The organism is Bizionia argentinensis JUB59, assembly GCF_000224335.1.
In the GTDB taxonomy this organism is placed as follows: Bacteria; Bacteroidota; Bacteroidia; order Flavobacteriales; family Flavobacteriaceae; genus Algorimicrobium; species Algorimicrobium argentinense.
On sequence record NZ_AFXZ01000016.1, the window covers coordinates 1 to 55,206 of the forward strand.

59 protein-coding genes, 2 tRNA genes and 1 pseudogene are annotated in these 55,206 nt (G+C 33.7%); 21 read left to right on the plus strand and 41 right to left on the minus strand.

From position 1 onward, the window contains the following. The 3 genes and pseudogenes from BZARG_RS15590 to BZARG_RS05920 all read left to right on the plus strand — a co-directional run. Positions 1-159, plus strand: a pseudogene (locus BZARG_RS15590) (IS3-like element ISLbl2 family transposase); the annotation flags it as partial. 416 nt (positions 160-575) lie between these two features. Next, positions 576-863: a GIY-YIG nuclease family protein gene (locus tag BZARG_RS05915; RefSeq protein ID WP_008636398.1), complete on the plus strand. Its 288-nt coding sequence runs from the start codon at positions 576-578 to the stop codon at positions 861-863. A 339-nt stretch (positions 864-1,202) separates the two neighbouring features. Next, complete coding sequence (locus BZARG_RS05920) at positions 1,203-2,990, plus strand: aromatic amino acid hydroxylase (RefSeq protein WP_008636375.1); 1,788 nt, start codon at positions 1,203-1,205, stop codon at positions 2,988-2,990. 325 nt (positions 2,991-3,315) lie between these two features. On the opposite strand, the gene BZARG_RS05925 is transcribed toward BZARG_RS05920, so the two are convergent. The 3 genes from BZARG_RS05925 to BZARG_RS05935 form a co-directional block, all read right to left on the minus strand. Then, positions 3,316-3,885 (minus strand): NUDIX domain-containing protein, encoded by a 570-nt coding sequence (locus BZARG_RS05925; protein ID WP_008636438.1) that lies wholly within the window; start codon positions 3,883-3,885, stop codon positions 3,316-3,318. Between the two features lie 6 nt (positions 3,886-3,891). Next, positions 3,892-4,314, minus strand: a complete 423-nt coding sequence (locus tag BZARG_RS05930) for a hypothetical protein (protein WP_008636358.1) — start codon at positions 4,312-4,314, stop codon at positions 3,892-3,894. A 664-nt stretch (positions 4,315-4,978) separates the two neighbouring features. Then, a tRNA-Met gene (locus BZARG_RS05935) sits at positions 4,979-5,052 on the minus strand. A 127-nt stretch (positions 5,053-5,179) separates the two neighbouring features. Between BZARG_RS05935 and BZARG_RS05940 the strand changes: the two genes are divergently transcribed. Together BZARG_RS05940 and BZARG_RS05945 are read left to right on the plus strand one after the other, a co-directional pair. Beyond that, the gene (locus BZARG_RS05940; RefSeq protein ID WP_008636434.1) at positions 5,180-5,566 is read left to right on the plus strand and encodes an START-like domain-containing protein; all 387 of its coding nucleotides are present in this window, start codon (positions 5,180-5,182) and stop codon (positions 5,564-5,566) included. A 55-nt stretch (positions 5,567-5,621) separates the two neighbouring features. Then, entirely contained in the window at positions 5,622-6,467 is an 846-nt protein-coding gene (locus BZARG_RS05945; RefSeq protein ID WP_008636392.1) for an aminotransferase class IV, read from the plus strand. Here BZARG_RS05945 and BZARG_RS05950 read toward each other — a convergent pair. From BZARG_RS05950 to BZARG_RS05970, 5 genes are all read right to left on the minus strand, one after another. After that, positions 6,460-7,020 carry a YqgE/AlgH family protein gene (locus tag BZARG_RS05950; protein ID WP_008636450.1) on the minus strand — a complete coding sequence of 187 codons (561 nt, stop codon included), beginning with the start codon at positions 7,018-7,020 and terminating at the stop codon, positions 6,460-6,462. The genes BZARG_RS05945 and BZARG_RS05950 overlap by 8 nt on opposite strands. A 124-nt stretch (positions 7,021-7,144) precedes the next feature. Beyond that, positions 7,145-7,420 carry an HU family DNA-binding protein gene (locus tag BZARG_RS05955; RefSeq protein WP_008636433.1) on the minus strand — a complete coding sequence of 92 codons (276 nt, stop codon included), beginning with the start codon at positions 7,418-7,420 and terminating at the stop codon, positions 7,145-7,147. 190 nt (positions 7,421-7,610) lie between these two features. Then, entirely contained in the window at positions 7,611-8,561 is a 951-nt protein-coding gene (fmt, locus tag BZARG_RS05960) for a methionyl-tRNA formyltransferase (RefSeq protein ID WP_008636446.1), read from the minus strand. Beyond that, positions 8,558-10,465: a RecQ family ATP-dependent DNA helicase gene (locus BZARG_RS05965; RefSeq protein ID WP_008636453.1), complete on the minus strand. Its 1,908-nt coding sequence runs from the start codon at positions 10,463-10,465 to the stop codon at positions 8,558-8,560. The genes fmt and BZARG_RS05965 overlap by 4 nt, the downstream gene beginning before the upstream one ends. Continuing rightward, the gene (locus BZARG_RS05970) at positions 10,465-11,007 is read right to left on the minus strand and encodes an AAA family ATPase (protein ID WP_008636383.1); all 543 of its coding nucleotides are present in this window, start codon (positions 11,005-11,007) and stop codon (positions 10,465-10,467) included. The genes BZARG_RS05965 and BZARG_RS05970 overlap by 1 nt, the downstream gene beginning before the upstream one ends. Positions 11,008-11,101: 94 nt before the next feature. Between BZARG_RS05970 and BZARG_RS05975 the strand changes: the two genes are divergently transcribed. From BZARG_RS05975 to murA, 3 genes are all read left to right on the plus strand, one after another. Continuing rightward, entirely contained in the window at positions 11,102-11,395 is a 294-nt protein-coding gene (locus tag BZARG_RS05975) for a DUF493 family protein (protein ID WP_008636362.1), read from the plus strand. Between the two features lie 68 nt (positions 11,396-11,463). Next, positions 11,464-12,129, plus strand: coding sequence for a DUF4290 domain-containing protein (locus BZARG_RS05980; protein ID WP_008636370.1), 666 nt, complete (start codon positions 11,464-11,466; stop codon positions 12,127-12,129). Between the two features lie 8 nt (positions 12,130-12,137). Further along, entirely contained in the window at positions 12,138-13,445 is a 1,308-nt protein-coding gene (murA, locus tag BZARG_RS05985; protein ID WP_008636454.1) for a UDP-N-acetylglucosamine 1-carboxyvinyltransferase, read from the plus strand. A gap of 111 nt (positions 13,446-13,556) precedes the next feature. Here the strand turns inward: murA and BZARG_RS05990 are convergent, their stop codons facing one another. From BZARG_RS05990 to BZARG_RS06070, 18 genes are all read right to left on the minus strand, one after another. Next, positions 13,557-14,861 (minus strand): cryptochrome/photolyase family protein, encoded by a 1,305-nt coding sequence (locus BZARG_RS05990; RefSeq protein WP_008636459.1) that lies wholly within the window; start codon positions 14,859-14,861, stop codon positions 13,557-13,559. 1 nt (position 14,862) lies between these two features. Then, entirely contained in the window at positions 14,863-15,324 is a 462-nt protein-coding gene (locus tag BZARG_RS05995; RefSeq protein ID WP_008636472.1) for an SRPBCC family protein, read from the minus strand. Continuing rightward, positions 15,324-15,788, minus strand: a complete 465-nt coding sequence (locus BZARG_RS06000) for a TspO/MBR family protein (protein ID WP_008636368.1) — start codon at positions 15,786-15,788, stop codon at positions 15,324-15,326. The genes BZARG_RS05995 and BZARG_RS06000 overlap by 1 nt, the downstream gene beginning before the upstream one ends. A gap of 2 nt (positions 15,789-15,790) precedes the next feature. Continuing rightward, the gene (locus tag BZARG_RS15595) at positions 15,791-15,961 is read right to left on the minus strand and encodes a Lacal_2735 family protein (protein ID WP_008636448.1); all 171 of its coding nucleotides are present in this window, start codon (positions 15,959-15,961) and stop codon (positions 15,791-15,793) included. 2 nt (positions 15,962-15,963) lie between these two features. Continuing rightward, entirely contained in the window at positions 15,964-16,482 is a 519-nt protein-coding gene (locus tag BZARG_RS06010; protein ID WP_008636388.1) for a glutathione peroxidase, read from the minus strand. Positions 16,483-16,512: 30 nt separating this feature from the next. After that, positions 16,513-17,196, minus strand: coding sequence for an SDR family NAD(P)-dependent oxidoreductase (locus BZARG_RS06015; protein ID WP_008636456.1), 684 nt, complete (start codon positions 17,194-17,196; stop codon positions 16,513-16,515). 12 nt (positions 17,197-17,208) lie between these two features. Further along, positions 17,209-17,433 carry a hypothetical protein gene (locus BZARG_RS06020; RefSeq protein WP_008636381.1) on the minus strand — a complete coding sequence of 75 codons (225 nt, stop codon included), beginning with the start codon at positions 17,431-17,433 and terminating at the stop codon, positions 17,209-17,211. 3 nt (positions 17,434-17,436) lie between these two features. Next, positions 17,437-18,135 carry a GTP cyclohydrolase I FolE gene (gene folE, locus BZARG_RS06025; RefSeq protein WP_008636390.1) on the minus strand — a complete coding sequence of 233 codons (699 nt, stop codon included), beginning with the start codon at positions 18,133-18,135 and terminating at the stop codon, positions 17,437-17,439. A 51-nt stretch (positions 18,136-18,186) separates the two neighbouring features. Further along, complete coding sequence (locus tag BZARG_RS06030) at positions 18,187-18,462, minus strand: TIGR03643 family protein (RefSeq protein ID WP_008636484.1); 276 nt, start codon at positions 18,460-18,462, stop codon at positions 18,187-18,189. Further along, positions 18,459-18,887, minus strand: a complete 429-nt coding sequence (locus tag BZARG_RS06035; protein ID WP_008636441.1) for a hypothetical protein — start codon at positions 18,885-18,887, stop codon at positions 18,459-18,461. The genes BZARG_RS06030 and BZARG_RS06035 overlap by 4 nt, the downstream gene beginning before the upstream one ends. Positions 18,888-18,980: 93 nt before the next feature. After that, positions 18,981-20,477 carry a cryptochrome/deoxyribodipyrimidine photo-lyase family protein gene (locus BZARG_RS06040; protein ID WP_008636365.1) on the minus strand — a complete coding sequence of 499 codons (1,497 nt, stop codon included), beginning with the start codon at positions 20,475-20,477 and terminating at the stop codon, positions 18,981-18,983. After that, positions 20,467-21,999 (minus strand): cryptochrome/photolyase family protein, encoded by a 1,533-nt coding sequence (locus BZARG_RS06045; RefSeq protein WP_008636361.1) that lies wholly within the window; start codon positions 21,997-21,999, stop codon positions 20,467-20,469. The genes BZARG_RS06040 and BZARG_RS06045 overlap by 11 nt, the downstream gene beginning before the upstream one ends. Next, positions 21,996-23,306, minus strand: coding sequence for a DASH family cryptochrome (locus BZARG_RS06050; RefSeq protein WP_040288068.1), 1,311 nt, complete (start codon positions 23,304-23,306; stop codon positions 21,996-21,998). Before BZARG_RS06050 ends, BZARG_RS06045 begins: the two co-directional genes overlap by 4 nt. Next, positions 23,276-23,416: a DUF2256 domain-containing protein gene (locus BZARG_RS15460; RefSeq protein ID WP_083823833.1), complete on the minus strand. Its 141-nt coding sequence runs from the start codon at positions 23,414-23,416 to the stop codon at positions 23,276-23,278. Before BZARG_RS15460 ends, BZARG_RS06050 begins: the two co-directional genes overlap by 31 nt. Continuing rightward, positions 23,417-24,838 (minus strand): SDR family oxidoreductase, encoded by a 1,422-nt coding sequence (locus BZARG_RS06055; RefSeq protein WP_008636464.1) that lies wholly within the window; start codon positions 24,836-24,838, stop codon positions 23,417-23,419. Between the two features lie 5 nt (positions 24,839-24,843). After that, on the minus strand, positions 24,844-25,473 hold the full coding sequence (locus BZARG_RS06060) for a flavin reductase family protein (protein WP_040288069.1): 630 nt from the start codon (positions 25,471-25,473) through the stop codon (positions 24,844-24,846). After that, positions 25,473-26,783: an ABC1 kinase family protein gene (locus BZARG_RS06065; protein WP_008636377.1), complete on the minus strand. Its 1,311-nt coding sequence runs from the start codon at positions 26,781-26,783 to the stop codon at positions 25,473-25,475. The genes BZARG_RS06060 and BZARG_RS06065 overlap by 1 nt, the downstream gene beginning before the upstream one ends. A 6-nt stretch (positions 26,784-26,789) precedes the next feature. Then, positions 26,790-27,434, minus strand: coding sequence for a TetR family transcriptional regulator C-terminal domain-containing protein (locus tag BZARG_RS06070; protein WP_008636359.1), 645 nt, complete (start codon positions 27,432-27,434; stop codon positions 26,790-26,792). Between the two features lie 135 nt (positions 27,435-27,569). On the opposite strand from BZARG_RS06070, the gene BZARG_RS06075 reads away from it, so the two are divergent. Further along, entirely contained in the window at positions 27,570-28,004 is a 435-nt protein-coding gene (locus BZARG_RS06075) for a hypothetical protein (RefSeq protein WP_008636420.1), read from the plus strand. 85 nt (positions 28,005-28,089) lie between these two features. Further along, entirely contained in the window at positions 28,090-28,938 is an 849-nt protein-coding gene (locus BZARG_RS06080) for a DUF2911 domain-containing protein (protein WP_008636360.1), read from the plus strand. Between the two features lie 113 nt (positions 28,939-29,051). On the opposite strand, the gene BZARG_RS06085 is transcribed toward BZARG_RS06080, so the two are convergent. From BZARG_RS06085 to BZARG_RS06125, 9 genes are all read right to left on the minus strand, one after another. Continuing rightward, positions 29,052-30,842: a sodium:solute symporter gene (locus BZARG_RS06085; protein ID WP_008636372.1), complete on the minus strand. Its 1,791-nt coding sequence runs from the start codon at positions 30,840-30,842 to the stop codon at positions 29,052-29,054. A gap of 124 nt (positions 30,843-30,966) precedes the next feature. Beyond that, positions 30,967-33,465 carry a PIG-L family deacetylase gene (locus tag BZARG_RS06090; RefSeq protein WP_008636387.1) on the minus strand — a complete coding sequence of 833 codons (2,499 nt, stop codon included), beginning with the start codon at positions 33,463-33,465 and terminating at the stop codon, positions 30,967-30,969. Between the two features lie 79 nt (positions 33,466-33,544). Then, the gene (gene corA, locus BZARG_RS06095; RefSeq protein ID WP_008636424.1) at positions 33,545-34,612 is read right to left on the minus strand and encodes a magnesium/cobalt transporter CorA; all 1,068 of its coding nucleotides are present in this window, start codon (positions 34,610-34,612) and stop codon (positions 33,545-33,547) included. Between the two features lie 33 nt (positions 34,613-34,645). After that, positions 34,646-35,191 (minus strand): mechanosensitive ion channel domain-containing protein, encoded by a 546-nt coding sequence (locus BZARG_RS06100; protein WP_008636462.1) that lies wholly within the window; start codon positions 35,189-35,191, stop codon positions 34,646-34,648. Positions 35,192-35,258: 67 nt separating this feature from the next. Then, complete coding sequence (locus tag BZARG_RS06105; protein ID WP_008636386.1) at positions 35,259-35,849, minus strand: Maf-like protein; 591 nt, start codon at positions 35,847-35,849, stop codon at positions 35,259-35,261. Positions 35,850-35,858: 9 nt separating this feature from the next. Then, positions 35,859-36,767: a geranylgeranylglycerol-phosphate geranylgeranyltransferase gene (locus tag BZARG_RS06110; RefSeq protein ID WP_083823834.1), complete on the minus strand. Its 909-nt coding sequence runs from the start codon at positions 36,765-36,767 to the stop codon at positions 35,859-35,861. A gap of 49 nt (positions 36,768-36,816) precedes the next feature. After that, on the minus strand, positions 36,817-37,347 hold the full coding sequence (locus BZARG_RS06115) for a KdsC family phosphatase (RefSeq protein WP_008636366.1): 531 nt from the start codon (positions 37,345-37,347) through the stop codon (positions 36,817-36,819). A gap of 4 nt (positions 37,348-37,351) precedes the next feature. Further along, positions 37,352-38,146, minus strand: coding sequence for a Rossmann-like and DUF2520 domain-containing protein (locus tag BZARG_RS06120; RefSeq protein ID WP_008636394.1), 795 nt, complete (start codon positions 38,144-38,146; stop codon positions 37,352-37,354). Between the two features lie 19 nt (positions 38,147-38,165). After that, positions 38,166-38,753 carry a Crp/Fnr family transcriptional regulator gene (locus tag BZARG_RS06125; protein ID WP_008636393.1) on the minus strand — a complete coding sequence of 196 codons (588 nt, stop codon included), beginning with the start codon at positions 38,751-38,753 and terminating at the stop codon, positions 38,166-38,168. Between the two features lie 71 nt (positions 38,754-38,824). Here BZARG_RS06125 and BZARG_RS06130 point away from each other — a divergent pair, with 71 nt between their 5' ends. The 4 genes from BZARG_RS06130 (at position 38,825) to mscL (ending at position 43,325) form a co-directional block, all read left to right on the plus strand. Continuing rightward, complete coding sequence (locus tag BZARG_RS06130; RefSeq protein ID WP_008636380.1) at positions 38,825-39,121, plus strand: hypothetical protein; 297 nt, start codon at positions 38,825-38,827, stop codon at positions 39,119-39,121. 8 nt (positions 39,122-39,129) lie between these two features. Then, a complete protein-coding gene (locus tag BZARG_RS06135; protein ID WP_008636455.1) occupies positions 39,130-39,534 on the plus strand; it encodes a group III truncated hemoglobin in 405 nt (134 codons plus the stop codon). Positions 39,535-39,656: 122 nt separating this feature from the next. Further along, positions 39,657-42,869 (plus strand): cytochrome c biogenesis protein, encoded by a 3,213-nt coding sequence (gene ccsA, locus BZARG_RS06140; RefSeq protein ID WP_040288070.1) that lies wholly within the window; start codon positions 39,657-39,659, stop codon positions 42,867-42,869. A gap of 12 nt (positions 42,870-42,881) precedes the next feature. Then, positions 42,882-43,325, plus strand: a complete 444-nt coding sequence (gene mscL / locus BZARG_RS06145; RefSeq protein WP_008636364.1) for a large conductance mechanosensitive channel protein MscL — start codon at positions 42,882-42,884, stop codon at positions 43,323-43,325. Positions 43,326-43,328: 3 nt separating this feature from the next. Here the strand turns inward: mscL and BZARG_RS06150 are convergent, their stop codons facing one another. Further along, entirely contained in the window at positions 43,329-43,700 is a 372-nt protein-coding gene (locus BZARG_RS06150; RefSeq protein ID WP_008636443.1) for a hypothetical protein, read from the minus strand. Between the two features lie 190 nt (positions 43,701-43,890). On the opposite strand from BZARG_RS06150, the gene BZARG_RS06155 reads away from it, so the two are divergent. The 3 genes from BZARG_RS06155 to BZARG_RS06165 all read left to right on the plus strand — a co-directional run bounded on the left by BZARG_RS06155 (position 43,891) and on the right by BZARG_RS06165 (position 45,905). Further along, positions 43,891-45,042 carry a trans-sulfuration enzyme family protein gene (locus BZARG_RS06155; RefSeq protein WP_008636378.1) on the plus strand — a complete coding sequence of 384 codons (1,152 nt, stop codon included), beginning with the start codon at positions 43,891-43,893 and terminating at the stop codon, positions 45,040-45,042. Between the two features lie 3 nt (positions 45,043-45,045). Then, a complete protein-coding gene (bshB1, locus tag BZARG_RS06160; protein WP_008636439.1) occupies positions 45,046-45,768 on the plus strand; it encodes a bacillithiol biosynthesis deacetylase BshB1 in 723 nt (240 codons plus the stop codon). 61 nt (positions 45,769-45,829) lie between these two features. Further along, positions 45,830-45,905, plus strand: a tRNA-His gene (locus BZARG_RS06165). A 136-nt stretch (positions 45,906-46,041) separates the two neighbouring features. Here BZARG_RS06165 and BZARG_RS06170 read toward each other — a convergent pair. The 5 genes from BZARG_RS06170 to BZARG_RS15995 all read right to left on the minus strand — a co-directional run bounded on the left by BZARG_RS06170 (position 46,042) and on the right by BZARG_RS15995 (position 49,566). Continuing rightward, positions 46,042-47,598: a M28 family peptidase gene (locus tag BZARG_RS06170; RefSeq protein WP_008636444.1), complete on the minus strand. Its 1,557-nt coding sequence runs from the start codon at positions 47,596-47,598 to the stop codon at positions 46,042-46,044. 116 nt (positions 47,599-47,714) lie between these two features. Beyond that, a complete protein-coding gene (locus tag BZARG_RS06175; RefSeq protein WP_008636449.1) occupies positions 47,715-48,521 on the minus strand; it encodes a M28 family peptidase in 807 nt (268 codons plus the stop codon). 36 nt (positions 48,522-48,557) lie between these two features. Beyond that, a complete protein-coding gene (locus tag BZARG_RS16155) occupies positions 48,558-48,752 on the minus strand; it encodes a hypothetical protein (RefSeq protein ID WP_008636389.1) in 195 nt (64 codons plus the stop codon). An 82-nt stretch (positions 48,753-48,834) separates the two neighbouring features. Beyond that, positions 48,835-49,209, minus strand: a complete 375-nt coding sequence (locus tag BZARG_RS06180; protein WP_008636373.1) for an FUSC family protein — start codon at positions 49,207-49,209, stop codon at positions 48,835-48,837. A gap of 42 nt (positions 49,210-49,251) precedes the next feature. Continuing rightward, positions 49,252-49,566, minus strand: a complete 315-nt coding sequence (locus BZARG_RS15995; RefSeq protein ID WP_316927847.1) for a DUF3108 domain-containing protein — start codon at positions 49,564-49,566, stop codon at positions 49,252-49,254. A 766-nt stretch (positions 49,567-50,332) separates the two neighbouring features. On the opposite strand from BZARG_RS15995, the gene BZARG_RS06190 reads away from it, so the two are divergent. From BZARG_RS06190 to BZARG_RS06205, 4 genes are all read left to right on the plus strand, one after another. Further along, positions 50,333-50,779 carry a hypothetical protein gene (locus BZARG_RS06190; RefSeq protein WP_008636457.1) on the plus strand — a complete coding sequence of 149 codons (447 nt, stop codon included), beginning with the start codon at positions 50,333-50,335 and terminating at the stop codon, positions 50,777-50,779. Between the two features lie 275 nt (positions 50,780-51,054). Then, entirely contained in the window at positions 51,055-52,356 is a 1,302-nt protein-coding gene (locus BZARG_RS06195; RefSeq protein WP_008636451.1) for a hypothetical protein, read from the plus strand. A 149-nt stretch (positions 52,357-52,505) separates the two neighbouring features. After that, on the plus strand, positions 52,506-53,948 hold the full coding sequence (locus BZARG_RS06200; protein WP_008636396.1) for a T9SS type B sorting domain-containing protein: 1,443 nt from the start codon (positions 52,506-52,508) through the stop codon (positions 53,946-53,948). A gap of 1 nt (position 53,949) precedes the next feature. Then, the coding region (locus BZARG_RS06205) for a PorP/SprF family type IX secretion system membrane protein (protein ID WP_040288072.1) at positions 53,950-55,206 on the plus strand (1,257 nt) is incomplete at its 3' end.

The following is a 55,206-nucleotide window of genomic DNA, read 5'->3' on the forward strand; positions in this document are numbered from 1 at the left end:
TCATACTTGGAGTATAGATTTTGTAACAGATGTTTTAGAGCCTTTAATGTCATCGATGATTATAACAGAGAGGTACTTCATATTGAAATTGATTTTTCATTGACCAGCAACCGAATCGTCTGGGTACTCAATCACCTGATCAATAAAAAAGGAAAACCTAGATAAAGCACAATTCAAAGCTTTAATCGATTCCTACATTTTTAGTGGTCAAGAACCCATTAAAGACGATGTTTATAAGTGTTTGGACAACCGACCAAGTATTTTACAAGCACGCAGTATTGGCGAGCTTATAATTGCAAAAATGAAGGAATTTGTTGATGTGTTTGTGAATGGGATGGTGGGGTAGTAATCCCAGCCGTCATTGCACCCCCCGGCCGTCATTGCAATCCCCGGCCGTCATTGCGAGGAGGCACGACGAAGCAAACTCATGAACAAAAGGACTACTCAACAAGCAGATTACCACGCTGCACTCGCAATGACGTAAACAAAAGGACAAAACAACAAACTGATTGCCGCGCTCGTGCCTCGCTCGCAATGACGTGCGTAAAGAAGACTCGCAATGACACAAAAAAATTATGCAACCAGGATTCGTTTACATACTGACCAATAAAAACAACACAACATTATACGTTGGTGTCACCGCATACCTAAAAGAACGTATTATTCAACACAAAGAGAAATTTTATAAAAAGTCGTTTACGGCACGGTATAACATTGATAAGTTAGTTTATCATGAAGCCCACCAAATGATTGGCGATGCTATTGGTAGAGAAAAACAGTTAAAAGCAGGAAGTAGAGCGGAAAAAATAGCGCTTATAGAAAGTATAAATCCAGACTGGAATGATTTGTTTGATGAGGTTTAGTATGTTTTTTAGCACCACCACGACGTCATTGCGAGCGAGGAACGAGCGCGCAATCTCATGATGAAAAGGACGAGTTAGAAGCAAGTTCGTTATCAAACGATAATATAGCAGTTCAATTTACAGATTGCCACGCTTCGATCGCAATGACGCCAAGACAAGACGAAACAATATACAGATTGCTTCGGTCATGCTTCCCTCGCAATGACATAGAGATTTAATACGAATAGAATATTTACAGCGTACAAATTGAAATGAAAAACAAAGAATCGCCAGCTTGATTCTCAAAAATTTGAAAGTGCGTTATTAAACAGGTATCTTTCACGAACATTGTAAAAAATCATGAGTAAAAATAATCACTACGAGAGCAACGAATTAATTGACAGGTTGCCAAAACATTTAAAACAATTTATTAAGCCTCAAAACTATGAGGATTATACCCCTATCAATCAGGCTGTATGGAGATATGTCATGAAAAAGTGTGTCAGTTATCTGGCTGATGTTGCACATGAATCTTATTTGAAAGGATTGGAACAAACCGGGGTCGGTATTGAGCGTATTCCAAGTATGTATGGAATGAATCGTATCCTTAAAGAAATTGGATGGGCAGCCGTATCGGTAGATGGGTTTATCCCTCCAAATGCCTTCATGGAATTTCAAGCAAATAAAATTCTGGTTATAGCGTCTGATATTAGACAATTGGAACATATTGAATATACGCCTGCACCAGATATTATCCATGAATCGGCGGGTCATGCACCGATTATTGCCAACCCAGATTATGCTGAATACTTGAGGCGCTTAGGAGAAATTGGAGCTAAAGCTATTCTTTCAAAACACGACATGGACGTATATGAGGCGGTGAGAGAATTATCAATACTAAAGGAAGCTGAAGGAATAAGTCAAGAAAAAATTACTAGGGCAGAAGACAAGATTCATGAACTTCAAAATATGAAAGTAGCGCTTTCTGAAATGGGACAGATCAGAAATTTGCAATGGTGGACTGTTGAGTATGGCTTAATTGGCGATATTGACAATCCTAAAATATATGGCGCTGGATTATTATCTTCTATTGGTGAAAGCAAATCTTGCTTAAGTAATAGCGTGAAGAAAATTCCTTATTCTATTGCAGCAGCGTATCAAGAATTTGATATCACGAAGTCTCAACCACAATTGTATGTTACGCCTGACTTCTCTTACTTAATGCTTGTATTAGAAGAGTTTTCGAATACCTTAAGTATTCGAAAAGGAGGACGTAAAGGCTTGCAAAAACTCATTGATTCCCAATTAATAGGAACTATTGAGTTAAGTACAGGTTTACAAGTTTCTGGTAAATTTTCAAAAGCCCTATTAAATGAGGATAATGAAGTTATCTTTTTTAAAACAGAAGGGCCTACGGCATTGGCGTTTCGCGAAAAAGAACTAATAGGTCATGGCATTGACTATTATAATCATGGATTTAGTTCACCGCTAGGTAAATTGAAAAACATTAATCTGGCCATTGAAGATATGGGACCTGTAGATTTGAAAGCCTATAACTTTTATGATGGGAAATGGCTTTCATTTGAGTTTGAAAGTGGTATAAAAGTAGAGGGGCTCAATGTTACCGGCATTAGAAATGTATATGGAAAATTAATGCTCATCCAATTGAAGGACTGTACAGTAACCTATAAAGAGGAGACATTATTTTTACCTGAATATGGTGTGTTTGATATGGTTATTGGAAAAGAAATCGTGTCTGCTTTTTCCGGCACTGCTGATAGCAACTCTTTCCCTAATTTGTATGAAGTATCGGCTACTAAAACCATTAAGCAAATAGTAACTGAATCTAAAAGCCAATTAGAAGGACACTATGCTAAAGTAGCCGAAATGAGAAATAATGGATTAGAAGATGATAAGGTTTTAGCAGAATTGTTTACACTTCTAAAAGATAACTATCCAAAAGAATGGTTGTTACACCTTGAAATTTCGGAAATTTCAAACGATGAGGAATTAGCACATTCAATTCATAATCATTTAGAAAAAATAATAGAGAAATTTCCACAACTAAAAACATTAATTACAGATGGAATAGAAATTGCTAAAGAACTACCATTAACAAAACCTAAATTGCATGAAAACGAAGTTTAGCAAGAACTGTCAGGCTGTCTAATAAACTGTTTTATAATGTTGATATATAAATGCACGACGAAGCAATCTCATAAACAAAAGGAAAAAAGAATAAACAGATTGCAACGCTTCGCTCGCAATGACGCCAGTATGGAGGCTCGCAATGACGCGTAATATGAAACCAGGAACTGTTACATACTTACCAACAAAAACCTCACAGCACTATATGTTGGTGTCATCGCATACTTAAAAGAGCATATTATTCAACATAAAGAGAAACATGATAAAAAGTTGTTTACCGCACGTTGTAGCATTGATAAGTAATTTATCATACACACCAAAGTCATCATATCTTATTAGCCAAAAACCATTGAATGCCAATGATGGTTTTAGCATCTCGAAATTCATTTTTTTTAAACCTATTAATAACTTCTTTAGCCTTTATTTTAACCAATTGAATGTCTTCTTTTTCGGTTAGCATGCCGCCACCCTCAAATAGCTTGTCTGATGAATTAACTTCGGCATAATAAAGGAAAATGCGTTCTGACGTTCCGCCTGGTGAGACGAAAAATGAACTTATAAATTCTATGTCGCTTACGCTATAACCAATTTCTTCTTCAACCTCCTTTTTAACGCGGTATACAGGGTCTTTATCATTGGGTTCTAATGAACCTGCCGTCAGTTCCAATATCCAACCATCTTTTTCTTTGATTGTTGGATATCTAAATTGATTGGTGAATAGTAAAGAATCGCTATCTTTTTCATAAAGTACAATAGCAACAGAATCACCTCTTTCAAAACAAAACCGATCCACTTCAATTGTATTGGAGTCAAATAAGTCGTGCGTGATTTTGGCCTTTTTTATTTTGAAGAAACTATCAAATACAAGTTCTTCTTTTACTATGTTGTATTTCATGCTTTTTTATTTCCGTTTTGGTTTAATAGTTTTTAAAATTTCATTGCCGAAATCTTTTATATTTCCAGCTAATTTTAAATGTGGACTTGGAATTTTACTTATAACAGTATCTAATTTACTAATGGCAGAATTAACATTATGTTCGTTCAGTTCACTTAATTTAATTCTTTCGACAATTTGAATGTGAGGATCTAAACTCGGAACGCCCTTTACAAACAATCTATAAATATATCCTATTTCCATAACTTGATTTTGTTGGAAATAACTCTTTTTTCCATCTGTGTTTTTATAAGCTTCTACGTGAATTACAAAATCGGATTCTCGACTTCCAGAAGCATAGCCTTTATCGAATTCATCCTGCTTTTCACTTCGTATTTGGTCGAGAATTAGGTTTCTTTCTTTTTGAAAATCAATTTCTTTATCTTTCAAAATTTCGAAATTCTTTTGCTTTAGCCTCGAAATAAATACAAGCATTATTATAATCCAAATTAGTGATGAGGTTATTATTACGATTATAATTTCCTGTGACATAGTATGTATTTGTTGATTTTTTTTAAATTATTTAGAACGGGCATGTATGATTAAGAGAGCCTAAATGTGTCTTATATTGGCATTACAATTTATCATTTTTTATAAGTGCTTTTAAAGTTTAAAGATAAAAAATACTTTTCATACTTTTATTAAGGCCACCTATAAAATGAAAATACTCAACCTCTCTATTAAAAATATTTAAATAGGGTAGACCGCTCCGTATTTAGGTTTATCAAAATAGAGCTATTTCCTTTGATAGATATTCCTATAACGGCAACCTTTATTTTAATAAATAGATGAAAACGCATGCTTTTCCAAAACATATCATCTAAACAAGTTTAAAAAGATTACTAATAACCGTATGCTGACTACAAGCGTTATTGCTATATATTGAGGTTTTGAATCAACTTCGTTGATTCTTCGCAAAGGGACTTAACAACCGTAAAAGTCTAAACGCATACGCGTTTATGGTGCCTTTTTTATTTTTATCCACTAAAGTACAGCGTTTTGAGTGCAGCCCATAAAAAAAGTCCTGCACGTTTGTGCAAGACTTTTAAGGTTGTAGCGAGAACGAGAATTGAACTCGTGACCTCCGGGTTATGAATCCGACGCTCTAACCAACTGAGCTACCTCGCCTTTTTCAAGGGTGCAAATATAAGAACTAATTTATTCCGTGCAAATAAAAAGTGAGATAAAATATTTATAAAAATAGTTTCAGTTGTTATGAATTAATGTATATATTGACCAAATAAATTATTCAACTATGAGCGAGAAAATAAAATTTGAAATGGAGTTCCCTATACAAGCTTCACCTCAATTATTATATCAATATATATCAACGCCATCTGGTCTTTCAGAATGGTTTGCAGAAAACGTAAATTCACGTGGTGAATTTTTTAAATTTATCTGGGATGGTAGCGAAGAAGAAGCGAGTCTAGTCAGTAAAAAAAGTGGTGAACGCATTAAATTCCGCTGGGATGTAGATGAAGGTGAACCATACTTTTTTGAAATTCGCATTCAGGTTGATGAAATTACAAAAGATGTTTCCATTATGATTGTCGATTTTGCTGAAGAAGATGAGGTAGAAGAAGCTAAAATGCTTTGGGAAAATCAAATATCAGATTTAAAACAAGTATTAGGCTCCGCTTAAGGCCATTTCTATTATATAACATATCTTTGTCCCAAATTTTATTTGGGACTTTTTTATGATCAATTTTAACGGAAATATCACAGACAATTTACAGACCTTGTCTATAAATAATCGCGGTTTTGCTTATGGCGACGCTATTTTTGAAACATGTAAATATTCGCATGGAAATTTGCTATTTTGGGAGGATCATTATTTCCGGCTCATGGCATCGATGCGCATTATGCGCATGGAAATTCCTATGAATTTTACGATGGAATTTCTAGAAGCTGAAATTCAGAAAACGTTAGTTGAAAACGAAATTTCTAATAAAACCGCTCGTGTAAAACTAACGGTTTTTCGTGATGAAGGTGGTTTGTATAAGCCATCATCTAAAAACGTTGGTTTTGTTATAGCCGTTAGTCCTTTGGAAACTGATTTTTATCTTCTAAATGACGCCTACTATGAAGTTGATTTGTTTAAAGACTTCTATGTGTCGCCTAGCTTGTTATCCACGCTTAAAACCAATAATAAGGCCATAAACATCGTTGGTAGTGTTTATGCTGAAGAGAATAATCTGCAAAATGCCTTATTAATCAATACCGATAAAAAAGTTGTGGAAGCTTTAAATGGAAATTTATTTCTAGTAAAAGAAAAAACTATTAAAACACCACCACTTGCCGATGGCTGTCTAAAAGGTGTTATGCGAAAACAAATTATAGATCTTGTTGCGCAATTACCAGAATACGAATTGGAAGAAGCATCTATTTCGCCATTTGAATTGCAAAAATCAGATGAATTATTTATTACGAACGTCATTACTGGTATTCAGCCGATTAGTAAATACCGTAAAAAAGAATTTAATAATACAGTCGCCAAAATGTTGCTACAGAAATTACAAGTAAAAATACGATTGGCTAATTAAAACTTGGGTTTTCTGGAGCATTGGACCAAATGGTATACTCGTCACCAAATTCCATCATTTTCTCTTTCCAGAAGGTTTCGTGATCTTTTTCTATAATATCTTGTTTATAGATGTTTTCTGTAACAAGCCATGAATTGGTTTTAAGTTCGTCGTTTAATTGATTGGATTCCCAACCTGAATAGCCTAGGAAAAAGCGAATATTTTTTTCGTTTAATTCATTGTTGGCTATTAATTCTGCGACTTTATTAAAATCACCACCCCAATAAATGCCTAGTGAAATTTCCACGCTGTTTGGAATGAGCTCCGGAACCTTATGTATAAAATAAAGGTTATCTTGTTCTACCGGACCACCATTATATACTTTAAATGTGGATTTTATTTCGGGGATTAAATCACTGATAGTGTACTCTAAAGGCTTATTTAATATAAATCCAATTGAGCCTTCCTCCGTATGATCGGCTAATAGAATTATCGAGCGGTTAAATGAAGTATCTCCAATTATTGTGGGCTCTGCAATGAGCAAATTTCCCTTAAAGGGTTTTATTGAAATCATGTATTTATAGATTTTCTATCATAAATTTAGTATTATTTTTGTTAAAATCAAACGTTTCTTAATAATAATAACAAAAAAAGGTCTTCTAACGGAAGACCTTTTACAAATATAAATTAGGCTATATTTAGCTATTTACTGCTCTAGATAAATCAGAACCAGCTTTAAACTTAACTACGTTTTTAGCTTCAATTTTAATAGTTTTACCTGTTTGTGGGTTTCTTCCGTCTCTTGCAGCTCTATTAGAAACTGACCAAGAACCAAAACCAACTAAAGAAACTCTATCTCCTTTTTGTAAAGCGCCTTCAATTTCAACTAACGCACCTTCTAAAGCCTTCTTTGCAGCCGCTTTAGTAATTCCTGCGTGTTCTGCCATTGCATCGATTAAATCTGTTTTGTTCATAATTTAAAGTTTAATTATTAATAATTAGTGGTTAAACATTTTTGTTAAATCCTCTACAAAATTATACGGATTATCTTACCACGCAAGTAATGACGCGGTAAATACTTAATTTTGTTAATAACTTTGCCTATTTGTTAACAAAGCACGTGTATTTCATCGGTTTTTTCATAATATCAGCATTCATAAGGGTTTAGAGCATGTTTGCATTGGGTTGAAATTCATAGCCATTTAAAAGGTCAATTATAGCCATTTTCCGCTTTCCAGGAAGTTTTAAAGTTTCAATATAAATATAACCATCTGGTGCCGCTACTTTTAATGTTTTTTTGGTGGTTATAATACTACCAATTTCTTCCTGATGATCCTCTTTTTCCATACGCGTTTCATAAATCTTAATTTCTAGCGTTTCATTATCATTTTTTAAATAACACCAAGCAGATGGATATGGGTTTAAACCACGCACCTTATTATGTATATTTTTAACGGAATCATTCCAATCTATTTTACAATTTTCCCGATTCAGTTTATGGGCGTCCTTTAATTCGGCATGCTCTTGTTGTGCTGCCGTTTTAACCGCACCACTTTTAATGAGCTTTAATGTGTCTATAACTAAACGGCTTCCGGTTTCCATTAGTTTATCATGCAAGGTTCCTACATTATCAGTTTCTTCAATGGCAACCTTTTTTTGCAAAATCATATCACCTGTATCAATTTTATCATCAATAAAAAAGGTAGAAACACCGGTCTCAGTTTCGCCATTTATAAGCGCCCAGTTTATTGGTGCTGCACCACGATAGTTTGGCAACAGTGAGGCGTGCAGGTTAAAGGTTCCTAATGCCGGCATTTGCCATACTGCTTCCGGTAGCATCCTAAAGGCTACAACTACTTGTACATTGGCCTGAAGCGCCTTTAAACTTTCTAAAAAATCAGGATCTTTTAGATTTGTGGGTTGTAATACATTTAAATCATTTTTTTTGGCGAATTGCTTTACAGCCGATTCATTAATTTTTCTTCCACGTCCTGCAGGCTTATCAGGTGCGGTTATAACACCAACAACTTGGTAATTATTGGCAAGGATGGTTTCTAGTGTGGCAACAGCAAAATCGGGTGTTCCCATAAATATTATGCGTAAATCGGTTTTCATAAATGAGATAATTTATAAGTATTGTTGGTTGTTAGGCTTATAATTTGATGTTCTAATAAAAGTTGAAGCGTTTTATGAATGTCTTTTTCTGAAACCCCTAATGCTTCCGTTAACGTTCTGGACGAACAATCTGTTTCTTCTAATTTGTTAATAATGCCGTTTTTTATGCTTTTAAAATCGGCTGGCGCCTTATTTTTAGATTTTCTAGCCACACAAACCGAACATATTCCGCAGTCTTTTACTTCTGTTTCACCAAAATAGGTGAGGAGCTGAACGCTCTTGCAGTCGTCATTATTAGAAATATATTTTAAAACATCAGATACTTGTTTGTGTTTTAAATTATTTTGCTGATTAATAACATGTGCAATCCTGTTAATTGTTTTTTCATCCTCTCGCGGTTCTAAAAAAGTAACTTGTGCATCGGTTTTCGAAATTTGTAAACTAATAATTTCGTCTTTTTCTAAAGCTAGCAACGCCTCAATTAATTTTGGTTCAGTTACCGATGCTTTATCGGCCATTTTACTCGTGTTTATTTTTGTTTCATGTTCAAAAATTCCACCGTAACTTCTTAAAATAGATTTTACAATTATATTTAAATGTTCATGTTTTCGTAAATAATGAAATAATTGGGTGTCGGAAATGATAAATTGAACACTTGTTTGCTTGTTAAACTGCTTGCTTAAGGCAATAATACTTGTTCTGTCCAATGTTTGTAATGCGTTATAAGTAATAAGCGGATTAAAATTATAGGTTTTACAAAAGTGATTAAAATTGAAATCTTCAATAAAACCAACGCCTTCACCATAAGATATTTGGAAATAGTTGCAGAGTTTTCTATAAACCTGCTTCATAAAATCCACACTTGGCAGTACCTTTAAAAATTGATCTTCTAATTTACTTTTATCAGTATTATTTTTTAAAATTACGGCGAATGCTTTTTCGCCATCTCTACCGGCACGACCAGCTTCCTGAAAATAGCTTTCCAAACTTTCGGGTAGATTTAAATGAATAACCGTTTTTACATTCGGTTTGTCTATTCCCATCCCGAAAGCATTGGTCGCTACCATGATTAATTTTTTCTCTTGTAGCCAATCTTGTAGTCTGGTATCTTTTTCATTATTAGAAAGTCCGCCGTGGAAGAAAGTTGCCGAAAAGCCTTTCTTCTCTAAAAAGTGACTTATTTCAATAGTCGCTAATCGGTTTCGAACATAGATAATAGAAGGCGCGTTATTTTTCTTGAGTATGCGTTCTAAATGATAATGTTTATCGGTAGCATCAAAAGACATATAGGCCAAGTTATCGCGATTGAAGGACTGCTTGAGTACCTTCGGACTAATAAAATCGAGTTCCTTAATAATATCTTCCACAACTTCTGGTGTTGCCGATGCTGTTAAAGCGATGCAATTTACCGTAGGTTGTAATTCACGAAGTAGCTTAATGTTTTTATAAGCTGGTCTAAAATCGTTTCCCCATTGCGAAATACAATGTGCTTCGTCTATAGCGATTAAATTTACCTGCATTTGACGAATTCGATCTTGAACCAACTCTTGTTGCAAACGCTCGGGAGATAGATATAAAAACTTATAATTACCGTAAATGCAATTATCTAAAAGTGTATCTAATTCGTTAAAATGAATGCCACTGGTTAGCGCCATGGCTTTAATACCTTTGCTTTGTAGGGCTTGCACTTGGTCTTTCATTAAGGCAACTAATGGCGAAATAACAATACAAATACCATCTTTTGCCAATGCGGGAACTTGAAAACATAAAGATTTTCCGCCACCAGTTGGCATGAGGGCAAAGGTATCTTCACCATCTAAAACGGCTTGGATAACGCTTTCTTGTAGCGGCTTGAAACTCGTGTAGTTCCAATACCGTTCCAGTATATCTATAGGGTGCTGCATTATAGGTTATTAACAACATTCAGAATGTAATCCGTACGGTTTGTAACCGAATCAAACGGAACATCCAACAAGTTATATCCGAATTTATCATACGTCTTTAAAAGACTATCATGAATTTCAACCGCTTGATTGAAATTTTCATAACGTTCACTATCACTGACAAAAATATCTTGCCATGGTTTTAATATAAAAGCTAAATCGTAAGAATGCTTTTTACAGCTTCTTTCAAAATTTTCAGGAATAGCATCGCCAATAAAGTCCATATAAGCTAAAACATCAGGAATACCGCGATCTAGAAAAACAAACGTTTCCTGCTGTGTATTGGCTTGATTATATTGCTTTTCACGTCCTTGCAATAACAATTCACTAAACAAAAGTGGTTGCGTTAAAAAGAGCTGATCTATTCCATCTTGTCTAGCTTTTTGGGTTATTTGACGTGATATTTCATCTAAACAAACATAACCACGTTTCTTTAATTCGTTAATAATAGATGTTTTTCCCGTACCAGGACCTCCTGTGATAACTATTTTTCTTATATTCAAAATTGGCGAGATTATAGGGTGTAAAAATCGTAATTAAAAAGGAAACTAAAAAATGACAGGGAAATAGTATCTTTGTATTTCAAAAATAATTACAATGGAAGAGAATCAGAAAACAGAAGCTTTTTACGAAAAACTAAAAGGTCAACTTTATGATACGGCTTTATGGCCATCAGAATATTTATATAAATTTATTGTAGAAACTGATGGAAATGGTGTTGAAGGTGTCGAAGATATTTTTAATAATATGGGTGCTGTTATTAAGAGAAATGAATCTAAAAAAGGTAAATACACCAGCGTTTCTATTCATGTTATTATGAAATCGCCAGAAGATGTCGTGGCAAAGTATAAAGAAGTTGCAGAAAAAATAGAAGGCGTTATTAGTCTTTAATTTTTTTTCGTACTTTGCGCACGCACAAAACTACTGTGCCTTAAGTAAACTCTACACATAAACATATTTTGATAGATCATTTAGAATACAATTCAGAACGTGAGCATTTAATTATTCCGGAATACGGTCGTCATCTTCAAAAGATGATTAATTATGCAAAAACACGCGAAACCAAAGAAGAACGTAATAAATTAGCGAATGCTATAATTTCCGTAATGGGTAATTTACAGCCGCATTTGCGTGATGTTCCTGACTTTAAACATAAGTTATGGGATCAACTTTTTATTATGTCTAATTTTGAATTGGATGCCGATTCTCCTTACGGAATGCCATCTCCAGAAGCGCTAAATGAGCGACCAGAGAACTTGCCTTATCCACAGAATTTTCCAAAATATCGTTTCTACGGAAATAATATTAAAACAATGATTGATGTGGCAAATACATGGGAGGAAGGTGAACTTAAAGACGCGCTAATTTTCACCATTGCCAATCACATGAAAAAGTGTTTCCTAAATTGGAATAAAGACACGGTGGAAGATGATGTAATTTTTGAGCATTTACGTGAGCTTTCAGGCGGAAAAATTAATTTGTTAAATGCTGATGAAGATTTAACAGATGCTACGAGTTTAATGCGTAGTAAAACAAAATATGGTTCTAGCAGTAGCAGCAGCAGTACTAACAAAAAGAGTCACCAAAAGAAAAGTAATACAAATAGAAGTAGAAAAAGGTATTAAAAATCGGCATGGGTATATTTAAAATTGAAGGAGGACACCAACTAAAAGGGAAAATTCAACCACAAGGTGCCAAAAATGAAGCGTTGCAAATTTTATGTGCGGTTTTATTAACACCTGAAAAGGTAACGATTCATAATATTCCTGATATTGTGGATGTTAATAAATTAATGGATTTATTAAGAAATCTAGGCGTTATAATTGAACATATTGAGCAAGGAACATATACGTTTCAGGCCGAAAATATTGATTTAAAATATTTAGAGTCTGAAGCCTTTAAAGAAGATGGACGCGGTTTACGCGGTTCTATAATGATTGTTGGTCCTTTATTAGCACGTTTTGGTAAAGGATATATTCCTAAACCAGGTGGCGATAAAATTGGCCGCCGTCGTTTAGATACACATTTTGAAGGCTTTATTAAGTTAGGTGCCAAATTTAGATATAATAGAGAAGATTATTTTTATGGTGTAGAATCCAAAAAACTTAAAGGCGCTTACATGCTTTTAGATGAAGCTTCTGTGACTGGAACAGCCAATATTGTTATGGCTGCCGTTTTAGCAGAAGGTAAATCGACAATTTATAACGCAGCTTGCGAACCGTATTTACAACAACTTTGTAATATGCTGAATCGTATGGGCGCAAAAATAAGTGGTATTGGTTCCAATATGCTTATTATTGATGGTGTTGATAATTTAAAAGGAACATCTCACACCATGCTTCCTGATATGATTGAAATTGGGAGTTGGATAGGCTTGGCGGCTATGACTAAAAGTGAACTAACTATAACCAATGTAAGTTGGGATGATTTAGGCCAGATTCCTGTTGTATTTAGAAAATTGGGAATTACAGTGGAACGAAAAGGTGATGATATTTATATTCCAGCTCATACAGATGGTTATGAAATTCAAAACTATATTGACGGTTCTATTCTTACCATCTCCGATGCGCCTTGGCCAGGATTTACACCCGATTTATTAAGTATTATTTTGGTGGTAGCTACGCAAGCTAGAGGTAGTGTTCTAATACATCAAAAAATGTTTGAAAGTCGCTTATTCTTCGTGGATAAATTGATAGATATGGGTGCTAAAATTATTTTGTGTGATCCGCATCGTGCTGTTGTAATTGGTCATGACTTCAAATCGCAACTTAAAGCAACTACTATGACATCGCCAGATATTCGTGCAGGTGTTTCCTTGTTAATTGCTGCACTTTCTGCTAAAGGAACATCTACCATTCATAACATTGAACAAATAGATCGTGGATACGAAAATATTGATACACGTTTGCAAGCCATTGGTGCAAAAATAAATAGATCTTAATATCAAATAAGTACCTATAAAAAATGCTTCTCTTATAAATTAAGGAAGCATTTTTTTATGTAATTAATTCTGGTTTTTTAAGTAGAGTAGAAGGTTTCCGCAATAAAAGTTTTAGCTCACAGCCTCTTTATAAACCTTCAAGCAGCGTTCGCGGGCGGCTTTATGATCGACTATTTGTGAAACATAAGTGAGCTCTTGGAATTCTGGAACCCATTTTTGGATATACTTTAAATCTTTGTCAAATTTCTGAATTTGCGTGGTTGGATTAAAAATCCTAAAATATGGCGAAGCATCTACGCCAGAACCGGCCACCCATTGCCAATTTCCAATATTGCTAGACATTTCATAATCGTGTAATTTTTCGGCAAAATAGGCTTCACCCCAACGCCAATCTATTAGTAAATGTTTGCATAGAAAACTACCTACAAGCATGCGTACACGGTTATGCATAAAGCCAGTTTCGTTAAGTTCTCGCATTCCTGCATCTACTAACGGATAACCCGTTTTGCCTTGGCACCATGCTTTAAATTCAACTTCGTTATTCCGCCATTTTATAGCATCGTATTTCGGCTTAAAGCTCTTGGTAAGCGTCTGTGGGAAATGCCAAAGTATTTGCATAAAAAATTCTCGCCAAATTAATTCATGCCAGAATATTTTATTGTTTTCAGCAATAGCTTTTTTAACCATTTTGCGAATACTTACAGTTCCAAAACGTAAATGTGGGCCTAAATGTGACGTAGCATCTTGGGCAGGAAAGTTTCGTTTATCCTCGTATTCTTGAATTAATGTTGGTGTAACCGTATAAGGAGTTATTTTTTGAGTCGATTTTATAAAACCAATATCTGAAAGTTCTAAATTAGGTAAACGGGTATTTTCAACTAAATTATCTAAATAACTATTCGTGTAATATATTTCTAAATCAATTTTTTTAAAAGCTTCTTTCCAAATCCGCATGTACGGTGTATAAACGCGATACGGATCGCCATCAACTTTTACAACTTCATCCTTCTCAAAAATAACTTGGTCTTTAAACGTTTTAAAATCGACACACGTGTTTTTTAAAAAGGTCTGAATTTCCGCATCGCGTTGCGTAGCATAAGGCTCATAATCATGATTGGTAAAAACCGTGTCAATAGCGTAAGTTGCAGCCAGCTCTTTGAAAACTTTTTTAGGCGTTCCATTATACATAGCAATAGAGCTGCCGTATTCATCTTGAAGAGTTTTTCGCATGTCTTGAAGTGTGTCATAAATAAAAGTAACACGGGCGTCATCTTCAGGAAGTGAATCCAGAATTTCAGAGTCGAAAATAAAAATAGGTAAAACGGGATATTCGCTTTTTAAAGCTTCATAAAATCCACGATTATCATCTAAACGTAAATCGCGTCGAAACCAAAAAATATTTAGCGGTTGCTTCATATTAAAGTGTGCCGAATAGTTCGATTAATTTTTTCTGACGAAAAGCAAAAATCTCCTCTAATTTGGGCTTAACAAGAAACGGATGCACCAACTGACCTAAAATTCCCATGGGAACTTTATAGTCAATTATATCTTCCATTTCTACGCCACCGTCTATTTCTTTTATAAAATGTTTATGATGCCATAAAGCGTAGGGACCAAAGCGTTGTTCATCAACAAAGTACTTTTTGTCCACAGTGTGCGTGATTTCTGTTACCCATTTGGTTTTAATGCCTAAAATAGGTGTTACAATATATTGAATTAATTGTCCTGCATACATGGGCCTATCGGCTCCCGACATGATATTAAAACCCATATACTCCGGTGTAATGGTTTTTAAGTTTCTAGGATCAGATAAAAAATCCCAAGCCTGATCAACAGAAATGGGAAGTTTTTGTGTTTTGTGAAGTGTGTATATTTTCATTAGTTTTTAAGTAAAACGTATAAGTTTAAAGAGGTTGCTATGCAAAGCCAAATCATATATGGTAATAGTAAATAACGCCAAGAATTTATAGCATCCATCCTGAAGGTAAAAAAGAAGTAAAATATTACTAAGGTTAATAAGGTGATGACTATTAAAGCCGGTAAAACCAAATGCTGGTTGAAGAATAAATAATTCCATGAAACATTTAATATGACTTGTAATATAAATACGCCGATGATTATTGGCGATTGATAATCTTTAAATAAATAACTTAAATAAATTGAAAAACAAATCATTATTAAAGTCCAAGCGGCTCCAAAAACCCATCCTGGTGGTGTCCAAGGTGCTTTATTTAAATTTGTATACCAATTTGAAGTTGCACCATCTCCCATAAACCAATTGCCTATAGCGAGGCTTCCAAAATTGATTATTAGAAACAGAATTAGTAGAGGTATAAACTTCATAACTAGTTGTTTTGTAGACTTTCTATTTTATCAGCTATTTTTTGACCTTCAGCATATTTTAAATCACTTGCTTTTCTATCTGTAGTGGATAAGCGGTGCCAATCTTTCATGATAACTTCATATTGTTTTTGAAGTTTTTCAATTTCTGATTTTGATTTAAAAAGTCCGAACATAATTACAGTGTTAAGTTTTTGGTGATTTTTCCGCTCATGGGTTTTGTTACAGAAAAATAGTAGTCTATTAAGCGTCCATTGGCATCAACCAAGTATTTTTGGAAATTCCATTTAACAGTAGAACTTGATTTACCATTCAATGATTGCGTGGTTAACCATGTGTAAAGAGGATGTTGATTGTCGCCTTTTACATCTACTTTTTCCGTCATTAAAAATGTCACGCCATAATTTGCTTGACAAAAGGATTTAATATCGGAGGCTGTTCCAGGTTCTTGGCTTCCAAATTGATTGCAAGGAACACCAATAACCATTAAATCATTTTTATAGGTGTCGTACAGTTTTTGTAAGTCTTCATATTGACCCGTAAAACCGCATTTTGAGGCTACATTGACAAATAATATATGCTTTCCTTTATAATCAGATAGATTTATAGGCTGACCATCCAAACTATTAATTACAATATCATAAATAGACTGCGTAGGTTCGGTTTGGGCTTGGCTTTTACTGAATAAACTAAACATGATTATAAGTGTTAGTAATTGTTTCATATATTATATTTTAAAAGAAACGATACCACAATCCATTTCAAAAATCTGACCTGAAATTGCTGCAGCTTGATCCGATAATAAAAAGGATGCCATTGACGCTACTTCGGTAGGGTTTAGAAACTTTTTCAAGGGATGACGCTCGGTAATATTCTCTATCATCTTCTCGTTTCTCAATAAATTAGAAGCTAATTCCGTGTCTGTAACAGTAGGAGCAATGGCATTGACACGAACTGTTGGTGCTAATTCAGCACCAACAGACTTAACTAAACCTTCAACAGCAGATTTGGCAGCCGCAACACTTGCGTGAAATGGCATTCCTAATTTAGCCGCAACCGTACTAAAAAATAGCATGGCGGGTTTATCTCCTTTTTTGATGATCGGCAAGTATTTTTGAATGGCTTTTACAGCTCCAATGACATTAATCTCAAAATCCGAACGGAAATCGTCTAATTTTAAACGTCCAATAGGTTTTAAGTTAATACTACCAGGGCAGTAAATTAAACCATCCGCCTTTTCTAAATCTGGCAAATCATCAGTTAGAATATCAATCGAATGGTGTGTTAAATTTGCATGTTCAAAATCTGGTTTCGATCTGCTTAAATTTATCACGTGGTGATGTTCTAATAAGTTCTCGGTAATAGCACGACCAATGCCTTTGCTACCACCAACAATAATATATGTTTTCATTTTTTAAGCTAATTAGGCTGTTAAAGGTCTGCCTTTTAGACGCTTTTCTACCTTTTGTTTAATGGCAGTTAAGCGCTTCATGATATCCATGATGCTTTCATCTTTCTTGTCTTTGTAAATCTGATTCAGTTCTAAAATAAGTTGTTTTGCTTCTCTAGAAATTTCTATTCTATCACTTGTAGATAAAGATTTCATTTTTGTTTGCTCAAATTCTAGAGCACGTTCTATAGTATCCATAATTTAATTATTTAAGTAATTTTGTAATTCAGCTATTTTATGTGGCGTGTTAAACGCTCCTCCATAATATGCAGTTACAGTTGCTGAAGTGTCATCTTTTACACCTCTTGAAGACACGCACAAATGTTTCGCATCTATAATAACTGCAATATCTTCAGTTTCTAAAATTGTTTTTAATTCAATTGCTATTTGATTTGTTAAACGTTCTTGTACTTGTGGCCTTTTGGCAAAATACTGTACAATTCTGTTTAACTTAGATAACCCTATAACCTTTCTAGAGGAAATATAGGCTAAATGTGCTTTACCAATAATAGGAACAAAATGATGTTCACAATTAGAGTAAAATGTAATGTTTTTTTCCAGAACCATTTGATTATAACGATATTTATTTTCAAACAGTGCTATTTTTGGTTTATTGGCAGGATTTAATCCTGAAAATATTTCATCAATATACATTTTAGCAACACGGTTTGGTGTGCCTTTTAAAGAATCGTCTGTCAAATCTAATCCCATGACATCCATTATTTCTTCAAATAATAAAGATATTCGAGCTTTCTTTTCTGTGTCAGAAAGTTTGAATGCGTCCGGCTTCATAGGCGTTTCTAAACCTGTATATAAATGGTCGTCGCCAATTGCTTCAGTTGAAAAATCAACTAAACTATTATTGTTTTGCTTTTCAAAAGGTATTGTTTCTGTTTTCATAGTTTCTTTTCATTCGCTGACCACAACAGCAAAATAGGCAAAATATATTTATTATCGTTTACTTATATTATTACTGGTAATTTGTCTTTGTCTACTGCATTTAAAACGTCCTTTTTCAAAACTGCGTAGTTTTTCGTGTTTCGTTTTTCTGCCTTGTACACGTTTTCGCCACATCTTAAAGCTACTAGGTTTCATTTCCCGGCGCATTAGGCTAATAACATCTTGTTCATTTAGCCCAAATTGAAATTGTATGGCTTCAAATGTTGTTCGGTCTTCCCATGCCATTTCTATAATCCGGTCAATATTTCTAAAACTTAATTCACTCATATATCTCGGAAGTTAAAGCGTTCATCATAAACTAATTTCATTTCTAAAAGGCGTTTAAAAAAACATTTATTCTCTTTAAACAGCTTATTGTTTTTAAAATTTATAAATCTTCCTTGAGCATGAATGCTTGTACCATCTGTTTTGTACAAAACAAGCTGATAGAAAGGAATAACCCAAGTAAAATTTTGTAAACCTTTGTTAATATATATGATTATACCGCCAGATCGCATTTCTATGTTGGCATAATTGATATCGTCTACGTGATTTAGGCAAAATTGTAAGTTTGGACTAACTGCTTCTATCATCATACGCTTGGAACCAATTCCTTTTAAACGAATAGATTTTAAAAAACTGTAAGGCTTACCTATCAGGTCAGCAATTAATTCTCTATTGTCTTTATCGTTATTTGTCGTGTTTATTATCAAGTTCTTACGTTTTCTATTCAAAGTTACGAAATGTTTAACTATTAAAGAAATTTGTTAAACAAAATTTAACACATGATATTGGAAAGCTTTGATTTAATCCTTATTTTTCAGTAAAAGCGAGCGATTGTCAAGTGTATGTTTTTTCAAAATTCTAATACTTTCCGACCGTACCGTAGCATTTTTCTTCATATTCCAAAGCACGTCACTTGCACGTTTTCTTTGTGGCTTTAAATCCACGATAGGAAATGGATAATTTACTCCTAATTCAAAATCATTAAACTGCTGATCTAATGTGGTCATTAAATACGGTTCATGGACAAACGGCAAATCTAATTCTCGTAACTCTGGAACCCAATGTTTAATAAAAACACCATCAGGATCATGTTCCAAACTGTTTTTAATAGGATTATAAATTCGTAAATTATTAATGCCTGTTTCGCCGGCTTGCATCTGCAATTGTGGATAATGAATTCCTGGTTCAAAGTCTAAAAACTGTTGTGATAAATGTTTTGAAGCGTCTTGCCAAGGTTGCCATAAAATATGGGTGAAAAATGACACTAACATGGCACGCATTCTGAAATTAATATAACCGGTTTCATTTAAGCAGCGCATACTGGCATCCACTAAAGGAAAACCTGTATTGCCTTCTCGCCAGGCGGATTGATATTGATCGGAAATGGATTTTTTAAGTTTATGATAGCCTTTATTGATGCTCACTTTTTCCATGATGTGCTCCATCTCAAATTTCTGAATAAAATGGGCTTGCCAGCGTAAACGCGAACGAAAAGCTGCTAATTGTTTTTTATGGCTGGAAGGCGTTTGAGTTGTTTTGGAGGTCTGATAAACCTGACGCACTGATAAATTTCCCCATGCAATGTATGGCGATAGTCGACTACAACTTTTTCGGGATTTTTCAGGTTTCGAAATATGAAACATATAATCCTTATGCCGAGTGTTTAAAAACGATTTCAAGTATTTCCAGCCTAAAGTTGAGCCGCCTTGTTGAAAAGGTTTTTCTTTTGAAGTGTTTAAATCGGTTGTTTGAAATTGATTTTCTAATTCATAAATAGCATTTAAACTTAAAAAATCTGCTGAATCTGCTGAAAAGTTAATAAGCGGTTCTGCCATAATTTTATTCCAATTATCAAACCAAGACTCTCTGTTTACAAGACCGCGAAGTACGCCGTTTTGAATGCTTTCATGCCATGTTATTAAGTTGTTTTTACAATAACGTTTAAAGCTCTTATCTCTGTCAAAAGTGACTTGAATGCCTGTTTCTTGATGGGAATAAACACTTTTAATTTGATAGTCATTCGAAATTAAATTACATGTCGAAATAATATCAGAATTTGCTGCCAAGACTTTCGTGTTATAAGCTTCTAACTGGGTATTTAAATCGCGGATAGATTCTTTTAAAAAATCCCAATGCCGCTGGCTGTAGTGTTCATTGTCAAGTAGTAATTTTTCAAATACAAAGACACATAAAACAGGTTCGTTTTGTTGCAGCGCTAAATGAAGTGGCTCGTGATCCTCCAAACGTAAATCACGCTTAAACCAAACAATATGTATGGGCTCTCTTTTAATACGCATCTTGATTGTTTATAATATGATTCGCGCGTTCTTTTAGGGCAGATAATTTTTCATTATCCATTTTATTTAACAGACTATACATCATTTTCATTCGGAAGTTAGATTCCAACTGCTCGCGTTTATCGTCCAAAAAATTCCAATACAAACTGTTAAATGGACAAGCATCATCTTCTGTCTTCTTTTTATGATCGTAATGACAGCCTTCACAATAATTCCCCGTTTTCTGAATATAGGAACCTGAAGATACATAGGGTTTTGTAGCTATTTTTCCACCATCTGAAAACTGACTCATGCCTCTAGTATTCGGTAATTGAACCCATTCCACTGCGTCTGCATAAATTCCTAAATACCAAGCATCAACGGCATCGGGATCGGTTTGGGTAAGTAAAGCGTAATTTCCGGTTATCATTAAACGTTGAATGTGATGCGCATAAGCATTGTCTAAAGAATTGGTAATAGCATGTTTTAAACAAGCCATTTTAGTGTTGCCAGTCCAAAAGAAATCTGCTAATTTATTTTTATTATTTAAATAATTTTCGGCTTTAAACTCTGGCATAAATGCCCAATACATGCCGCGCATATATTCACGCCAGCCAATAACTTGACGTATAAAACCTTCAACTTGCGAAATATCTATGTTTTCTTCATGCTTTCTGTAATAATTAATAACTGTATCTACCACATTTCGCGCAGAAATAAGTTTAATGTTCATAGCGAAAGAAATGCGCGAATGAAATAAATAAACTTCATCGGTATGCATAGCATCTTGATAATCGCCAAAATGTTTCAATAGGTTTTTACAAAAATATGCAAGCTGTGATAAAGCTTGCTTTCTTGAAATAGGATAATTAAACGTTTTTAAATCCCAATTTCCCATAGTAGAAATTCCTGCCGATTTCATATCTGCAACAACAGCATCTACATTGTTTTTAAAATATTTATAGGAGGGAATAACCGGCTCATTTTTCCATTTTTTTCGGTTGGATTTGTCATAGTTCCATTTTCCTCCTTCTGGATTACCATAGACCATTAAAATGTCATGTTTCTTGCGCATATCCCGATAAAAAGATTCCATTACAAACTGTTTTTTGCCTGTATAAAATGTTTGTAAATCGTTTCGTTTGGTATAAAAATGCGCTGTGTCCATCACATTAGTTTCAATAGAAAGTGTTTTTGAAAAATCTTCTAATTGTTTATCCAAACGGTATTCATCTGGATATAGATATTCAAAAGTTGAAATATTTTTGTCCTTTATAATATTTTTGAGATTCTCTATTAGATTTTGAGTATTCTTTTCATCTGTAATTTTATAATAAATAACCTGATGGCCGGCCGTTTCCAAATCTGAAGCAAACTGACGCATGGCGGCAAAAAAGCCAATAACTTTTTGAATATGATGCGTTACATAATCAGTTTCTTGGCGCATTTCAAATAGAACATATAAAACATCATCATCCACTGCTTTAAACCATGGGTGTTTTATATTTAATTGATCGCCTAAAATAAGTCGGAGTGTTTTCATTCAAACAAAGTATTTTGAAGCCAGCGCTTTTGGAATTTGCCCTGACTATCATATCGGTCTGCTTGCAATTTCACGTTAAAAGTTCTACTTCTTGGATCATTTCCTACGCCTGCCACATATAGCCAATTCCCGTAATTGCTATGTACATCATAATCTATTAATAAAGATTCGAAGTAGGCTGCACCAATACGCCAATCAATTTCCAGCGTTTTAGCGAAGTATGATGCCACATTTTGTCGTCCGCGATTACTCATCCAACCTGTTTTATTGAGTTCTATCATATTCGCATTTATAAAAGGCTCTGATGTGTTTCCTGAGCACCATTTCTGAATCAATTCCGGATCAGTTTTCCATTGGTAAGTATGATTGTTAATTCCTTCTAAATGGAAAATAGCATTTCCATGTTGCCAGGCGATATATTTAAAGAAGTCGCGCCATATCAACTCAAAAATGAGCCAATAAGTTGATTGATTTTTGAAATGTTCTTTCTCAAAATCTTGAATAGCCCAATAAATTTGTCGCGCACTAATACAACCATTTGCTAACCAAGCCGAGAATTTTGAACTGTAATCTACGCCCAACAAACCGTTCCGGGTTTTCTTATAAAAGCCTATTTTCTTAGTTTCGAAAACATAATTATACAATCTGTTTTGTGCGGCTGTTTCTCCACCAGAAAAAGGAAAAGCTGAATGTGCATGCGTTTCAAATTCTGAAAATCCTAATGTTTTTAAAGTGGGAATTTCAGTATTGTTTTTAATTTCAAATAGCTCTTGTTTTTCAGGAGTAATTAAAGGACGTACTGAACATTCCTTTTCTAGAATCTTCCTGAAATTTGTAAAGACTTTTGGAATTTTATTTAACTGCCGTAATCCATCATCTGGCTGAAATAAAAATTGATCGTAAACTTCATGCCAGTTACTGTTTTGAGATGTTTTTAATTTTACGGCATCTATAATGTTTGTTTCTTCCTGTGTAAATTCTTTTTGAACAAAGACATCTGTGATATGGTATTTTTCACAAAGAGAAGAAATAGCTAATTCTGGTTTTTCATGAACCGTAAATAAAGGAATATTTAGTGTTTCCAGTTGAATTTTTAAATCATGAACACTTTCAATGGTAAAACGCGCACGAAATTTCTCTGTTTTTTTAAAGCCAAAACTAGTATTTTCGTAATCTTGTGGATTAAAACAATAAATAGCAATTACGAGTTTTTTTAAACGCAAAGCTTCTACCAAAATCGCGTTATCTTGCGTGCGCAAATTAGTTGTAAACCAAACTAGTGTATATCTGTTTTGTGTCGTCTGCATCGTTCACTACAATAAATAACATGGTCCCAATTGTTGCGCCATTTTTTACGCCAAGTAAAATGTAATTGGCAAACAGGGCATTTTTTGGTGGGTAATTCCGATTTCTTCAATTAGGTAGCAATTTTATTAATCATGCCTCTAAAAATAAAGCCATGAAAAGGCAAAACGCTATACCAATAAAGTCTTCCAGCCAAACCGCGTGGTCTAAAAGTAGCTGTTTGTTTCAGGAGATTGTCTTCAATTTTAAACTCGAGCCAAGCTTCGCCAGGTAATTTCATTTCAGCGTAGAGTAGGAGTTTCTGTTTTTCTTTGTCAGCAAAAATAACACGCCAAAAATCTAATGAATCACCCACATGTAATTCCGTCGGACTCGTTCGTCCACGGCGTAAACCAATACCACCGACTATTTTATCCATATAGCCTCGTAAACGCCATAATCTGGTGCCGTAATACCAGCCATTATGACCACCTATAGCCCAGATTTTACGAATTGTTTCTTCCGGATCCGTAATTGGTCGTTCTTTATAATCCTTAAAACAACCAAATGTGGGAACGTTTACATATTTATGAAAGCTATCTTTGAGTCGGCCGCTACTAACCATAGAGTCTTTCCAGCTGGAAATAATACTATTTTGTTCTATTTTTTCAAAAGCTAATGAAACAGCTTCTTTATAAGAAAGCGGTTTAACGTTTAGCAGTTCACTAATATTGCTAGGATTTCCAATAATTTGAACGCCCATACTGTCCACTAAAGAAGATGCTAATTTGTAAGACGTAGACGTTACGAAATATAACCAATAGGATGATAATTTCGGCGTCATAACTGGAACCGTTAATATGTAGCGTTTCAATTCGCGAACTTCAGCAAATTCTAAAAGCATTTGCTTATACGATAAAACTTCAGGTCCAAAAATATCATAAGATTTATTGTATAAACGTTCATCGCCTGCGGCTCTAGATAGATAGCTTAAAACATCACGAACCGCTAATGGTTGTGTTCTAGTTTCAAGCCATTTTGGAGCAATCATAAAGGGGAGTTTTTCAACTAAATCCCTAATAATTTCAAATGATGAACTCCCAGAGCCTACAATAATACCTGCTTTAAAAATAGTCGTCGCATAGGCATCGGATTCTAAAATTCCTTCCACATGCTTACGTGAGCGTAAATGTTTGGATAACTTATCGTCGTTGGTAATTCCGCTTAAATAAATAACTTGCTTTACATCAGTTTCTTTAATGGCCGCTTTAAAATTTTCGGCACAGTTCGCTTCTAATTCTTCAAAATCTTTGGAGGAATTGGACATCGAGTGAATTAAATAATAGGCAATATCAATATCTTTAGGGATATTAGTAAGGGTTTCTGGATTTAGAAAATCACCTTCTATAAAATCGATATGAGGATCTTCTACATAGAGTTTGTCTGCGCGTAGAATATCGCGAACCACGCAAATAACATGATGACCATCTTGCACAAGTAATGGTATGAGGCGTTTGCCGATATAGCCTGTTGCACCTGTTACAAGAATTTTCATAGTTATTATGTTTTTAAAATTGATTTTGGTCGTTGATAATCTAGTCTGTTTTTTAACAAAGGAATCGCATAGCCATCTAAACCATTAATTGCCGCAATTTGCCCTTTGGATAAATTTACGAAACCATCTGCTTCTAATAAGTCATTTTGAATAAATAGTTCGATTATTTTACCTATTACTAAAATAGTATCGTTTGCTTTTATATAATACTCTTCCACAAATTCCATATGCATTTGCACCGGAGCAGATTTTACAAAAGGTACATTTATTTCAGCTTTATATTCTGACTTTAAAGTAGTCATATCAAACTCTGAAATACTTTTATCATATTTTGCCGATGTATGATGTGCATCATTAATTATAGCCTCATGAACATGGTTTATCGTGTAGAAACCTGTTTCTTTAATATTATCATACGTGTTCCTAGCAACCGTTGTTGGCCGCATTAGTACACCCAATAATGGTGGTTGTGAACCAATATGAGTTACTGAACTAAATATTGCAACGTTTTCAAAGCCATCAGCAGATTTACTACCTATAAGATTAGCCGATTTAAAGCCTGAACAGCTATTTATAAGGTTAATTTTATAGAGATGTTCCATTTCTGAAATATCTTGATGGCTAAAACGTGTCATCATAAATTATGAAAATTGTTTATTTTAACATTTTTCGCTTTTAAGTCGAACATTAAATTATACAATCCGAAAAAAGTCCGGTTAATATAAATAAAGTGTTGCGAGCCGCGATTACCATTCATTTTTCTTAAATCGGTATTTTTGGAATACTTTTCGCCCAAGGCTGCAATACTTCCGAAGAAAGTAGGATCTGAAAAATCGAAAACTTCTGAATGAAGTGGTTTTGTGAAAATGCTCAACATTTCATGGAACATATTACTGAAAAACTCTAATTCTTCAGGAGAATCATCTGGACGCAAAATTTCCAATTCAAACATTTTCTCACGGAAAATAACCGGATTATCTATGCTTTCTTTTTCAGCTAAATCGAAATAAGGAACATAAAAATCTTCCGGAATGGTTTTCATACAACCGAAGTCCAAAGCTATTAAATCGCCTTCTTCTGAAATCAGAAAATTACCAGGATGCGGATCGGCATGTACTTTTTTTAATTTATGCATTTGAAACATATAAAAGTCCCAAAGCGATTGTCCAACTTGATTCGCAATTTCCTGATTGGTGTTTTTGGCAGCAAATTCTGACAAGTGATCGCCAGTCATATAATCCATAGTTATAATCCTATCCGATGATAACTCAGGATAATAGTCTGGAAATTTTAAATGGGGAATATGGCTACAAGCTGCAGATATTACTTGACTTTGTTCAAGTTCAAGGATGTAGTTTGTTTCTTCAACTAACTTGTTTTCTACTTCTTTAAAGTACTTATCGGAATCCTTGCCTTTAATATTAAACATTTTTATAGCAATGGGCTTCACCATAGCCAAATCTGATTGAATACTTTCAGCAACGCCGGGATATTGAATTTTTACAGCCAATTTTTTACCATCCTTTTCCGCAATATGAACTTGGCCAATGCTGGCAGCATTTACGGATGTTGAATTAAAAGTATCGTAAATTTCCTCTGGTGGTTTTCCAAAGTACTTTTTAAAGGTTTTAACAACTAAAGGCGGTGATAATGGCGGTACTGAAAATTGTGCTAAAGAGAATTTTTCCACATAAGCCTGTGGTAAAATACTCTTTTCCATACTTAACATTTGTGCAACTTTTAGCGCACTACCTTTAAGTTGCTTAAGGCCGTCATAAATATCTTCAGCGTTGTTTTTGTTTAATTTTTCTTTGGCTTCCAACTCTGTTTTAGTGAGTTTGTCACCGTAATATCTTAAGTAATTCACGCCTACTTTAGCACCTGTTTTAACCAGTTTACTTGCGCGCTGTATTTTACTTGTCGGAATACTATCTATTGTTTTCATAGTTTTTTATTGCATCTTTTCTTTAAAGAGAAATTTCCCTAAATCTAAAACACTTTTAAGCGGTTTAATATCCATTAAATCAAAACCAGCATGTATAGATTTTTCTATAAATATGTCAGTTTTCTCGAAAGAACTAGAGGTATCATCAAGCCAAAACTTCATGACCATCATAAGTTGAATCCAAAAGGATTCTTGTTTGGCAGAATCTTGAAGTTTAACAATGCGCGGTTCTTTAATATCAATAGTTTCAATATCTAGAGTATCTATATAATTTTTAAAAGCTTCACGCAAACTAGATAAGGAACTTAAAGATTTTAAACCTTTATCTTTAAGGGCATAAACAACATAACTTCTGTTTGCCGTCAAGTTTTCGAAGAATGTGAAATAAAAACTTAATATTTTATTTCGGGCATCAAAATGCTGATAATCTTCGCTTTTTTCTAAAACTAGCATCGTGTTATCGAAGAATACTTTAAAAATCGACTTTTCTAACGCTTCAAATGAAGCGTAGTTACTATAAAAATCAGCTTCTTCAAAATTATTGTCCTTTGCAAACGCATACACAGTTTTTGGTGCATGATTATTGGTTAAAACATAATCCATGTAAAATGAAATAAGCTTTGTTTGGGTAATATTTTTCTTTTTTGCCATAATAATTAAATTCTTATGTAAATATACAAAACGTTTAACAGATTCATGTAAAAGTTAAACAATATTTAACACCAGCTTAGTTGTTAGCCTGGTAAAGTTGTGAAAAGTAGTATATTTGTAATAAAACCATACTTTATGATATTCAAAAAAATTATTTTTATAGGTCTTTTTTCTTCTGTTTTTAGTTTAAGTTTTGCTCAAGTAAAAACCTTAAAAGAAACGGAAATGCAAAAAGCAAAAGTTGATACGTTATACACATTAGATGAGCGTGCAAACATGCACCAGTGGTTTTATAACCGAGTTAATGACATGCAATTGAAAGAGGATTTACGCGATGATTATGATCGTATTGTCAATAAATATGTATTTCAGATGAGTCGCATAAATGATGCGGATAAAAACTACACTCGCCATGAAATTCATGAGAAATATGATATTTTGTTTAAGAAAATGAATATCGAATTGAAGACGATTTTAACTACGGATCAATATGTAAATCATTTGGAGAATTTTGGACTAATACAGCGGAGTATATATAATAAGTGGAATTTTGAGTATATTAAAAACTAATATTTATTTAAGCTTTTATTAACAAGTCTTAATGTCCTTCGGGTTAATTTTGAATTTTGAAACAAATTAATTTAAATTTATTATTATGAAAAAATCACTTTTACTTATTGCGGTTTTTGTATTCGCTTTTGCTGTACATGCCCAAGTAACAACTCCAGAGCAAAGTCCATTTAGTAAGGTGGAACAGAAAGTTGGATTAACTGACGTAACTATTGAATATTCACGTCCAGGCGTTAAAGAGAGAAAAATATTTGGCGATCTTGAAGCTTACGATGCAATTTGGAGAACAGGTGCCAATAAAAATACTATTATTACTTTTAGTGATCCTGTAACTGTTGGAGGTTATAAATTAGAACCAGGTTCTTATTCATTATTTACCAAGCCAGGAGAATCTATGTGGGAAGTATATTTTTATACAGACACAGATAACTGGGGAGCACCAGAAAAATGGGATGATAGTAAAGTAGCTGCCATTGCAAAAGTTAAAGTAGAGAAAACTCCTTTTGTGGTTGAGACATTTACAATTGATATCAACAATATCCAAACAGGTAGTGCTACTTTAGAAATGATGTGGGAAAACACTTATATAGCCATTCCTTTTACGGTGCCAACGGATGATTTGGTATTAAAGTCTATTAATGAAGCTTTAAATGGTACGCCAAAAGCTAGTGATTATTATGCAGCTGCAGTTTATTATTTAAACGAAGGAAAAGATGTTAAGCAATCTAAAGAGTGGATTGATAAAGCAATGAGCATGACGGATAAGCCTGCTTTCTATCAATTAAGACAACAAGCTTTAATTTATGCCAAAGCTGGTGATACTCAAGGTGCCATTAAATTAGCAAAGGAGTCTACCATAGCTGCCAAAGCAGCTGGTAACATGCAATATGTGAGGTTTAATGAGGCGTCGTTAAAAGAATGGGGTGCTAACTAATTAGGACTTTAATAGAAACTTAAAAGCGACTTGGTAAACCCGAGTCGCTTTTTTTTATGTTTAATCGTTAGCATCCAACTGAAATAACCTTCTACTAGTTAATTATGAAATATTTATTTATAGTTGAATGGATTCGACATAATATTCGAATTCACCAATATTAGAACCGCAAAAACCGCTAAAATAAGACCAGAAATTAGCAGTGCTATCATATTAGGTTTTGAAAGGTGCTTAAAGTCAATAAACATAGCAATAATGATTGCTAGCATACAGCCTACAAAATTCAACCATAAAAACGGCAGATTTATGTACTCATAAAGATCTAATAAAAACAAGCTAATTATTATAATTTGTGTAATAATGGCGGCTGTAAAAACAGCGCGACCTTTTACAGCTTTCACGAAAAATGCTAATAGAAAAACACCTAAAATATTACCGTAGAAAATAGAGCCAATAATGTTTACTAATTGGATCAGATTTTCGAATAAATTAGCGATGGAAGCTACCATAATGGCCATAATTCCCCAACCAAAGGTAAACCAACGGGATATTTTCACCATTTCTGTATCGGTTTTTTCGCTGGTGTTTCGCTTGTATAAATCGATAGTGGTTGTGGATGCTAATGCATTTAATTCGCTGGCTGTACTGGACATAGCGGCACTTAAAATAACAGCTAGTAACAAACCAATTAGCCCACGTGGCAGATTATTTAGTATAAAATTAATAAACACATAATCCTTATCATTGCTTTCTACCTTAACACCTTTGACTTCTCCTGCTTTATCAATTAAATAGCGCGCACGCTTACGTATACTATCATTTTTAGTGTTTGCTAAAGCTACGCCAGCAATAGAAGCTTCATTTTTGTTCGAAATAAAATCTGCAATTAGTAATTGTTTGGTGTCGAAAACTGCATCTTGTTCTGCTTCTAATCGCTCAAATTCATCTGCATATTCCGTGTTTAATACGACTTCAGAAGCTACTGGGTTAAAGTTAATAGGCGCTTTATTAAATTGATAAAACACGAAAACCATGACACCCACCATCAGAATAAAAAACTGCATGGGTACTTTAAATATACCGTTGAAAATAAGTCCTAATTGCATTTCGCGAACTGATTTTCCAGACAGATAACGCTGCACCTGACTTTGATCCGTTCCGAAATAAGAAAGCATTAAAAACGTTCCTCCAATAATACCGCTCCAAAAGGTATAGCGATTATCCAGATCGAAAGAGAAATCCAGAATATCCATTTTCCCACTTGCACCAGCAATATCTAAAGCATTGCTAAAAGTTATGTTTTCTGGCAGCTTGTTTACAATTAATATAAAAGCAATAATCATTCCTGTGAAAATCACCACCATTTGATGCTTTTGTGTCACATTCACGGCTTTCGTTCCGCCAGAAACCGTATAAATAATAACCAGAATACCGATAATAATATTCAAGAGTAATAAGTTCCAACCTAATACAACAGATAAAATAATGGCAGGAGCAAAAATGGTAATTCCTGCAGCCAAGCCACGCTGAATTAGAAATAGAATAGCAGTTAAAGTTCGTGTTTTTAAATCGAAGCGATTTTCCAAAAACTCATAAGCCGTATATACTTTTAGCCGGTGATATAAGGGGATAAACACCATACAAATTACCACCATAGCAATGGGCAGTCCGAAATAGAACTGTACAAAGCCCATACCGTCATTATACGCCTGACCTGGGGTAGATAAAAAGGTAATAGCACTTGCTTGCGTGGCCATAACCGATAAACCGATAGTCCACCATTTGGAAGTGTTGCCACCTTTTAAGTAATCTTGTACATTTTTGCTGCCACGGGTTTGGTAGGTACCGTAAGCCACTATTGTAATTAAAGTCAAGGATAAAACAATCCAATCGAGAGTTTGCATAATTTAAAAAGCTTGCATGATGAAGTAAAAAGCGATAAAATAGATGGCGTTAGCTACGAGAACGACCGTGTACATTCTTTCCCATTTGTATTTTTCTGGTTTCATTGTTTTTTGTTTTTCAGAATTATTTTCCTAAAGATAAAATATTAGCAAATAAACGATAGGCGCCCGAAACACCAGCAGGAAATTCTCTAAAGAAACTCAATCCAGTGTAAATATAATAGCCTTCGCCATATTTGGCAACGAGTAAACTTCCTTTTTTAGCCGATTCACCTTTGTCATGCATAGATAAAATAGGCGTGAAGTCCTTCGCCCAAGAATCAGGGAAATATAACCCGCGTTCTTGTGTCCAATTATCAAAATCTGATTGAGTTATTTTATTAGGCACATTTAAAACAGGATGATTTGGCGCTAAAAATTTCACATCCGCGAATTCATCGGTTACACGATCGGTTGATAATTGTAATTTATAGGGTGCTAGATTATCAGTAACCAAACCGCGGCTCGTATTGTACTGAACCACCATGTTTCCGCCATTTTTAACAAAATCAAATAAAATGTTTTGTTTGAATTTTAAAACGTCTATTGTATTATAAGCACGAATTCCAATAACTACAGCGTCATATTGTTTTAAGTTTTTAGCGGTAATAGCACTAGGACTTAAAGTAGTGACATTATAACCAATTTGTTTTAAACTTTCAGGAACTACATCGCCAGCACCAGTAATATAAGCGATTTTTTCGCCTTTCTTTTTAATATCTAAACGCACCACTTTACTTTCGTTAGGCAACAAAACCGTCTGATACGGAATATGATCGTAATCTATTTCAATAAGTTCGTTGGAGTAGGTATTGCCGTTAATAGAAATAACGGGTTTAATATATCCTTCATTTTGATTGATAGGAGGTGTAACGGTGAATAATAATGTTTGTTCATTACCTTTATTGGCAATGCTTATAGATTGTTTTTCTGGTGAAACAATCCAGCCTGTCGGAACTGATAATTGCACGGTTCCCTCTAAATTATCACGACCAGCTTTAACTTTTACGGGAATAACTTTTGCTTTTTCCGTTTCAAAAATAATCACTTTTTGAGCTATTCTAACCGATGCTTCAGGGATAATTTCAAAAGGCTTGTAAACTTCACCTTTTACAGGGTCGTTAGTTTTATAAACAATAGGTTTGGTGAATGGAATAGTAACTCCAGTAATTGAAACATTAAACGTTACGTTGAAATATTCTGGAGATTCCGGTTTTCCAATTAAAGCTTGGTCCGAAACTTTATACATACCCAAACTTCCTTTTTCGGTTAACCAATATGGTGTGGTAATTGGTGTTTTATCTAAAATTGGCGTGCGGAAAGCTTCTTTAATTTTAATAGACTGATTGTTTTTTAAAATCATATTCTTTTTAACAACCAATCCGTTAGGGTTAGTAAAAGATTCCAAATGTATTTCTGAGTTACTTCTATTGATAGCCTCCAAAGTTAGGTTTATGTTTTGATCAGCTGTGGCATGATTGGTTTCGGCAACAGCTTCTAAATATAAACCAGCACAGGCTGAAATAATGCTTTTAATTTCATTAGACTTTATGGTTTTCCAATGGCCGTTTTCTAAATTTTGAATCGCCGAATAGGCTATAACTAACTTCGGAAGTGATGCGGAAGGGTTTTTAAAATCGTAGTTTTTTTCGATATCTTTTAGAATGTTACCGATTGCTGATCCTTCTTTTATGCGATTCCAACTCGTATCAATTCCTTCAAATAAATTTGTTTGATCGGTTGGCATGCTGCCTTTAATCAATTCAATATATTCCTTTTCGCTACCTCGCGTTCCAGTATTTCCAAAACCTTGCGATTTATGCTGACTTCGGCTTAAAGCCGCTATTTCAGTATTACTTAAACCACTTGAAGGAAAGAAAGGTGCCATATCTAAAGCAATTAAATTACTTTTATCTGCTTTGTCATACTTCTCTTGGCTCCCATAAAACCACCAGGATGTATTAAAAAATACGCGCTGTGCTTGCCAAATCTCTGTCGATTTTAACTGATCTGGATACACAGATGAATCGTTAGCCAAATCAAAAGCTTCTAAACTTAACATAGCCGAACTCGTGTGATGACCATGCGTTGTTCCAGGACTTCTATGATCAAAACGATTAATAATAATATCCGGCTGAAATTGACGTATTGCTAAAACTACATCCGACAAAACGGCTTGTTTATTCCAAATGGCCAAGGTTTCATCGGGGTGTTTGGAATAACCAAAATCGTTAGCACGTGTGAAAAGTTGTTGGCCACCGTCAATGGCACGTGCCGTTAAAAGTTCTTGGGTTCTAATAACACCTAAAAGCTCGCTAATTTCTGGGCCAATTAGGTTTTGGCCACCATCACCACGGGTTAAGGATAAATAGGCGGTTCGGGCTTTCACGCCGTTGGCCATATAGGAAATCATACGCGTGTTCTCATCGTCGGGATGTGCTGCAACATATAAAACCGATCCTAAAAAATTAAGTTTTTTTATGGATTCGTAAATCTCGGAGCTGTTTGGTTTTTGTGGTTGCTGCGCGTATGTAAGCGTGGAACTTATTAAAATTAAAAATAGGCAACGTAATAGTTTTATCATCGTGGTTTTTGCTAAAAGACCAAATATAATAAAGAGTTATCAGGATGGGGAGATTTATGGAGCTTTTAACGAAATTAGACTATAACCACTTCTTGCGTTTAAAATAATAAATCATTCCAATAACAATGACACCCATTACAGCCCATAAAATAAAATAACTGTATTTATAATGTAGTTCGGGTATATTATCGAAGTTCATTCCGTAAATACCGGCAATAAAAGTCAATGGGATAAAAATTGTAGACATAATGGTTAATACCTTCATGACCTCATTCATTTTATTGCTAATAGTGGTCATATACATGTCCATTAAACTCCAAATCATTTCACGGAAAATATCAATACTATCTGAAAGTTGAATAATATGATCGTAAACATCACCGTAAAACTGAAGTGTTTTTTTATTAAATAATTCGCTGTCACTTTTTTGAATACGACCAATAATTTCACGCAGTGGATAAATAGCTCGTCGGACCTTTAATAGCTCTTTTTTAAGGCTTAATACTTGTTGGCTTAAATCATCTTTAATTTCGCCACTAAATAGTAGATCTTCCAAATCTTCCACTTTATTGCCCATGGTTTCACTAACAATATAATAGTGGTCTACTACCGCGTCCATTAAAGCATAAAGTAAATAATCGGATCCCAGAGTACGAATCTGACCTTTGCCAGCGCGGAGGCGCTCTCGAACGAAATCAAACACATCACCTTCAGCTTCTTGGAAAGTGAGAACATAATTTTTTCCTAATACAAAACTGACTTGCTCAATGGCTATATTTTCATCAGCATCATAATATAGCATTTTAAGAACCACAAAAATATAATCATCATATTCAACGATTTTTGGACGTTGAGAAATGTTTACAATATCCTCTAATACAAGGGGATGTAAGTTGTAGTGTTTTCCTATTTCTGCAATGGCAGCAATATGATTTAAGCCATTAATATTAATCCATGTAATGGAATCTGTGGATTTAAACTTAAAAGCATCATCAATATTTTGAAGTTCCTGCTCATTTATAAAATCAGAATTATAATCAAAGCATTCTATAAAAAGCTTTTGTTCATCTTTATTACCAGTATATGTTAATGTACCTGGAGATTTGCCAATATGCTTCTTATATTTTGATGTTCTTTTTTTAGCCATAATGTTGAAATTTACAACAATTATTCGGAAAATTTACACGGCATCTGTACCATCATCTTGGGGGAAAAGCATGGCATCCTTTTTCAGTAAAGTTACAGGTTTTTGAAGAATTAAATTATTAGGATAAGTTACCAAATCGCCATTATCCATACGTAAATGCAATTGGAAAGCGGCAATATCTTCAATAATAGCTTCTATAGGGAAGTCTTTATCGTGAATCATAATTTTATCACCCACCTTATATGGGAAATTAAAAAACATAATAATTCCCGATGTAATATTGCTCAAAATGGACCAAATGGCGAAAAGAGCAATTCCAATTACTGCAAAAACGGAAGAGAAAACTAGTGCTAAATCTTTAAATTGTGCCCCGAAAATAATGGTTTCAACCAACATCCATATTAGGACAAGCGTTACCGTAGCATAGCGTGAAATTAAATGAATACGCGCATCGTTAATTCCCGCTTTATGACCAATTTTTCTAATTAATGTTTTGGCAATTAAACGAATAATTAATAAAACAACAAGCAAAATAAAACTTGCGAAAAGTTCAGATTTATAGGTGGTAAAAAACAGCATAAATAGTCAATATTTTGGTGCAAATATAGAATAGAAAGTCTACAAAAGGCTCCGTTTTGTATTATATTTATGATGAAATAAATTGTTGTAAAGCCTGATAAACTAAATGCGTAGGCAATCCAACTACATTAAAATAGGAACCCTCAATTTTAGTAATTCCAATTTGCCCAATCCATTCTTGAATGCCATAAGCACCAGCCTTATCAAAAGGTTTGCAGGTGTTTATATAATAGTAAATTTCTTCATCGGTTAAAGTTTTAAAGGTCACTTTGGTTACATCGTGTATTGTTTTCTGCTTTTCAGTAGTCGTAAAACAAACCGAAGTAATTACGTCGTGAGTAGTGTTACTCAAAGATTTAATCATATTAAAAGCATCCTCGGCATTTTCTGGTTTCCCTAATGCTTTTTTATTGTGCCAAACAATGGTATCACTGGTGATAAGAATATCACTTGGTTGCAATTCTTCTTTAAACGGTAACGATTTTAATTGTGCTAAATAATCGCTGATTTCAAAATGACTTAATTGATCGGAATATTCTTCTATTACTGGCTTTAGAATGATTTCAAAATCTAAACCCAATTCCTTGAAAAACTGTTGCCTTCTTGGTGAACCTGAAGCTAAAATTAATCGAAAGTTTTTTAATTGATCGTTAATCATTTTTGCATTTTAAATTAATTGATAAAGTGCCATAGATAGCATCCCAAAAAGCATGATTAATTTTAACAATTTACTAATGCTACGATAATTTGCTTTCGATTTTGCTTGAAAAACCCGGATTAATACCAAAATTAAAGGGCCAATCACAAAAAGTAAAAAGTAACCCACAACAAACAAGTTTTTATACATATTACTTGTTATGTAGTAAATTAGTGCAAAAATCGGTAAAAAAGTTAAAAAGAAGATCACATGATTTGAGCGTTCGCGGCCTAGAACAATTGGTAGCGTTTTGATACCAGACTTGTAATCACCGTCAATATCTTCCATGTCTTTAACAAGCTCGCGTATAAGATTAATGAGAAAAGCGAAAATAGCGTATGCCAAAATCACTTCGAAATAAAATAATTGAAGGTCTTGATTTTTAATAGTTATGGCTGGTATTAACTCAAATAATCCAACAATAATAACGCTTAAAGCTACTAATATAGAGATGACTATATTTCCTACAACTGGTATTTGTTTTAAATACGTTGCGTAGAGATAAAGTAAGCCAGAAGTTAATACAAATATGGCAAAGAGACCACTACGATCTACCATATTAGACACATAAAACCCTAATAAAACACCAACGACATTAAAACCTATAAATAAATTATAAGCTGTTTTTTCGGAGATTCTTTTCCCAACAATGCGCTGTTTGGGTTTATTAATTGCATCAGTTTCTTGATCGTAAATATCATTAATAATGTATCCTGCAGCTGCGATGCAAACCGTTGCTAATATTAATATAGAAAAACCAAATCCATTTAGCGTAATTATAGCGCCAAATGGTTCTAATAAGGCATATTTAACTAGCAATTGTACCAAGACAATCATGAATAAGTTTTTCCAACGAATTAATGAGAATATGCTTTGCATAGATAATAGAGAGTAGGTTTAGTTATTTGCTTGAAGGCGATTCTTTAAATTAATCATATTGTGCATTAAAATTACCTTGCCAATTGTCTTGAACTTTTAATACTTGTTCAATTACATCACGCACAGCGCCTTCGCCGCCATTTTTATGTGAAATATACTGGGAAATCACCTTAATTTCGGGAGCTGCATCTTGCGGACAACATGGCAAACCAACCATTTTCATAACTGGGTAATCAGGAATATCATCGCCCATATATAAAACGTTTTCAAGTTTAATGCTTTTTTGAGTGAGATAGACATTCAGTTGTTCAATTTTATTATGCGATTTCAGGAAAATATCCTTTATACCTAAACCCTGTAAACGTGAACGAACGCCTTCATTAGAGCCGCCAGAAATAATACAAACATTATAACCTTTATCCACTGCGGTTTTTAGAGCATAACCATCTTTAATATTCATTCTACGAAGCATTTCACCCGAGGTTAAAACGGTCACGCTTCCATCAGTCAAAACACCATCTACATCAAAAATAAAAGTAGTAATATGCTCTAGATATTCTTTATAGCTTTTCTTTTCCATAATATTAAGTATTAAGATTTGTATGTTTAAAAGGCTTGTTTGTAACGCCTTGTGTTTGCTTTATAGCGGATGTTAGTAATTTATAAATAGCTTGATGTTGTTCACTTTCCAGCAATTTTAAATGCTTTTTAATGGTTTTTTTATCGTTGCGTTTTGCGGGGCCTGTTTGAGCTAAATATGGCGAAATATTCTGAACTTTATTAGCCGTTTCTAATATAAGAGGTTTTAAAATATCAAATTCCACACCTTCCGCTTCAGTTATTTCATGTGCCACGCGATATAGTTGATTAGTAAAGTTATTGACAAATACAGCTGCTAAATGTAATGTCCGACGTTGGTCACTATTCACTTTATACGTTTTACAACCAATACTTTCCCCTAATTTTTTTAATAGAGGTGCATCCTTTTTACCAATGGTTTCTAAACAAATTGGCACGGTTTCCATAGGTAAAGGGACATCTTTAGAAAACGTTTGTAACGGATAAAAGACACCACGTCTGTTTTTTTGGTCTATATCATAAACGCTAACGCTACCAGATGTGTGAACGACAAACCGGTCTTCAAAGGGTAGTTTTTCAGAAATTTTTGCAATGGCATCATCACTTACCGCAATAATATAAACGTCTGCTGGTTTTAACAGTGATAAATCGTCAATAGTTTCCACATCAGATTGATGCATGGCTAATTTTCGAATATCCCGATTATACCATTGCACAATAGAAATGGTTTCGGCTTGGCGAAACGCTTTATATAAATGAGTGGCAACATTTCCTGCGCCAATAATAATAACTGTAATCATTAGGCTAAAATACGGATAATTATAAAAAGACTTTGCGCCGTTTGAGGATTAGTTTTTCATCTTTTTCCAATTGCTTTATGGTTCTAATTACCGTTTCAACCCGTAAACCTGTCATATCCGATATTTGTTGACGTGTGAACTTAACTTCATAAAGTTCCGTGGTATTCGTTGCTTCTTTAAAATGATTTAATAGCGTTAAAATTCGGTGTTCGGGTGGATGAATAGAAAGTTCTTGAATAATTTTAGCTTTATAAATCATCCGTTTGCAAAGAATTTTTGTTAGTGCCAAATGTAACTTCGGATGGTTTGCTAATAATTCAAAAAACGATTCTTTTGCTAAAATATAAATTTCACAATCGGTAATGCATTGCGAACAGGCAGGGTAGTGAGAATCTTGGAATAAAGGCGGTTCGCCAAAAGATTTTCCCGCTTCAAAAAAACCTTGAATAAATGCTTTTCCGTCTACCGAATGATTAAACATTTTTAGTTTACCCATTTTAATTTGAAAATAAAACTGTGCGAGCTCATTTTCTCTAAAAACCACTTCACCTTTGGAATACGTTTTTAAAGTCGCATTATACTTTTCTAAAATAGCTATTGGTATCATGGTGATATGATTTGAATCATAAAGAAACAAAGATAAGTTTTAGAACTTTGATAAAACTAAAAAATATAATTATGAATTCCTTATATAAAGAAGCGGTAGATAGTTTTAACGAAAATTATATATTATATATTCCTTTAACTATTATTCTACAAAGTTGTATTGCCTCCATTGCGGCTATGTATATTTTAATAAACTTGGGTGTTGGACCAATTAGTTATTTTGAAATAACTTTGTGTGTTATTTTAGCTATGGGATACAATGGACTTATTTATGCGCAAATTAAGTCTAATATTGTGTTCCCTGTGCTACTAGCCAGTTTAATTATCAATATATTGCTGATTGCTATAAATGTTTATCAACTGTCTTAAAACATTACATGAAAAAAAATATAGAAACTCGAGACGATGTCTTTCTTTTAGTTAGCTCATTTTATGATAAAGTTCGCGCAGACGACTTTTTAGGGCCTTTCTTTAATCGCGTTATAACTGATTGGGAGGCACATATTGAACGCTTAACCATGTTTTGGGAAACGAGTCTATTTATGACTCGAAAACTGGAGAAAAAATATTATGGTAATCCCTTGGAAGTCCACGTTCAAGTAGATAAAGAAAACGATCATGCTATTACCGAACATCATTTTGGTGCTTGGTTAAATTTATGGTTTGAAACTATTGATGAACATTTTGAAGGCGAAATAGCAGATAAAGCCAAAAATCGTGCTCGAAAAATGGGTAGTTTTATGTATTTAAATATATTTCAAGCCAGACCCACAACTACTTAAGATTTTTTTAATCACACTTATTTTAGTTCCATACGCAACATCTTAAAAGACTTGTTTTATTACTACTGAATATAAAACAAAATGTCTTAAATTTGCACGACCCAATTTTAGAGTTTCATATTATGCAAAATAAATTCGCTAAATTTCTATTTTCAACTCGATTAACGTCTATTTTATTTATTGTTTTTGCCGTAGCTATGGCTATAGGTACTTTCATGGATGCCGGACAAGAAACATCTCCAACGCCTTACACCCGTAATTTAATTTACAACACCTGGTGGTTTGAAGCCATTATGGTAGTTTTTGCTATAAACTTTATAGGTAATATAAAAAAATACCGCTTATTACGTTGGAACCAATGGGCGACTTTAACATTACACTTGTCGTTTATAATAATTATCATAGGAGCCGGAATTACCAGATATATTGGTTTTGAAGGTATGATGTCTATTCGTGAAGGAGAAACGGAAAATACGTTCTTAACCCAAAAAACCTACCTCACCGCTTATATTGATGGTGATTTTATGGTAGATGGAATGGCACAGCGAAAAATAATAGAGGAGGAAGTCGATTTTTCACCACGATTAACTAATAAATTCTCTTACAAAACAGATTATGATGGAAAAGATGTTTCCATTGAATTAGAAAATTTTGTAGGTAGTGCCGAATTAGATATAGTTCCCAATGAAACAGGGGAAGAGTATTTAAAAATAGTTGAATCTGGAGGCGGTGCACCTCATAATCACTTTTTAAAAGTTGGAGAAGTGCAGAGTTTACATAACGTTCTTTTCTCCTTGAATAAAGAAGTAGATGGTGCTGTAAATATTACATATAAAGATGGCGATTTAACCATTCAATCGCCCTATGAAGGTGAATATATGACCATGGCAACTGGCAAGATAGGTTTATTAGTAAAAGATAGTTTACAGCCGTTAGTTTTGCGTTCACGTTATATTATTGGCAATATGCAAATGGTGTTTCCAAAGCCAGTTGTGCGCGGTGATTTTGATATTGTGGAAAAATCGCAAATGCTAATAAGTGATGAAGATGGCGTAGTTTTAAAAGTAACAGCCGGAGATGAAACCAAACGCGTTAAACTGTTAGGTGGACAGGGTTTTAATAAACAATTTGAGCACCTGGAAATTGGCGGTTTGGATATTGCTTTTAAATACGGTTCTAAAATATTAGATTTACCTTTTAGCATAAAATTGAACGATTTTATTGCCGATAAATATCCGGGGACAGAAAAAAGTTATTCATCTTTTGCTAGTGAAGTAACCGTTATTGATAAAGAAGGTGAAGATTATGATTATCGTATTTTTATGAATAACATTTTGGATCATGGTGGCTATCGCTTTTTTCAAGCCAGTTTTGATCCCGATGAATTAGGAACACATTTATCCGTTAACCACGATATGCTCGGTACATGGGTAACTTACATTGGTTATATGTTATTATACTTGGGATTAATGGCAATATTATTTGATAAAAATACACGTTTTGGCGATTTAGAAAGAAAATTGACAGCCATTAAAAAGAAGAAAGTAAATAGATTGAAATCCAAAGCGGCAAGCATTTTAATTTTGGCCTGTACATTAACTGGTTTTGCCCAAGGTCACGGTCCGGATGATGGTCATGGTCATAATGATGGTCGACCTACTAAAACACAAATTGATTCAGTTTTAAAAGCGAATATTACACCAAAAGCGCATGCTGAAAAATTTGGCCATTTAGTAATTCAGGATATTGGCGGTCGTATGATGCCCGTAAATACGTTTGCTTCAGAAATGCTTCGGAAGTTAAGTAAAAGCAACACTTACGAAGATTTTGATGCCAATCAAGTGTTTCTGTCTATTCAAGAAAGTCCTTTACTTTGGTATAATGTACCAATTATCTATTTGAAACCTCAAAAAGGGGATTCTATTCGTAGTTTAATTGGCGTTCCTAAAGATCAGAAATTTATTCCATTAGTCGATTTCTTTACACCTACAGGAGATTACAAATTAGCACCTTATTTAGAAGAAGCTTACAAAGCTCAAATACCTAACGGTTTTCAGAAAGAATTTAAAGAAACTGATCAACGTGTTAATTTATTATACAACACCATTGATGGTTATGCACTGCGTATATTTCCAATTCCGGATGATTATAATAATAAATGGATTTCATCGGTAGAATTTAGACGAGACGATCATCGTGAAAATATTAAGGATACACTTTACGGAAATTTCATAAATAATGGTTTTAGTGCTTATTTAATGACCTTAAATAATGCGAAAAAATCAGGTGATTACTCTAAAGTTGATGAAATATTAGAGTCGTTTACCAAAACACAGAAAAAGTTTGGAGGTGATGTCATGCTTTCAGATAAAAAGGTTAATGCAGAGATTCTGTATAATCATTATGATATTTTTCAAAACTTATTTAGCTGGTATTTATATGCTGCTGCCTTAATGTTTATTGTTTTGATGGTTCAAATCTTCAATGAAACCAACAAAATCATTAATACATCAGTCAATATATTTAAAGTTATTATGCTCCTGCTGTTTGTAGTGCATACTTTAGGTTTAATAGCACGTTGGTATATTTCCGGTCATGCACCTTGGAGTGATGCTTATGAATCTATGATTTACGTAGCTTGGGCGACCATGTTTTTCGGATTAGCTTTTGGAAAACGAAGCGACTTAACCATTGCAGCAACTGGTTTTGTAACAGCAATGATATTAATGGTAGCACACTGGAACTGGATGGATCCAGCCATTGCTAACCTACAACCTGTATTAGATAGTTATTGGTTAATGATTCACGTTTCAATAATCGTGGCGAGTTATGGGCCATTTACTTTGGGCATGATATTAGGGTTAGTTGTATTATTCTTAATGATTTTTACAACGAAAAACAATAAAGACAAAATGCTTATCAATATTAAGGAGCTAACCATTATTAATGAAATGTCCCTAACAGTTGGACTTGTTTTATTAACTATTGGAAACTTTTTAGGAGGTATGTGGGCCAATGAAAGTTGGGGTCGCTACTGGGGTTGGGATCCAAAGGAGACCTGGGCTTTAATTAGTATTATGGTTTATGCTTTTGTTATTCACATGCGATTAGTTCCTGGCTTACGTAGCCGTTTTGGATTTAATTTAGCGTCTATAATCGCTTTTTCAAGCATTATGATGACCTACTTTGGTGTTAACTTTTATTTGGCAGGACTGCACTCGTATGCCAGTGGAGATCAAATTGTAAGTGTTAAGTTTATTGTTATTGCATTTGCCATTGTGGGAATTATTGCATTCTTTGCTTATAGAAAGTATGCCAAGTATTATAAGAAATAAAGGTCTTTAATTGTGAAGTTTTTAAGGGAGTTCAAGGAGTTTGCCGTTAAAGGTAATATGATGGATATGGCTATCGGTATTATTATAGGTGCCGCCTTTAATAAGCTTGTAGATGTGCTTGTTAAGCAAGTGTTTTTACCGCCGCTATCATTGCTGGTGGAAGGCGTAAATTTGACTGATAAGCGCATCATTTTACGCCATGAAGTTTTAGGTAACGCTGGTGAAAAAATAACCGATGAAGTAGCTATCGGTTATGGTGCTTTTAGTGAAGCCTTTTTAGATTTCCTAATTGTTGGCTTTACTATTTTCGTAATTGTGAAGTTTTTAAATAGATTACGCGCTAAATCTCAAGACACTAAAAACAAATCGGTTTCTACGCCAAAAGACATAGAGCTCCTCACCAAATTAACCGATTTGGTGGAGGAGCAAAATATCTTATTAAAGTCTAAAAAGTAAAGCTTATAATTTAATAGGCTCTTTGTCCATATTTAAATCATCAAGCATGTCTTGGGTAAATTTGTAATGACCACGACGAGTTATGATTCTAAAACGATCATCTTTCATGCGTGTCAAAACATCTAAAAAGCGCCATTTTGATTTAAGAAGAATTGGCTCTTCAGATTTTAAACTAATTTCAAAATAATGTTTTCTGCCTGCTTTTTCAGCTACAATATTAGGTGTAATTGTAATATCCGATCCTTTTTTATGATAGGATTTTGGCATTTCATAACCTTCAGCATCTGCTTGGATGTTATCGTAACCTAATTTTTCTAGGTAAGCGAGAGATTCTTGTAAGAAAGTCACGTTTTCTTGGTTTTCAGTTGTCGTCATAATCGTAAAGATAGCTATTATTTAATGACTTTTTTATAAAAATATGTTAAATGGCTGTAAGTCAATTGTATATTTTTTTTGATTATCTATTTTAGCTATGATTTTATTTAAAACTCTTAAAAAGTAGTCATAAATGGGTTGTTGGAATAGTAGATTATTGTAAATTAGTAATTCAGAAAAATAAAAATTTATGAACCAGTCAAAGTTCGGTATTAATACCATTTGCACCCATGTTGGGGAAATCACAGACGAGCAGTTTAAAGGTGCTGTATCGCCAATATATGTATCAACATCCTATGAGTTTGACGGTGTTGATGTAAAACGCTATCCGCGTTATTTTAATACCCCGAATCAAGAACATTTAGCTAAAAAAATGGCAGCATTAGAACATACAGAAGCGGCATTAATTTTCGGTTCTGGAATGGCGGCTTTAAGTGCCTTATTTTTAACTTTTTTAAAATCGGGCGATCATTTGGTGGTTCAAAACACGCTTTATGGTGGGGCGACTCACTTTATACGAGAGGAATTACCTAAATATGGTATTTCATTTACCTTTACGGATGGTTATGAGGTTTCGGACTTTGAAGCAGCCATTAAACCTAATACCAAGTTGATTCATATTGAAACACCTTCCAATCCCTTATTAACCATAACTGATATTGCTGGTATTGCTGAACTTGGAAAAACGCACAGTATTTTAACGAGTATTGATAATACGTTTGCGAGTCCAATTAATCAAAATCCAATCGATTTTGGGATTGATATTATAATGCATTCGGCAACCAAATATCTAGGAGGACACAGTGATATTTTAGCAGGTGCTTTAATGGCATCCGATGAATTAATTGGTCAGATTTGGCACGTAGCTAAAAACTTTGGTGGGAACTTAAGCGATCATACAGTTTGGTTGCTAGAAAGAAGTATGAAAACACTGGCTTTACGTGTAAAAAGACAAACAAAAAATGCCCGGAAATTAGCCGAATATTTAGACAAGCATTCCGATGTTAAAGCGGTCTATTATCCAGGACTTAAATCTCACCCACAATACAAACTAGCCAAATTGCAAATGCAGGGATTTGGCGGAATGATGTCCTTTGAATTGCGTGACGGTTTGGACGCTTTAAAATTCCAAAAGGAATTAAAACTGATTAAATCCTCTATGAGTTTAGCAGGTGTGGAAAGTACTATGTTATCACCTTCTTTAACATCACACGCCTTGTTATCACAGGAAGAACGCGATGCCATTGGCATTAGCGATCAGTTAATTCGTTTTTCTGTCGGTATAGAATCTAGAAAGGATTTAAAAGCTGATATTGAACAAGCTATTAAAAATATACTATAATTTATGAAATTAGATATTCTAGCTATTGGAGCCCATCCAGATGATGTGGAATTGGGTTGTGGTGGTACAATTGCTAAAGAAATAGCAAACGGTAAAACGGTTGGTATAATCGATTTAACGCGGGGAGAATTAGGAACTCGTGGCACAGCAGATACTCGTGATGCGGAATCTACCGAAGCAGCACGAATTTTAGGCGTTTCTGTTCGTGAAAATTTAGAATTTGCGGATGGTTTTTTTATTAATGATAAAACGCATCAACTGCAGATTATTAAAATGATTCGTAAATACCAACCAGAAATTATTTTATGCAATGCTATAACAGACCGCCATATCGATCATGGAAAGGGTAGTAATGCGGTAAGTGATGCCTGTTTTTTAAGTGGATTAATTAAAATTGAAACGAGATTAGATGACTCTGATACGCTTCAAAAACCTTGGCGACCGAAGCAAGTTTACCATTACATCCAGTGGAAATACCTAGAACCAGACTTTGTAGTGGATATTTCGGATTTTATGGAAAAAAAATTAGCTGCGGTTTTTGCTTATAAAACACAGTTCTATGACGCTAAAAGTACTGAACCAGAAACACCTATTTCTAATAGGAATTTCATTGATAGTGTGGACTATAGGGCTAGGGATTTAGGTAGAATTGTAGGTGTAAATTACGCTGAAGGTTACACCGTGGAACGGTACCCCGCGGTGGATAGTTTATTTGATTTAAAATAATTTATCAAAAATAGTTTGCAGCAATTAGGAAAAGAATTACCTTTGCAGTCGTTATTAAAATGGTGGTTGTAGCTCAGTTGGTTAGAGCATTGGTTTGTGGTACCAAGGGTCGCGGGTTCGAATCCCGTCTTCCACCCAAAATTAAAAAGCCTTTCAGGATTCTGAAAGGCTTTTTTTGTATGTACAACTCGCGAGTTTTACATACAAAGCATAAAAAAAGCCTATTACAAAGTCATGACTTTGTAATAGGCTTTTTAAATATATAGCGATAAATTATTTTGCCGCTTTATCCACTGTAATTCTATTATCACGGTTGGCTAATTCCCAAGCCGTATAGAATACTAGTCGTGTTCTATTTTCTAATAAATCGTAACGAATTTTGTCAGGCGTATCACTTGCGCGGTGATAATCGTCGTGAGTTCCGTTGAAGTAAAATATAACTGGAATATTGTTTTTAGCGAAGTTGTAATGATCTGAACGGTAGTAAAAACGATTCGGGTCATTCTCATCATTATATGTATAATCCAATTCAATATTCATATACGTTTCATTCATTTCCTCCGAAATGTTGTGTAATTCTGTGCTTAACTTGTCACTACCTATTAAATAGATATAATTGTCTGCACCAGTAGTTCGTTCAGGATCTGTACGACCAATCATATCAATATTTAAGTTAGCCACTGTATTTGCTAAAGGGAAAATTGGATCCATATCTGTATAATAACGAGAACCTAAAAGTCCTTTTTCTTCACCTGTAACATGTAAAAATAAAATAGAACGTTTCGGTCCATGTCCATTTTTAACAGCCGTTTTAAAAGCTTCTGCTATTTCAACAATGGCAACCGTACCCGACCCGTCGTCGTCTGCACCATTAAAAATTTCGCCATCTTCTATACCCATATGGTCAAGATGCGCTGATAGAACAATAATTTCATCTGGATATTCCGAACCTTTAATAAAGGCTGCTACGTTTTCAGATGAAAATTCGTTTGCTGCATTTACATACTCTAAATTCATAGGAACAGAAACTGTTTTAGACTTGGTAGCAGTTTCAATAGTTGGCATAATAGCTTTAGCTAAATCTGTATTAATTAAAAAGTAAAACATATCTTCTGCATCACCTCTTAAAGACATACTACCGTTTGAACCTCCAAAACGCTTAGATGCCATTTCGTAAATTTCAGGATAGTAAAACAAAACAGCTTTAGCGCCCCGATCTTTTGCAGCATCGCGTTTAGCCCCAAATTCTTGTCTGAAATTAGACCAGCTTGAACTTTGGTCAGTACCGCTAATTACGTAGTTTCCATTAGCCATTTTAGGTTCGCCAGATTTTATTAAAACAATCTTACCCTTTACATCCAAATCGGTATAACTATTATATTTTTCATCCTCAATACCATAATCGGCAAAAATAATATCGTTCACCGAAAGAGAACCATTTTTGGAAGTGGAGGCCGAAACAAAATCATCGATCATTTTAAAAGATTTTCCATTAACAGTTAAGTTAACTTTTGGAGCTTCGTTAATTTCTAAAGGAACATCTTGAAAATAGTTCCCGTCGGCTTTGGCGGCAGCAACGTCCATTGCAACATACTGTTGCTTTAAATATTCAACGGCCATCTTTTGTCCTTTAGCTCCAGTGAGTCTACCTTCAAACTCATCGGAAGCGAATGTGTAAAGCATTTCTTTTAACTCCGCAGAGGTTATGGTATTACCATAATCCATTGGATTTACTGCTTGTTGCGGTTTTGTTTCACTCTGTTTTTCCTGTGTTGATCCACAGCTAAATGCTAAAAGGACAGCGCTTAATAATATGACTGATTTTCTCATAATTACTTGTAAGTAAGGTTAGTATTTTAATGACATTAGACTAATATGCTATAATACGAAAAAACCATTCATTTTGAAGAGAAGGACATTTACATTTAACAAACTTTAACAGGCTATTAAATATCGACGTTGTGTATTAAATTATTTTCTTTATTGGCCAAGTACCAAGCTGTGGTGAAAATAAACTGCGTCCGTTTAGCCAGCAAATCATAAGCAATTTTATCAGGTGTATCAGAAGGTTGATGATAGTCTTCATGCTCGCCATTAAAGTAAAAAATAACAGGTATATTTTTTAGTGCAAACCTATAATGATCGGATCTAAAATAAAAACGATTTGGATCGTCATCATCATTATACGTGTAATCTAAATCTATTTTAAAAAATTTATTATTTACTTTTTCGGAAATAAAATGCAGCTCCTTACTAATTCTATTAGCTCCGATAAGGTATAAATAGTCGGGTTTGTTTTTATGTTTTACATCAATACGACCAATCATATCAATATTTAAATTAGCCATGGTTTTAGATAGTTCAAAAACGGGGTTTTCTAGGTAATATTTAGAACCATATAATCCAATTTCTTCAGCTGTTATATGCAGGAATAAAACACTTCTTTTGGGCTTATAACCATCTCTTTCAGCTAATTTAAAAGCCTGAGCCATTTCCATTACGGCAGTTGTTCCAGATCCGTTATCATCGGCGCCGTTAAAAATTTCGTTGTTTTCTATTCCCATATGGTCTAAATGTGCGGAAATGATAATGACTTCTTCCGGCTTTTCAGACCCTCTTATAAAAGCTAATACATTTTCAGAAGTATTTATGCCATCGGGTAGATAATATGAAGGGATTGTTTGGGTATAAATACTATCATTTATAGGCGATAAAATTTGTTGTGATTTATAATAATTTTTTAAAAATTCCACGGCTTTTTTCTGACCAGTTTCGCCTGTTTTTCGACCTTAAAACTCATTGGAAGCGTATTTGTAAAGATGTTTTTTTAACTCTACAGCTGTGATAGTTTCGGCATAACGCATAACGGTTGCACTATCCGCAAGTTGGATGTTATTTTTTATAATTTCAATTTTTTCTGAATAGCGTTCATATGAACATGAAGCCGCTAAAGCTAGTACACAAGCAATAAAAAGTCCTTTCATAAAAAGTAATTTTAGTTTTAAGTAAATCAAAAAATAACAACGAAGCATAATATTCTCAAAACTCGTAATCAAAGTAATCTTTTTATTGGTGGATGTCTATTTCTTCTAGATCATTTTCTTCTAAATTCAAATACTCAAGATCTAAATCCTTTAACTTTTCTAGAGCCTCTATTTCAGATTTTTTATCTGTTTCTTGCAATTGTTCTGTATTACCAACTTCCAAGCTGTTAAAAAGAGCTTTATATGTAGAAAAGGATATTGCTATTATAGTTAATAAAAACGCCAGTTTTACGGTATGATTTGGTTTGTCTTGTTTGTTGGATAAATGAAAAGCAATAACTCCGAAAATAATTGCTATTCCGGCAAGAATAAAGGCTAGATTAGATAGTGGTAATATGGAAAGTACAAGCGCTAAAACAGCAGCTATAACAGTAAAAATAATAAATAAAGTTCTCATAATAATATATTTAGTTTTTTAATCCAGAAGCTGATTTTATTTTCAGTTCACTATTACCAATAGCAATCTTAAATTTAGCATAAGCAGGCACCTTATTAGCGTCGTGAGCCATAATAAGTTATCGTTGGAGCCTTTTAATACGCTGCTATTGGCAACTGATATGTCTAATATATTACATTCCTTTTTCCCTATTCCAGTATTAATGATTTCGGTCCCTAAATAAACCGCAGAGATTTTAAATTCTTTATTATCAAAAATAAACGATAATGGAAAACCTTTTCCTTTGTCAGTTTGATCTAAATTAAAATTTCTGATTTTATAAATGGTCGTTACAATATCAATATTAGAATTACCAATGGTTACGTTTTTCTTTTCTTCGTAAGTGCTACCTTTACATTTATTTTTTTTTAGGTACTTTCAACAATGTTCTTTTTGTACTTGAATTTGTATTGCATAAATTTATGATATCCACTCTCATTAATATCGCGCTTATATTAATGGGGCACTAGAGTAGTAGGGTTGACATAGCTTTCATACAAATCACGGATTTTTAAAAAAACTATCCCATTTTCTATATGTTGTAGCATTACATTTTAAACGTAATAACGTAGTTTTAGATGTCTTTGCAGCGCTAGTTTGCATTATAACTTCGGCTAAATCTGTCATAATTCAAGACATATTGTATGCTGGGTTAAATTTTAAGGTTTCGTTAGATGAAACTGCTGTGTTTTGAGAAAGCACTAATGAAGAAACAAAAAGACTTAAAAATAGAAAGTATTTAAATATATAATTTTTAGTTTTTTAGTAAAACGAAGATATTAAGATTTAGTATTTCGATAGTATAATTAAAAAAACATTTATAATCAAAAATGTAATTAATTATTAGTGGTTTTGAAAAAATTATTATAAATAAAGTGTAGCTTTAATCCATTTGAAATATTAAAATAGTCGTATTTGGAATTATAAGAACGTCATAATTAAATTAATTGCTGATTTTTAGATGTGCTTTTGTTCAACAAAAAATAACAAATAAATAACAAATAATTATGAAAACTTTGTCTAAACACTTGTTATTCTCGTTTAATTAGATAAATTTGCTTTTATTAATCCCAAAATTACTTTTATGAAAACTAAAATTACTTTGTTCTGTTTAATGTTTTTATTAATCGCTGGTATGGCGAATGCTCAAGATGCGCCAAAAAGTATAATTAATAAAGATGTTCGTCTTACTAAATACCATGATATAAAAGAGCTTGAGCGAATGCAAAAAGGGACTTTATTAGAATTATATAGCGAACGCATTTCAGTTATAATTCAAACTTTACCTTATATTGCCTTTGCTACAAAGCCAGGAGTAACAATGGCTACATTTGGAATTCCAGATACTAAAGACAATGCAAAAGCTTTAGACGATCAAATTGAGGCTACTAAAAATTACTTTTTAAGTACTATGGGTTTTCAAAATAAAATTTTACCTTATTCTGATAGAAGTAATTTAATTGCTGCTATTTTATTCTATGAACAAACCTTGAAAGCATTACATGTTTACAGTCAAGAAAATAGATTTTAGTTCTATTAGACCCTATAGGGTGGCATATTAAAGTTGAGTTTGCTTTTAAATCGGTTTTTATAAAGTATAAATAATGACTCATATAAATGGTCATGAAATACGTTACATCGATTAAATTTTAATCACAAAATCATTACTTTAATATGTAAGAAAACACACCAGTAAAACTGTTATTTATGCATTTCATCGTATTTATTAGTGTTTAGTGGAATTTATTTGTATGTTTGATATGTGAGAAAAATAATGTTTATGATTAATAAATAAATAAGTTAACTATGAAAAATTTAACCCAACTCTTAAGCATTTTTCTATTGGTGTTTTGCAATGCGTATTCACAACAAGAAAAGGGTATTATTGGCACGGACAACTGGTTGAATTCTTGGACTGAATTTAATCCAGACTCAAAAGAATATGCAGAAGCTACCGAAATATTAACAGGTAACATTTCGGCGGATACTAAACTAGTAAAGCAAAATACTTATAAGTTATTAGGAAATGTATTTCTAACAAATGGTGCTACTTTAACTATTGAACCTGGTACCGTTATAATTGGAGATTTTAAAACTAACGGTTCTTTAATTATAACCAAAGGTGCTACAATAATTGCGGATGGTTTAGTTACGGATCCTATTGTTTTTACCTCTAGTAGAAGTGTTAAAAAGGCGGGAGACTGGGGAGGAATCGTTATTCTTGGTGATGCCCCAATTAATAAATTCGGAAATGGCGCTTCAGTAAATAATGATTTCAGGTCGGCTTCTTATGATCATATTAGTTATGGTGGTGAAAACATTGAAAGTAACTCGGGTATTCTTCGATATGTACGAATTGAATATGCTGGCAAAAAACTAACTAATGGGAATAATTTTAATGCGCTATTATTAGCTGGTGTTGGCAATCAAACTGTATTAGACAATATAATGATAAGTTTTGCTGCAGGTAATTCTTTTGATATTTTTGGAGGAGAAGTTAATTTAAGCAAAGCAGTTTCATTTAAATCTAATAGAATAGATTTTAACTTTAATTATGGTGCACAATCTAATTTACATAATTCTTTAGCGGTAAGGTCGTCTTATATATCTAGTCCAGATGGTTCAAGATGTTTAAATGTAGCTTCGTATGATAATGATAAAGGGGATATTGACTTTTCTAAAAAGCAAACGGCAATTACAGCAACAAACATAACCTTCTTAACTGCTAGCGATGATTTAGAAACTGAAATTAGTATGGGTCTTGTAAAAGAAGCCATATTTATTGGGGAGTATGCAGAATTAGATATGAGTAAAAGTGTTATTTCTGGTTTTAATCCTGCAGTTCTTTTTGAGGATAAAATTAGAATTAATAGCGAGAGCTTAGCACGTGTAAAATTTTCCGAAATGTATTTCAATAATTGTAATGGAAACATCTTTATTGAGTATAATACTAATAACGAGGATTTAGAGAGCTGGTATGGAAACAGTAGTTTCTTTAATGTGTATTCAAAAGGTTTAGATGCGGAAACGTTTATTGATATTAAAAGTTCCAGAAAACCAGATTTTAGATTGCGCATTAATAAAATTATCGCATCTAACAAATATTAATTGAGTATTCTATTGTTCTTTAGAAAAATCACTTTAAGTAATCCAATAAACCATATATTCCTTTTGTTTGTATGAGCATGATGTTTAGTAACAAAACAATTTGTTAGCACTAATAATCAATTATAAAGCGCATGAATAAAACTACTTTCGTGAAAAAATATATTTTTGTATTTTGTTTTTTTGTTATCGTTTTTTGTCAGAATCTGAACGCGCAAATAGGAATAGGTGCTCCAAGTATTGGTTTTAGTCAAGCTTGTGCGAATCAATCTTTTAATACGTTTAATGTAACGTTTAGTTTCTCTCCAGAAGCAGGCGTAAACCCAACGAATCAATTTAGAATTGAGCTATCGGATGCCAATGGTAGTTTTGCTAATCCAACGCTTGTAACTAGTTCCGCTGCTGGTGCAATTACAACATCTCCAGCAACTTTAAGTTTTGGTTTGCCCACAGATACTGCGGGAGAATCTTACAAATTAAGAGTTAAAAGTACGGCACCTGGATCTCAAAGCTCAAATTCTATAACGTTTGCAGCTTACTATAAAGCTCAAGACAAACCATTCACAATAAATAATTCAATTTCAAGCGCATCTTATTGCGCTGGAGGAAGTTATACCTTAACTATAGATAATCCGGGAACAGGCTTAAACGACTCCCCCTTAAACTACCCTTCATTAACTTATAAATGGTTTAGAGAAACGGGTCCCTCTACTTCAGTTTTTGTTGCAGATGGCGAGACTTTAACGGTTAATCAACCTGGTATTTATTTTGTTGAAACTAATTATGGTACTTGTACGTCTGATTCATATTCTAATCGCGTAACTGTTTCAGAAGGCTCTACTGCGGCAGCAACCACCATTGTTTCTAGTCTTGGGAATCCATATTGTCCAAGTGGAGGAGCAACGACATTATCAACAACTCAAGGTGATAGTTATCAATGGTTTTTAGATGGAGAAGCTATTTCTGGAGCCATCAATCAAACTTACGTAACCGAGCTGTCGGGTACTTATTCAGTGAATGTCGATTTTGGAAGTTGTAGTGCAACGGCTTCAATTGATTTAGTTAGTGAGGGTTTTACAAGTAGTATTAATGTTGATGATGTAAATATCATGGAACTAGGAGACACCTTATATGTTGAAGTTTCAACATCGGCGGATGCCCCTGAATTCCAATGGTATTTAAATAATGATATTATTCCAGGCGAAACAGTAAACACCTTTGATGCTACTGAATATGGATCTTATAGTGTTATAATTAATCAAACATCAGGATGTGTTTTTTCAAATGAATTATTTTTTGAAATAACAGAGCCTGTAAATCTCTTTCCAAGTGTAGAAAAAATCCCAAATTTAATCAGTCCAAATGGTGATGGTATTAATGATACTTGGATTATTCCAGTTGAATATGTCTCTGGAACAAGCACGCAAGTTATTATTATGGATTCCTATGGCAAAGTATCACTTAATACAAACGAATATCAAAATAATTGGCCGGAAAACGAAATCAATTTTAGTAGTGTAAATCCCGTTTATTATTACGTTATCACAACAAAAGATAATAAAATTTTTAAAGGTTCTATAACCGTCATTAAATAGTATGAAGATATTTTTACTCATAATAGTTCTAATCTTATGTTCTACACAGCTTTCCTTTTCGCAAGAAGATGGAGTTGTGTCGTTGGCTATTCCAGTAAGAAGTTCTTTAAAATTCAATAGGTATTTAACTAATCCAACCTTTAGTTTTGTTAGAGAGCAAAACTCCTATATCAATTTAACCAATAAAAGAGAGTGGATGCAATTTGAGGATGCACCCGTAACTTATTTAGTTAATTATACAGGTAGATATAGTGAGAATATAGGAGTAGGTGTTGGTTTATTTCAACAAAATTATGGTGTTCTAACTACTTTTGGAGGTGTTTTGAACTTCGCATATAATGCCCAACTTCAGGCTGATAGTAATTTAACATTCGGTTTAAACCTTGGTTTTTATTCAAGTGGCATTAATGAGGGAAGTGTAATTGTTAATCAGCCAGATCCATCTTTAGATGATATTTCAAAAAACACGATTGTTACTGTTAGTCCTGGAATTAATTACGGATTGGCTTTTTTCGATTTTGGCTTATCTGTAAATAATTTAGTTCAGTATAACTTAAACTCTTCCGAATTACTAAAAGAAGATCCTCAACAAAGTTTTCAGGCTCATATTATGTATACAGGATATATGTCTAGCCGAGGCTTTCTTGATGAAAGTAAATTTTCTGCTTTGGTTAAATCTGAATTTAAAACGGATCAAACCATTTTTTCAGGATTAGCCATGTTAACTGTCCCGAAGGGTATTTGGGGACAATTAGGTTATAATACAGCTTATGGGATAATGGGAGGTATTGGAATAAATATTACAAATCAAATCGCCCTAGAATATAATTATGAAAAGGCTATAGGAGATTTAGCAACTTTTGGCTCTTCTCATGAACTTACTGTGGCTTATAAATTTAATACTAGAAACCGATATCGATATAGTGGAGACGATAAAGAAGAAGCTTTCTTAATTAAAGAGCAAAAACGTAGACGTAAATCAGTTCCTTCTAATAAACCAAAACGGGATCCTGAAACTAGAACAGCATCCGCGGATCAAAGGGCTTCGGATTTAGAAGAAAGAAGATTAGAAATTGAAGCTAGAGCACTGGCCAGAGAAGAAGCCAGAGAAGAAGCAAAAATATTAAGAGATGAAAAAGCTTTAACTCAATCACCAGAAAAAACTGAAAATCAAGCTCAAGCGGATGAAGAAGCAAGATTAGCAACGCAGGCAGCAGCTCAAGCTCAAGCAGATGAAGAAGCAAGATTGGCAGCGCAA

Coding starts and splice junctions, on each gene's coding strand:
- BZARG_RS05915 (WP_008636398.1), top strand. CDS start 576: ATGCAACCAGGATTCGTTTACATACTGACCAATAAAAACAACACAACA.
- BZARG_RS05920 (WP_008636375.1), top strand. CDS start 1,203: ATGAGTAAAAATAATCACTACGAGAGCAACGAATTAATTGACAGGTTG.
- BZARG_RS05925 (WP_008636438.1), bottom strand. CDS start 3,885: ATGAAATACAACATAGTAAAAGAAGAACTTGTATTTGATAGTTTCTTC.
- BZARG_RS05940 (WP_008636434.1), top strand. CDS start 5,180: ATGAGCGAGAAAATAAAATTTGAAATGGAGTTCCCTATACAAGCTTCA.
- BZARG_RS05945 (WP_008636392.1), top strand. CDS start 5,622: ATGATCAATTTTAACGGAAATATCACAGACAATTTACAGACCTTGTCT.
- BZARG_RS05950 (WP_008636450.1), bottom strand. CDS start 7,020: ATGATTTCAATAAAACCCTTTAAGGGAAATTTGCTCATTGCAGAGCCC.
- BZARG_RS05955 (WP_008636433.1), bottom strand. CDS start 7,420: ATGAACAAAACAGATTTAATCGATGCAATGGCAGAACACGCAGGAATT.
- fmt (WP_008636446.1), bottom strand. CDS start 8,561: ATGAAAACCGATTTACGCATAATATTTATGGGAACACCCGATTTTGCT.
- BZARG_RS05965 (WP_008636453.1), bottom strand. CDS start 10,465: ATGCAGCACCCTATAGATATACTGGAACGGTATTGGAACTACACGAGT.
- BZARG_RS05975 (WP_008636362.1), top strand. CDS start 11,102: ATGGAAGAGAATCAGAAAACAGAAGCTTTTTACGAAAAACTAAAAGGT.
- murA (WP_008636454.1), top strand. CDS start 12,138: ATGGGTATATTTAAAATTGAAGGAGGACACCAACTAAAAGGGAAAATT.
- BZARG_RS05990 (WP_008636459.1), bottom strand. CDS start 14,861: ATGAAGCAACCGCTAAATATTTTTTGGTTTCGACGCGATTTACGTTTA.
- BZARG_RS05995 (WP_008636472.1), bottom strand. CDS start 15,324: ATGAAAATATACACACTTCACAAAACACAAAAACTTCCCATTTCTGTT.
- BZARG_RS06000 (WP_008636368.1), bottom strand. CDS start 15,788: ATGAAGTTTATACCTCTACTAATTCTGTTTCTAATAATCAATTTTGGA.
- BZARG_RS15595 (WP_008636448.1), bottom strand. CDS start 15,961: ATGTTCGGACTTTTTAAATCAAAATCAGAAATTGAAAAACTTCAAAAA.
- BZARG_RS06010 (WP_008636388.1), bottom strand. CDS start 16,482: ATGTTTAGTTTATTCAGTAAAAGCCAAGCCCAAACCGAACCTACGCAG.
- BZARG_RS06015 (WP_008636456.1), bottom strand. CDS start 17,196: ATGAAAACATATATTATTGTTGGTGGTAGCAAAGGCATTGGTCGTGCT.
- BZARG_RS06020 (WP_008636381.1), bottom strand. CDS start 17,433: ATGGATACTATAGAACGTGCTCTAGAATTTGAGCAAACAAAAATGAAA.
- folE (WP_008636390.1), bottom strand. CDS start 18,135: ATGAAAACAGAAACAATACCTTTTGAAAAGCAAAACAATAATAGTTTA.
- BZARG_RS06030 (WP_008636484.1), bottom strand. CDS start 18,462: ATGAGTGAATTAAGTTTTAGAAATATTGACCGGATTATAGAAATGGCA.
- BZARG_RS06040 (WP_008636365.1), bottom strand. CDS start 20,477: ATGCGTATTAAAAGAGAGCCCATACATATTGTTTGGTTTAAGCGTGAT.
- BZARG_RS06045 (WP_008636361.1), bottom strand. CDS start 21,999: ATGAAAACACTCCGACTTATTTTAGGCGATCAATTAAATATAAAACAC.
- BZARG_RS06050 (WP_040288068.1), bottom strand. CDS start 23,306: ATGCAGACGACACAAAACAGATATACACTAGTTTGGTTTACAACTAAT.
- BZARG_RS06055 (WP_008636464.1), bottom strand. CDS start 24,838: ATGAAAATTCTTGTAACAGGTGCAACAGGCTATATCGGCAAACGCCTC.
- BZARG_RS06060 (WP_040288069.1), bottom strand. CDS start 25,473: ATGACACGTTTTAGCCATCAAGATATTTCAGAAATGGAACATCTCTAT.
- BZARG_RS06065 (WP_008636377.1), bottom strand. CDS start 26,783: ATGAAAACAATAGATAGTATTCCGACAAGTAAAATACAGCGCGCAAGT.
- BZARG_RS06070 (WP_008636359.1), bottom strand. CDS start 27,434: ATGGCAAAAAAGAAAAATATTACCCAAACAAAGCTTATTTCATTTTAC.
- BZARG_RS06075 (WP_008636420.1), top strand. CDS start 27,570: ATGATATTCAAAAAAATTATTTTTATAGGTCTTTTTTCTTCTGTTTTT.
- BZARG_RS06080 (WP_008636360.1), top strand. CDS start 28,090: ATGAAAAAATCACTTTTACTTATTGCGGTTTTTGTATTCGCTTTTGCT.
- BZARG_RS06085 (WP_008636372.1), bottom strand. CDS start 30,842: ATGCAAACTCTCGATTGGATTGTTTTATCCTTGACTTTAATTACAATA.
- BZARG_RS06090 (WP_008636387.1), bottom strand. CDS start 33,465: ATGATAAAACTATTACGTTGCCTATTTTTAATTTTAATAAGTTCCACG.
- corA (WP_008636424.1), bottom strand. CDS start 34,612: ATGGCTAAAAAAAGAACATCAAAATATAAGAAGCATATTGGCAAATCT.
- BZARG_RS06100 (WP_008636462.1), bottom strand. CDS start 35,191: ATGCTGTTTTTTACCACCTATAAATCTGAACTTTTCGCAAGTTTTATT.
- BZARG_RS06105 (WP_008636386.1), bottom strand. CDS start 35,849: ATGATTAACGATCAATTAAAAAACTTTCGATTAATTTTAGCTTCAGGT.
- BZARG_RS06110 (WP_083823834.1), bottom strand. CDS start 36,767: ATGCAAAGCATATTCTCATTAATTCGTTGGAAAAACTTATTCATGATT.
- BZARG_RS06115 (WP_008636366.1), bottom strand. CDS start 37,347: ATGGAAAAGAAAAGCTATAAAGAATATCTAGAGCATATTACTACTTTT.
- BZARG_RS06120 (WP_008636394.1), bottom strand. CDS start 38,146: ATGATTACAGTTATTATTATTGGCGCAGGAAATGTTGCCACTCATTTA.
- BZARG_RS06125 (WP_008636393.1), bottom strand. CDS start 38,753: ATGATACCAATAGCTATTTTAGAAAAGTATAATGCGACTTTAAAAACG.
- BZARG_RS06130 (WP_008636380.1), top strand. CDS start 38,825: ATGAATTCCTTATATAAAGAAGCGGTAGATAGTTTTAACGAAAATTAT.
- BZARG_RS06135 (WP_008636455.1), top strand. CDS start 39,130: ATGAAAAAAAATATAGAAACTCGAGACGATGTCTTTCTTTTAGTTAGC.
- ccsA (WP_040288070.1), top strand. CDS start 39,657: ATGCAAAATAAATTCGCTAAATTTCTATTTTCAACTCGATTAACGTCT.
- BZARG_RS06150 (WP_008636443.1), bottom strand. CDS start 43,700: ATGACGACAACTGAAAACCAAGAAAACGTGACTTTCTTACAAGAATCT.
- BZARG_RS06155 (WP_008636378.1), top strand. CDS start 43,891: ATGAACCAGTCAAAGTTCGGTATTAATACCATTTGCACCCATGTTGGG.
- bshB1 (WP_008636439.1), top strand. CDS start 45,046: ATGAAATTAGATATTCTAGCTATTGGAGCCCATCCAGATGATGTGGAA.
- BZARG_RS06170 (WP_008636444.1), bottom strand. CDS start 47,598: ATGAGAAAATCAGTCATATTATTAAGCGCTGTCCTTTTAGCATTTAGC.
- BZARG_RS16155 (WP_008636389.1), bottom strand. CDS start 48,752: ATGAAAGGACTTTTTATTGCTTGTGTACTAGCTTTAGCGGCTTCATGT.
- BZARG_RS06180 (WP_008636373.1), bottom strand. CDS start 49,209: ATGAGAACTTTATTTATTATTTTTACTGTTATAGCTGCTGTTTTAGCG.
- BZARG_RS06190 (WP_008636457.1), top strand. CDS start 50,333: ATGAAAACTAAAATTACTTTGTTCTGTTTAATGTTTTTATTAATCGCT.
- BZARG_RS06195 (WP_008636451.1), top strand. CDS start 51,055: ATGAAAAATTTAACCCAACTCTTAAGCATTTTTCTATTGGTGTTTTGC.